53 protein-coding genes, 1 tRNA gene and 1 pseudogene (2 of these 55 only partly in view) are annotated in these 57466 nt (G+C 60.3%); 33 read left to right on the top strand and 22 right to left on the bottom strand.

What is annotated here, in order from left to right; translation table 11 throughout:
- The 3 genes from HYG82_RS25745 to HYG82_RS25735 all read right to left on the bottom strand — a co-directional run.
- Window positions 1-508: the 5' portion of a glycosyltransferase gene (locus HYG82_RS25745; protein ID WP_179259970.1), read on the bottom strand. It extends 449 nt beyond the left edge of the window; the window shows 508 of its 957 coding nt (coding positions 1-508); its start codon is at window positions 506-508; the stop codon falls past the left edge of the window.
- Window positions 505-1656 (bottom strand): DUF354 domain-containing protein, encoded by a 1152-nt coding sequence (locus HYG82_RS25740; protein ID WP_179259969.1) that lies wholly within the window; start codon window positions 1654-1656, stop codon window positions 505-507. The genes HYG82_RS25745 and HYG82_RS25740 overlap by 4 nt, the downstream gene beginning before the upstream one ends.
- 340 nt (window positions 1657-1996) lie before the next feature.
- On the bottom strand, window positions 1997-2929 hold the full coding sequence (locus tag HYG82_RS25735; protein WP_179259968.1) for a thiamine-phosphate synthase family protein: 933 nt from the start codon (window positions 2927-2929) through the stop codon (window positions 1997-1999).
- A 127-nt stretch (window positions 2930-3056) separates the two neighbouring features.
- On the opposite strand from HYG82_RS25735, the gene mvk reads away from it, so the two are divergent.
- Window positions 3057-4043, top strand: a complete 987-nt coding sequence (mvk, locus tag HYG82_RS25730) for a mevalonate kinase (RefSeq protein WP_179259967.1) — start codon at window positions 3057-3059, stop codon at window positions 4041-4043.
- Window positions 4040-4780: an isopentenyl phosphate kinase gene (locus HYG82_RS25725; protein WP_179259966.1), complete on the top strand. Its 741-nt coding sequence runs from the start codon at window positions 4040-4042 to the stop codon at window positions 4778-4780. The genes mvk and HYG82_RS25725 overlap by 4 nt, the downstream gene beginning before the upstream one ends.
- Window positions 4781-4800: 20 nt before the next feature.
- On the opposite strand, the gene HYG82_RS25720 is transcribed toward HYG82_RS25725, so the two are convergent.
- The gene (locus tag HYG82_RS25720) at window positions 4801-6339 is read right to left on the bottom strand and encodes a TrkH family potassium uptake protein (protein ID WP_179259965.1); all 1539 of its coding nucleotides are present in this window, start codon (window positions 6337-6339) and stop codon (window positions 4801-4803) included.
- Window positions 6340-6624: 285 nt separating this feature from the next.
- On the opposite strand from HYG82_RS25720, the gene HYG82_RS25715 reads away from it, so the two are divergent.
- The 4 genes from HYG82_RS25715 to HYG82_RS25700 all read left to right on the top strand — a co-directional run bounded on the left by HYG82_RS25715 (window position 6625) and on the right by HYG82_RS25700 (window position 9564).
- Entirely contained in the window at window positions 6625-6870 is a 246-nt protein-coding gene (locus tag HYG82_RS25715) for a hypothetical protein (protein WP_179259964.1), read from the top strand.
- 130 nt (window positions 6871-7000) lie between these two features.
- The gene (locus HYG82_RS25710; RefSeq protein WP_179259963.1) at window positions 7001-7687 is read left to right on the top strand and encodes a potassium channel family protein; all 687 of its coding nucleotides are present in this window, start codon (window positions 7001-7003) and stop codon (window positions 7685-7687) included.
- 126 nt (window positions 7688-7813) lie between these two features.
- Entirely contained in the window at window positions 7814-9364 is a 1551-nt protein-coding gene (locus HYG82_RS25705; RefSeq protein WP_179259962.1) for a TrkH family potassium uptake protein, read from the top strand.
- On the top strand, window positions 9361-9564 hold the full coding sequence (locus tag HYG82_RS25700; RefSeq protein ID WP_179259961.1) for a hypothetical protein: 204 nt from the start codon (window positions 9361-9363) through the stop codon (window positions 9562-9564). Before HYG82_RS25705 ends, HYG82_RS25700 begins: the two co-directional genes overlap by 4 nt.
- A gap of 213 nt (window positions 9565-9777) precedes the next feature.
- Here HYG82_RS25700 and trkA read toward each other — a convergent pair whose 3' ends face one another.
- Window positions 9778-11109, bottom strand: a complete 1332-nt coding sequence (gene trkA / locus HYG82_RS25695; RefSeq protein ID WP_179259960.1) for a Trk system potassium transporter TrkA — start codon at window positions 11107-11109, stop codon at window positions 9778-9780.
- 386 nt (window positions 11110-11495) lie between these two features.
- Between trkA and HYG82_RS25690 the strand changes: the two genes are divergently transcribed.
- The 4 genes from HYG82_RS25690 (at window position 11496) to HYG82_RS25675 (ending at window position 16511) form a co-directional block, all read left to right on the top strand.
- Complete coding sequence (locus HYG82_RS25690; protein WP_179259959.1) at window positions 11496-12848, top strand: ribonuclease J; 1353 nt, start codon at window positions 11496-11498, stop codon at window positions 12846-12848.
- Window position 12849: 1 nt separating this feature from the next.
- On the top strand, window positions 12850-13902 hold the full coding sequence (idsA3, locus tag HYG82_RS25685; RefSeq protein ID WP_179259958.1) for a geranylfarnesyl diphosphate synthase: 1053 nt from the start codon (window positions 12850-12852) through the stop codon (window positions 13900-13902).
- Between the two features lie 159 nt (window positions 13903-14061).
- On the top strand, window positions 14062-14694 hold the full coding sequence (locus tag HYG82_RS25680) for a DUF8159 domain-containing protein (RefSeq protein ID WP_179259957.1): 633 nt from the start codon (window positions 14062-14064) through the stop codon (window positions 14692-14694).
- A gap of 98 nt (window positions 14695-14792) precedes the next feature.
- Window positions 14793-16511, top strand: coding sequence for a glutamate--tRNA ligase (locus HYG82_RS25675; RefSeq protein WP_179259956.1), 1719 nt, complete (start codon window positions 14793-14795; stop codon window positions 16509-16511).
- A gap of 102 nt (window positions 16512-16613) precedes the next feature.
- Here HYG82_RS25675 and HYG82_RS25670 read toward each other — a convergent pair whose 3' ends face one another.
- Together HYG82_RS25670 and HYG82_RS25665 are read right to left on the bottom strand one after the other, a co-directional pair.
- Window positions 16614-16778 (bottom strand): DUF8014 family protein, encoded by a 165-nt coding sequence (locus HYG82_RS25670; protein ID WP_179259955.1) that lies wholly within the window; start codon window positions 16776-16778, stop codon window positions 16614-16616.
- Between the two features lie 39 nt (window positions 16779-16817).
- Entirely contained in the window at window positions 16818-17303 is a 486-nt protein-coding gene (locus HYG82_RS25665; RefSeq protein WP_179259954.1) for a DUF456 domain-containing protein, read from the bottom strand.
- A gap of 188 nt (window positions 17304-17491) precedes the next feature.
- Here HYG82_RS25665 and HYG82_RS25660 point away from each other — a divergent pair, with 188 nt between their 5' ends.
- Window positions 17492-18232 (top strand): SDR family NAD(P)-dependent oxidoreductase, encoded by a 741-nt coding sequence (locus tag HYG82_RS25660; protein WP_179259953.1) that lies wholly within the window; start codon window positions 17492-17494, stop codon window positions 18230-18232.
- A 26-nt stretch (window positions 18233-18258) separates the two neighbouring features.
- Here HYG82_RS25660 and tmcA read toward each other — a convergent pair whose 3' ends face one another.
- Window positions 18259-20568, bottom strand: coding sequence for a tRNA(Met) cytidine acetyltransferase TmcA (gene tmcA / locus HYG82_RS25655; RefSeq protein WP_179259952.1), 2310 nt, complete (start codon window positions 20566-20568; stop codon window positions 18259-18261).
- Between the two features lie 237 nt (window positions 20569-20805).
- On the opposite strand from tmcA, the pseudogene HYG82_RS44565 reads away from it, so the two are divergent.
- The 8 genes and pseudogenes from HYG82_RS44565 to HYG82_RS25610 all read left to right on the top strand — a co-directional run bounded on the left by HYG82_RS44565 (window position 20806) and on the right by HYG82_RS25610 (window position 29414).
- A pseudogene (locus tag HYG82_RS44565) lies at window positions 20806-22420 on the top strand (oleate hydratase).
- A gap of 389 nt (window positions 22421-22809) precedes the next feature.
- Window positions 22810-23172, top strand: a complete 363-nt coding sequence (rpl7ae, locus tag HYG82_RS25640) for a 50S ribosomal protein L7Ae (protein WP_179259951.1) — start codon at window positions 22810-22812, stop codon at window positions 23170-23172.
- A gap of 11 nt (window positions 23173-23183) precedes the next feature.
- Window positions 23184-23408 (top strand): 30S ribosomal protein S28e, encoded by a 225-nt coding sequence (locus tag HYG82_RS25635; protein WP_179259950.1) that lies wholly within the window; start codon window positions 23184-23186, stop codon window positions 23406-23408.
- Entirely contained in the window at window positions 23408-23827 is a 420-nt protein-coding gene (locus HYG82_RS25630; protein ID WP_179259949.1) for a 50S ribosomal protein L24e, read from the top strand. Before HYG82_RS25635 ends, HYG82_RS25630 begins: the two co-directional genes overlap by 1 nt.
- Entirely contained in the window at window positions 23824-24288 is a 465-nt protein-coding gene (ndk, locus tag HYG82_RS25625; protein ID WP_179259948.1) for a nucleoside-diphosphate kinase, read from the top strand. Before HYG82_RS25630 ends, ndk begins: the two co-directional genes overlap by 4 nt.
- A gap of 575 nt (window positions 24289-24863) precedes the next feature.
- Window positions 24864-25286: a DUF7344 domain-containing protein gene (locus HYG82_RS25620; RefSeq protein WP_179259947.1), complete on the top strand. Its 423-nt coding sequence runs from the start codon at window positions 24864-24866 to the stop codon at window positions 25284-25286.
- 209 nt (window positions 25287-25495) lie between these two features.
- Window positions 25496-26098 (top strand): superoxide dismutase, encoded by a 603-nt coding sequence (gene sod, locus HYG82_RS25615; RefSeq protein WP_179259946.1) that lies wholly within the window; start codon window positions 25496-25498, stop codon window positions 26096-26098.
- Window positions 26099-26309: 211 nt separating this feature from the next.
- Window positions 26310-29414: an FAD-binding and (Fe-S)-binding domain-containing protein gene (locus HYG82_RS25610; RefSeq protein ID WP_179259945.1), complete on the top strand. Its 3105-nt coding sequence runs from the start codon at window positions 26310-26312 to the stop codon at window positions 29412-29414.
- Between the two features lie 6 nt (window positions 29415-29420).
- Here the strand turns inward: HYG82_RS25610 and HYG82_RS25605 are convergent, their stop codons facing one another.
- Entirely contained in the window at window positions 29421-30104 is a 684-nt protein-coding gene (locus tag HYG82_RS25605) for an RNA ligase partner protein (protein WP_179259944.1), read from the bottom strand.
- Between the two features lie 146 nt (window positions 30105-30250).
- On the opposite strand from HYG82_RS25605, the gene HYG82_RS25600 reads away from it, so the two are divergent.
- On the top strand, window positions 30251-31378 hold the full coding sequence (locus tag HYG82_RS25600) for an RNA ligase (protein WP_179259943.1): 1128 nt from the start codon (window positions 30251-30253) through the stop codon (window positions 31376-31378).
- Between the two features lie 46 nt (window positions 31379-31424).
- On the opposite strand, the gene HYG82_RS25595 is transcribed toward HYG82_RS25600, so the two are convergent.
- The 4 genes from HYG82_RS25595 to HYG82_RS44270 all read right to left on the bottom strand — a co-directional run bounded on the left by HYG82_RS25595 (window position 31425) and on the right by HYG82_RS44270 (window position 37353).
- Complete coding sequence (locus HYG82_RS25595) at window positions 31425-33197, bottom strand: sensor histidine kinase (RefSeq protein WP_179259942.1); 1773 nt, start codon at window positions 33195-33197, stop codon at window positions 31425-31427.
- 369 nt (window positions 33198-33566) lie between these two features.
- On the bottom strand, window positions 33567-35435 hold the full coding sequence (locus HYG82_RS25590) for a sensor histidine kinase (protein WP_235217825.1): 1869 nt from the start codon (window positions 35433-35435) through the stop codon (window positions 33567-33569).
- Window positions 35436-35743: 308 nt separating this feature from the next.
- Window positions 35744-37177 (bottom strand): histidine kinase N-terminal 7TM domain-containing protein, encoded by a 1434-nt coding sequence (locus HYG82_RS25585; protein WP_179259941.1) that lies wholly within the window; start codon window positions 37175-37177, stop codon window positions 35744-35746.
- On the bottom strand, window positions 37174-37353 hold the full coding sequence (locus tag HYG82_RS44270; RefSeq protein WP_179264358.1) for a histidine kinase N-terminal 7TM domain-containing protein: 180 nt from the start codon (window positions 37351-37353) through the stop codon (window positions 37174-37176). Before HYG82_RS44270 ends, HYG82_RS25585 begins: the two co-directional genes overlap by 4 nt.
- Before the next feature lie 476 nt (window positions 37354-37829).
- Here HYG82_RS44270 and HYG82_RS25580 point away from each other — a divergent pair, with 476 nt between their 5' ends.
- The gene (locus tag HYG82_RS25580) at window positions 37830-38096 is read left to right on the top strand and encodes a DUF5827 family protein (RefSeq protein ID WP_179259940.1); all 267 of its coding nucleotides are present in this window, start codon (window positions 37830-37832) and stop codon (window positions 38094-38096) included.
- Entirely contained in the window at window positions 38093-38923 is an 831-nt protein-coding gene (locus tag HYG82_RS25575) for an ATPase (RefSeq protein WP_179259939.1), read from the top strand. The genes HYG82_RS25580 and HYG82_RS25575 overlap by 4 nt, the downstream gene beginning before the upstream one ends.
- A gap of 110 nt (window positions 38924-39033) precedes the next feature.
- Here the strand turns inward: HYG82_RS25575 and HYG82_RS25570 are convergent, their stop codons facing one another.
- Window positions 39034-39612 carry an MBL fold metallo-hydrolase gene (locus HYG82_RS25570; protein ID WP_179259938.1) on the bottom strand — a complete coding sequence of 193 codons (579 nt, stop codon included), beginning with the start codon at window positions 39610-39612 and terminating at the stop codon, window positions 39034-39036.
- A gap of 187 nt (window positions 39613-39799) precedes the next feature.
- Between HYG82_RS25570 and HYG82_RS25565 the strand changes: the two genes are divergently transcribed.
- The gene (locus HYG82_RS25565) at window positions 39800-41077 is read left to right on the top strand and encodes a helix-turn-helix transcriptional regulator (protein ID WP_179259937.1); all 1278 of its coding nucleotides are present in this window, start codon (window positions 39800-39802) and stop codon (window positions 41075-41077) included.
- A 102-nt stretch (window positions 41078-41179) separates the two neighbouring features.
- Window positions 41180-41254, top strand: a tRNA-Glu gene (locus tag HYG82_RS25560).
- Between the two features lie 277 nt (window positions 41255-41531).
- On the opposite strand, the gene HYG82_RS25555 is transcribed toward HYG82_RS25560, so the two are convergent.
- The 4 genes from HYG82_RS25555 to HYG82_RS25540 form a co-directional block, all read right to left on the bottom strand.
- Entirely contained in the window at window positions 41532-42455 is a 924-nt protein-coding gene (locus tag HYG82_RS25555; RefSeq protein WP_179259936.1) for a sulfite exporter TauE/SafE family protein, read from the bottom strand.
- A gap of 411 nt (window positions 42456-42866) precedes the next feature.
- Window positions 42867-43598, bottom strand: coding sequence for a hypothetical protein (locus HYG82_RS25550; RefSeq protein WP_179259935.1), 732 nt, complete (start codon window positions 43596-43598; stop codon window positions 42867-42869).
- A complete protein-coding gene (locus HYG82_RS25545) occupies window positions 43595-44317 on the bottom strand; it encodes a hypothetical protein (RefSeq protein ID WP_179259934.1) in 723 nt (240 codons plus the stop codon). The genes HYG82_RS25550 and HYG82_RS25545 overlap by 4 nt, the downstream gene beginning before the upstream one ends.
- Window position 44318: 1 nt before the next feature.
- The gene (locus HYG82_RS25540) at window positions 44319-44801 is read right to left on the bottom strand and encodes an ATP-binding cassette domain-containing protein (RefSeq protein WP_179259933.1); all 483 of its coding nucleotides are present in this window, start codon (window positions 44799-44801) and stop codon (window positions 44319-44321) included.
- A 15-nt stretch (window positions 44802-44816) separates the two neighbouring features.
- Between HYG82_RS25540 and HYG82_RS25535 the strand changes: the two genes are divergently transcribed.
- Window positions 44817-45212 (top strand): GbsR/MarR family transcriptional regulator, encoded by a 396-nt coding sequence (locus HYG82_RS25535; RefSeq protein ID WP_179259932.1) that lies wholly within the window; start codon window positions 44817-44819, stop codon window positions 45210-45212.
- A 279-nt stretch (window positions 45213-45491) separates the two neighbouring features.
- Here the strand turns inward: HYG82_RS25535 and HYG82_RS25530 are convergent, their stop codons facing one another.
- The 3 genes from HYG82_RS25530 to HYG82_RS25520 form a co-directional block, all read right to left on the bottom strand.
- Complete coding sequence (locus HYG82_RS25530; protein ID WP_179259931.1) at window positions 45492-46073, bottom strand: DsrE/DsrF/DrsH-like family protein; 582 nt, start codon at window positions 46071-46073, stop codon at window positions 45492-45494.
- A 1-nt stretch (window position 46074) separates the two neighbouring features.
- Window positions 46075-46320 (bottom strand): sulfurtransferase TusA family protein, encoded by a 246-nt coding sequence (locus tag HYG82_RS25525; protein ID WP_179259930.1) that lies wholly within the window; start codon window positions 46318-46320, stop codon window positions 46075-46077.
- Window positions 46321-46839: 519 nt separating this feature from the next.
- Window positions 46840-47535 (bottom strand): TMEM165/GDT1 family protein, encoded by a 696-nt coding sequence (locus HYG82_RS25520; protein ID WP_179259929.1) that lies wholly within the window; start codon window positions 47533-47535, stop codon window positions 46840-46842.
- Between the two features lie 161 nt (window positions 47536-47696).
- On the opposite strand from HYG82_RS25520, the gene HYG82_RS25515 reads away from it, so the two are divergent.
- From HYG82_RS25515 to HYG82_RS25500, 4 genes are all read left to right on the top strand, one after another.
- A complete protein-coding gene (locus HYG82_RS25515) occupies window positions 47697-50300 on the top strand; it encodes a cation-translocating P-type ATPase (RefSeq protein ID WP_179259928.1) in 2604 nt (867 codons plus the stop codon).
- A gap of 511 nt (window positions 50301-50811) precedes the next feature.
- Complete coding sequence (locus tag HYG82_RS25510; protein ID WP_179259927.1) at window positions 50812-51729, top strand: dihydrodipicolinate synthase family protein; 918 nt, start codon at window positions 50812-50814, stop codon at window positions 51727-51729.
- Between the two features lie 57 nt (window positions 51730-51786).
- Window positions 51787-52911, top strand: coding sequence for an acyl-CoA dehydrogenase family protein (locus tag HYG82_RS25505; protein WP_179259926.1), 1125 nt, complete (start codon window positions 51787-51789; stop codon window positions 52909-52911).
- 73 nt (window positions 52912-52984) lie between these two features.
- Window positions 52985-53524, top strand: coding sequence for an HAD family hydrolase (locus HYG82_RS25500; RefSeq protein WP_179259925.1), 540 nt, complete (start codon window positions 52985-52987; stop codon window positions 53522-53524).
- A 44-nt stretch (window positions 53525-53568) separates the two neighbouring features.
- Here HYG82_RS25500 and HYG82_RS25495 read toward each other — a convergent pair whose 3' ends face one another.
- The gene (locus tag HYG82_RS25495) at window positions 53569-53802 is read right to left on the bottom strand and encodes a DUF5822 domain-containing protein (protein ID WP_179259924.1); all 234 of its coding nucleotides are present in this window, start codon (window positions 53800-53802) and stop codon (window positions 53569-53571) included.
- A 143-nt stretch (window positions 53803-53945) separates the two neighbouring features.
- On the opposite strand from HYG82_RS25495, the gene panB reads away from it, so the two are divergent.
- The 4 genes from panB to HYG82_RS25475 all read left to right on the top strand — a co-directional run.
- Window positions 53946-54758, top strand: coding sequence for a 3-methyl-2-oxobutanoate hydroxymethyltransferase (panB, locus tag HYG82_RS25490; RefSeq protein ID WP_179259923.1), 813 nt, complete (start codon window positions 53946-53948; stop codon window positions 54756-54758).
- 242 nt (window positions 54759-55000) lie between these two features.
- On the top strand, window positions 55001-55735 hold the full coding sequence (locus HYG82_RS25485) for a cupredoxin domain-containing protein (RefSeq protein WP_179259922.1): 735 nt from the start codon (window positions 55001-55003) through the stop codon (window positions 55733-55735).
- Between the two features lie 219 nt (window positions 55736-55954).
- On the top strand, window positions 55955-57247 hold the full coding sequence (locus HYG82_RS25480; RefSeq protein ID WP_179259921.1) for a DNA polymerase Y family protein: 1293 nt from the start codon (window positions 55955-55957) through the stop codon (window positions 57245-57247).
- A gap of 139 nt (window positions 57248-57386) precedes the next feature.
- Window positions 57387-57466: the 5' end (the start) of a DnaJ domain-containing protein gene (locus HYG82_RS25475; RefSeq protein ID WP_179259920.1), read on the top strand. 1276 nt of this gene lie beyond the right edge of the window; 80 of the gene's 1356 nt are visible here — the first part of the coding sequence; its start codon is at window positions 57387-57389; its stop codon lies beyond the right edge, outside the window.

The following is a 57466-nucleotide window of genomic DNA, read 5'->3' as shown; positions in this document are numbered from 1 at the left end:
CGGTCTCCCAGCCGACGTATTCGCGGGCGTCTGTGCGTGGGATCGGCCGGAACAGGTCGGTATCGACCGGGAACGGGATCACGTCGCATGGGTGGTCGATGCGGTCGGCCATCACGTTCGAGGGGACGACGATACGATCGGCGCGTGAGACGAACGGCTTCATGACCGGCGTGTATCGATTGCCGACGTATTCGCCACCCCAGAGCGTACAGACGAACGGGAGATCGATCGTTGGAATCGCCGATGCTGCGAAGGCAAACGGCGCGGTGAGTCCGTAGTTGGCATGGACGATATCGTAGCCGGTGCTGGCCTCGCGAAGTACCTGCGGGAGATAGCGCAGGTAATCGAACGGCGTTCGCCGTTTAACTTCGTCATCGAGAGCACGATGGTCTCCTGGGACCGCCAGGGTCGTCACCTCGATATCTTCCGCCTCGAGGGCCGCGATCTGTGTTTCATAGAAACTTCGCCAGTCGGTTGTCGTGAGGCTCAAAACGCGGGTCGAACTCATGAATTGGGGACCGCTTCGTCGGCCTGTCGGTCATCAGTATTCGACTCGGCAGGCCGCCGCTCGAGCGTGACCGATTCGTCATCCGTCGTTCCCGATATATCATCGAGTTCCGTCTCGTCGAGTAGTTGTTTGAGGAGGTATTCGGTAACGTCAATTTTCGTTTCGAGCAGCATCTCCCGCCGTTGCTGCCACTTCTCGGTCGTTGCGGGATCGCGGTAGAGACGCTCGATCGTTTCGATCGCCTCGTCTTCGCGATCCAACGGGAACGATCTGATGAGACCGTACTCCTCGAGATCGAGGAATTTCCCCATGTCCGACGATCCCGCGAACGGGCTGATGCGAACGGTGGGCGTCCCGAGGATGCCGGCTTCCATCGTCGTCGTGGCGACGTCTCCGACGACCAGATCAGCGAACGCGAGCAACTGGTGAAAGGTCGCCGGGTCGACGGGAATCCGTTCGGCGTTTTCCGGCAGCGGACGGTCGCTTTCGTCGGAGACGTACACCGTCCAGTCCTGGGCGAGTTCGTCGACGATACGCTGATAGCCGTCCCTCGAGATTCCACTTTTCCCGATGTCATGGTTACTGTTGAACGCGCCACGGCGAACGACGGCGTACCGATCGTCCGGTTCGACGCCGTTTCGACGAAGGAGCTCCGGGTCCGGTTCGAATCGATCCGGATGGAGGTATGCGAGTTCGTGGTAGCCGGGATATCTCACGTGATTGCTGCCGATGTCCTCGTTGAAGCTCGAGGGTGTGTAGATACGGTCTGCGAACGGAATCGTGAGGCGGTTTCCGTGATTGATACTGGTCTCGGTGTCGATATAGACGTGGCTTTCCGCCCCCACGAGTTTGGCAACGTGAGACGCCGCGATACCGTGACTACTGATGATGTAGTCCGGGTCGATAACGCGGGCCCGCTTGAAAATTTTCGCCTCGTAACGCAACTGAGTTAGTCCGAGAGCGAACAAACTATCCGGTTCGTCACAGAGGAGTTCGTGGTCGATATCGTACGTATCCAGGAGGGAACCGACGACTTCTGCCTCTCGAGCAAATACGGAGACATTGTGTCCTGTAGTCTGAAGTTTTCGTATAACGTGTTTAAAGAAATGAACATTCCCCCCATGCTGCATCGTGATGATGATGTCCATCAACTGATTAAAGTAAGTACAATGGCTTTATTACGACTTTTTTAATCATATGTTTACAGCCACCGTGTGCAATATATGTATTATAATTTCAGTTGTGAGAGTGCCCTCACCGAAAACGCGAACCTGGCACAGACACCTATTTATAGACGATGGTGGTGGCTGCAACCGTTTCATTCGATTAGCTATCGGGTAGACGGGGCTCGAGAGTAATCGACAGGAGTAATCGTGGCCCGCGTCATCTCGATCGCTCGAAATCCGCCGTCAAAATCGGCCGAGAAGCCCTCGGTCGGACACCACTCGAGTCGAAGACCGACCGCTGATGTCCGGATATATAGGGGAATCAGTTCCCGGATGACGTCGAGAGCAAATCCGCGACCAGTTCTGTGGCGTCGACGGCTGTCGTTCCGAAGACGTACGTTGCGGGTTCGATCCCGAACGCACCGCAGTGGTACGCGATCTGGGGGACTGATCCGTGCTCCCGAAACCGATTCTCGAGATGGGTACCGCGTTCTTCGTAATCTGCGTCGAATTCGAGTGATTCGATCCCGCTCGCCGCTTTCGCGGCTGCGAGTATATCTTCGTCCGTGGCAATATTGAGAGCGCCGCGGATTTCGGGATCGACGGCAGTCGCGGCGAGAATGGCCGTCGAAACGTGTTTCGACGCGCCAAATTCGGGATTGGCCGGAATTTCGATCCGTCCGCCCATAGCGTAGATCCGACCGGGAACCGCGGCGACGTCAGTTTCGTCGCGAGGGTTCGGAAGACACATTCCGACGTTCGTCCCGACGTTCGGGACGTAATCTGCTATACCGGAGATCGATGCGAAGGTCCGAGCGGCGGTTCTAACGTTCGCGAGGACGTCTCGTTCGGCTCGCACGTCGGGGTCGAGTCCGCGAACACAGAGATCGCAGCCGAGCCCGCGAAGTTCGGGCATCACTTCCTCGTGAAGTTCACAGATTGGACCGCGGTTCTCGAGACTTCGGACGAGCGAGAGGAGTTCGGCGAGCGCGTCGTAGCCATCCATTTCGTCGGTCGCAAGCCCGTCGGCGATACGTTCGACGGTCGCGACCGTCTCGGGATCGTCGCGAAACCGGTCATCACCGCCGCCGCCGTTCCCGCTGACGTACTTGCTGACGGCAGCCTGTGTCACGCCGAGTTGGGTGGCGATCTCCTGTTGGGTTAGTCCGCGTTCGGCGAGTCGAGCCGCCAGCATGGCCCGAACCGTCGGCAGAAACCGATCGACGACGAGTTCGCTCGGCAAAACGAGAGACATACGATCGCGTTGTGCCGACTCGCTCTTAAGTCCGACTACCGCGGTCGGGCCGACTCTGGTTCAGCTACGCGCGTCGGAACGGTCTGGAGAAGATAGCTATTAACCATCGTCGTGCGAACGCCCGAGCATGGCACTTTCGAGCGCTCCTGGGAAAGTATACCTGTTCGGGGAGCACGCGGTGGTTTACGGCGAACCAGCGGTCCCCTGTGCGATCGAGCGACGGGCGCGGGTTGGCGTCCAACGACGCGACGACGGCAAACTCCGGGTTCATGCTGAGGATCTCAGTCTCGACGGCTTTACCGTCGAGTACGATGGATCGACCGGTAACGGTCCTGACGTCGACGTCTCTGAGTCGCTGTTAAGCGCCGCTATGGGCTACGTCGACGGCGCTATCGAGCAAGTCCGTGACGTGACCGGCGAAGACGAGGTCGGCTTCGACGTCACGATCGAAAGCGACATCCCGCTGGGGGCGGGACTGGGCTCCTCCGCGGCAGTCGTTGTCGCTGCGATCGACGCCGCCACCCGCGAACTCGGCGTCACCCTCGAGACCGCCGAGCTCGCCGAGCGAGCATACAGAACCGAACACATGGTCCAGGATGGTCAGGCGTCGCGAGCCGATACGTTCTGTTCGGCCACTGGCGGCGCGGTCCGCGTCGAGGGGGACGACTGCCGCTCGCTCGAAGCACCGGACTTGCCGATCGTGATCGGCTTCGATGGCGGCGCAGGCGATACAGGACAGTTGGTCGCAGGTGTACGCGACCTCCGCGACGAATACGATTTCGCCGCCGATACGGTCGGCGCGATCGGTGACGTCGTCCGGAACGGGGAAGAGGCGCTCGCCAACGGCGACGTCGAGGAACTGGGTCGGTTGATGAACTTCAACCACGGTCTGCTGTCCGCGCTCGGCGTCTCCTCTCGCTCGCTCGATACGATGGTCTGGGCGGCCCGCGACGCAGGCGCACACGGAGCGAAACTCACCGGCGCCGGTGGTGGCGGCTGTATCGTCGCCCTGGATCCGACCCCGGAGACCGAGACGGCACTCTCGTTTACACCCGGCTGCGAGGATGCCTTCCGCGCCGAACTAACCGAGAATGGGGTGACGTCGCTCGAATGATGGTCCTCAAACTCGGCGGCAGCGTCATCACCGAAAAAGAGCGGCCAGAAACGCTCGACGGAGAGTCACTCGAGCGAGCGGCCGATGCTATCGCGGCGGCGCGTGCCGATGGACTCGACGATCTCATCGTCGTCCACGGTGGCGGAAGTTTCGGACACCACAACGCCAGCGAGCACGGTGTCAGCACGACTAACGGGACTCACGACGCGAGTGCGATTCTAGAAATCCACGGTGCGATGAAGACGCTGAACCAGTTCGTTCTGAGCCGACTAGTCGATCGAGACGTGCAAGCGGTTCCCGTACATCCGTTCTCGACCGCTCATCGGGACGTCGAGGCCCGTCTCGAATTCCCGACCGAACAGGTCGAAACGATGCTGGCGGAGGGATTCGTCCCAGTCCTTCACGGCGACGTGATCGCCCACTCCGGTGCGGGCGCGACGGTCGTCAGCGGCGACGAACTCGTCGCCGAACTCGCCCGGGCCCTCGCGGCCGACCGCGTCGGCCTCTGCTCGACAGTCCCCGGTGTTCTGGACGAAAACGATGCAGTCGTCGACCGAATCTCCGACTTCGGGTCCGTCGCGTCGGCGCTCGGTGCGAGCGAGGCGACTGACGTGACCGGCGGGATGGCCGGGAAGGTACGGACGCTACTGGACATAGACGCCGAGGCATCGATCTTCGGTCTCGATGCGCTGCGTACGTTCCTCGACGGGTCCACTCCAGGGACGACGATCGACTAGATGCGAAGCGATGCGAACGGTCAGCGCGTCCAGAACCCACCAGTGAACATGACGAGGACGGGGATGATCTCGAGGCGGCCGAGCCACATGAGAAAGATCATCAGGAGCTTCGAGCTGACCGGAAACTGAAGGTAGCTACCGAACGGTCCGAGAGAGCCGAATCCGGGACCGATGTTGCCGATCGTCGCGAGACTCGCGCTGAACGCCTCGAGTGGCGTCAACGTGTAGCCGATGCGACTCGCATCCAGCATGATGACTAACGTCGCAATAGCAAATATAACCAGATACAGGAAGGAAAAGCCGAGAACACCGCGAATAGCGTCTTCGTCGACGATGTTGCCGCCGAGCCGGATCGGCCGGACGACTTCGGGATGAGACGCCGTAAACAGCTCCCGACGAAGCACCTTGAAGATGATCAGCCACCGGACGACCTTGATGCCGCCGCCGGTCGAGCCGGCACACCCGCCGACGAGCATCGCGAACAGGAGCACGACTTGGCCGGTCGAATTCCAGGTGGCGAAGTCGCTCGTCGCGTACCCGGTCGACGTCAACAGCGACGTGATCTGAAAGGCACTCTGTCGCAGCGAGTTCTCGACGACGCCTTCCGTCACGCCGCCGAGTTCTCCCAGTGCGGGTGCGGAACCGACGTACAGGATACCCGCTAGTAGAACGGCAAATCCAGCTATTGCGCCGGTGTAGGCCCTGAATTCGGTATTTCTGACGAACCTGTGGCTCTCTCCGCTAAAGACGTGCCAGAACAGGGCGAAGTTGGTCCCGGCAACGATCATGAACGGGATGGCAGTCCACTGTACGATCGAAGAGAAAGCCGCGACGCTGTCGGCTTCCGGTGAGAATCCACCCGTCGGAAGCGTCGTGAACCCGTGGGCGATAGCGTTGTACAGCGTCATGTTTGGAGCCGCTCCCGCCAGGTGGAGACCGTAGAGAATTGCGATGTAAACGACGGTAAATGCGAAGTAGACGAGCCAGAGGATGCGTGCCGTTTCGGCGATTCGCGGTGTGAGTTTTTGCAGCTGCGGACCCGGTGCTTCCGACTCGACGAGTTGAGCGCCGCTCACCGCGAGCTCTGGCAGGATCGCGACCATCAGCACGATGATCCCCATCCCGCCGAGCCACTGGGTGAGCTGGCGCCACATCATCACGGCGTGTGAGTGGCGTTCGAGCGATATTTCCCCGAGGACCGTCGCTCCGGTCGTCGTGAAGCCGGACATCGACTCGAACAGCGCGTTGACGGGGTGGGCGAGCGTCGATCCTGTTCCCCAACCCGCGATGACGTACGGTACGGCACCCACGGCTGCAACTGCGAGCCACGAAATCGCCACGAATAGCATCGCCTCCCGAACTTCCAGGTCCGGTTCCGGATTGAGGAGTTCCAGGCCGTGACCGACGGCGATGGTGAGTGCGATCGTCGCGATGAACGGGACTAGCGGATCGTTGTAGATGAGCGCGACGACGACCGGAATAACCAACGGAACGGACAGATACTTCAGAACGGTACCGACGAGCGCGAAACTGGCGCGCCAATCGGTTCGGAGCCTCATAGAAACACCCTGCTCGCATGGTGGTTTCCCGACACGGTATGTAATGGAGTTTCGTTAGGACCGTATTAATCCATCGTCACGCAAAAAGGGGGACACGTTGGGATTCTCGCCCCGAACAGACAGAATCGACCGGATCGGTAGGCAGCCCAGGTTGGCGAAGTACGGCCGCTAATTCGTTTGGGAAAGGCGACGGTACGCGCTGGGTGATTCGTCGATCCGTCGCATCGGCTCTCCAAACGTGTCACGTGACGCAGGTCTAAATACGTGCCACACGTAGTATGGACTATGACCATCCGATTACCGAGCGTCCGTCACCCGCAGACGTTCTACGACGTCTTTAGCGTCGTTGCCGTGGCGGTCACGATAATGGCGCTCGTACTCACGCTTCGGTATGGGTCGGTCATCAGGCTCGAGATGGCCGTCTTCATGACGGTCGTCTTCATCTGGGCCGGGTGGGCCATCGAACGGATTCTGGCCGAATCCGCGAAGCGTTCGCAACGGCGACGACGGAAGCCGCCGTGGAATCAGTAACGTTGACGACGGGATTCCGGTTTCGAACCGCTAGCGTGTACCGGTCGGTGGCCTCCGTTCCACATAGTCCGTCGTGATAGGGCGTTGCGTTTCGGTATATTTTCAACGGAACGGTGACAAGAACGGCCTAATGTACATCGTTATCGTCGGCGCGGGCGATATCGGAATACCGCTCATCGATATCGCCACCCGATCGGGAAACGAAGTCGTGGTCATCGAAAAGGATCCCGAGCGGGCCGACCGGGCTGCCGGAGAATACGACTGTCTGATTCTCAACGCCGATGCGACGGCACACGGCACGCTCAAGGATGCCGGAATCGAGAAGGCAGACGCACTGATCAGCACCACCGACCGGGATGCGATCAACATCATGGTCTGCTTGCTCGCACAGGAACACGAGGTTCCGACGATCGTGTCGGTGGTTCACGATCCAGAGCACATGAACGTGTTCCGCCAGATCGGCGTCAACACGATGGAAAACCCACAGGAACTCATCGCTGGATACCTCTACCGTGCGGTCGCTCGTCCGGCGATCGTCGACTACATGCGGATCGGGGAGAAAGCGGAGGTGTTCGAAATTCGCGTCACAGAGAACGCGCCGATCTCCGGCCGAACGATCGTCGAGGCGGCCCACGAGGAGATACTCCCTGATGACGTTCTGATCGTCGCGATCGAACGCGAGGGAGAGGACCCGCCCATTACTCCGAAAGGCGATACGACGATTCGGACTGGGGACTTACTCACCGTCTATTCGGGATTCGGTGCGGATCCGGAGCTCACCGACGTGTTCGGGCATTACGAAGACCGGCTGAAATGACGGGCGAACGGGCGGACGACAGCACCGCACCCGTCGGGCGCGATGGGATCTTTCGAGCGCCTGTCCTCGGCCCCGTGGTCAACGGTTCGACGTGTATATGAATCCCGAATAGAAACTGATCACTATATGAACGAGACGATTGAAACGATCGGTCGGGACCTCGGGCGAATGCTCGAGGCGCTGGCCGGTTTGCTGTTCGTCTCGATTATTGTCCCCCTCGTCTGGGGCGAATACTACGCGATTCCCGCGCTGATCGTCTCCGGATCGATTCCGTTCGCTATCGGGTATTTCTTCAGAACGAGGTTTCGGGAGGCGACCAGACCGGGTAAGTTACACGGGATGATCATCGCGGCAACGGGGTGGTTCTGTGTCGCAGTCTTCGGATCAGTTCCCTTCCTGCTTATCGCGTGGACGGTAGAGATCGGCTTGCCGCTGCTCGAGACACCGTCACAGACGGGGACGCTTGCGGCGTTTACCAATCCGCTCAACGCGCTGTTCGAGAGCATGAGCGGCTTTACGGGAACCGGGCTAACGATGACCGACAACGAGGAGGTCTTGCCGCGGACGCTGCAGTGGTGGCGTTCGTTCAGCGAGTGGGTCGGCGGCGTCGGCGTGATCGTCCTCACGACGGCGATTCTCGCACGGCCCGGCAGCGGTTCGTTGACCCTTTACGAGAGCGAAGCGCGGTCGGAGCGAATTCATCCGAGTATCGTCTCGACCGTGCAGACGATCTGGTGGATCTTCATCCTCTTTACGTTCGTCTCGATCCTGCTCCTCTGGACCGCTGGCATGCCGATCTGGGGGGCAATCAACCACGGGATGACCGGCCTGTCGACCGGCGGATTTTCGATCACCGATAACTCGATCGCCACTTACGATAGCGCGGCGATCGATTTCGCACTCCTGCCGGTCATGCTCCTCGGGAGTATCGCGTTCCCTGTTCACTATCTCATCTTGCAGGGCGATCTTCGGAATCTCTATGCGGATCTCCAGACGCGGTGGGTATTCATCTACATGAGCGTCGGAACGTTCGCTCTCACCGCACTTGTGTACGCGAGCGACACGTACGACTCGTTGTTCGCGGCGTTCCGGTACGGGTCGTTTCAGTTCGTCTCCGCGGCGACCTGCGCCGGTTTCCAGACTGCGGTTGACACCACTAACGTCGCTCTGGGACGGTGGCCGGCACAGGCACAACTCACCGTCACGTTCGGGATGATCGTCGGCGGTGCAGCCGGTTCGACCGTCGGCGGTATCAAACTGATCCGCGTACTCACCCTGTTGAAAGGGATCCGATTCCGAATCACGGACGTCTTCTACCCGGAAACGGCCGTCCGCCGACTGAAAATCAACGGTCGCCGACTCGACGAACGGGAAATGCGACAGGAGTTCGAAGAAGCGGCGATTATTGGGTTACTCTGGTTCATCTTCCTCGGTATCGGGATGTTCGTCCTCTTACTCATACTCCCGCAGGGCGAGTACACGCTCGAGAATATCATTTTCGAAGTCGCGAGTGCACAGGGTAACGTCGGCCTCTCAGCGGGAATTACCGGTCCAGAGTCGCTTCCGACGCTCGGGAAGGTCGTATTCCTCTTTAACATGTGGATCGGCCGGCTCGAGATAATTCCCGTTCTGGTGACGCTACGGGCGGTCTTCCGACGTGGAGGAATCTACGAATGACGGTCAGCGATCTCCCCGTCGTCGGGCAACTTCTCGAATCGGGGGCCGAGGACCGTGTCTTCGACGGGCTCTTGCTCATCGGTCCCGTTCTCATCGTCGGCATTGCAATCCTCGGTCGGTCGGTTATCACGACCGGGATCGCGACGACGTACGTCCTCTTTTTCGTCGCATATATCCTCTATCTGGGAGTGCGGAGCTGAGTCTCAGGTCGGTCGCGTTCGGACGGGAAACTCGAGGCGAGAGAGAATCCACAGTACGAGACGCCACGACGGCGTTTGCGTCCAAACGAAATCACCGTCTCGGGTAGAAGCGATGATCGCTCGAGAGTGAAAGAGCGACGACAGTACGATCGGTCCAGTGTCGAAACCGGGCCGGTTGAATACCAACGGCAATACGCTACGTCGACGACGCAACTATATCAGGTTGACGACCTCATCGAGAACCGCTGCGTCTACGAAGATAATTACGTGGTCGCCGGGTTGGACGGCCGTCGAGCCGCGGGGGGTAATGTGCTCGCCGCCGCGGGAGATCGCTCCGATGACGACGCCAGCCGGAAGATCGTTGGTCGCGTCTGCGATGTTTCGGCCGACGAGGACGCTATCGACGCCGACCTCGATTTCGATGACTTCTGCGCGGTCGTGTTCGAGCATTGCGACCTGCTCGGTGTGATCTGTTCGCGTAAAGCGGACGATTTCCTCGGCGGTTTCTTCTCGAGGGTTGATCGCCACGTCGATCCCGACGGTCTCGAAGAGCTCAGCGTACTCGACGGTTTCGATGACGGCGACGGTTCTGTCGACGCCGAGGCGGTCGGCGAGCAGAGAGACGAGAAGGTTCTTCTCGTCGCTGTCGAGAGCCGCGACGACGACATCCGCCTCCCCGACGTGTTCCCGGGCGAGGAATTGGGTGTTGGTCGCATCGCTTTCCATGACCATCGTGTTGGGTAACGATTCGGCGACCTCGCGAGCGCGGTCGTGATCCTGTTCGATTAGGCGGGGGCGAAAGCCGTGTTCCTCGAACTCGCGAGCAGCCTGAAAGCCGATTTCGCTGGCACCAACGATGACGACCTCTTCTGCGTCGTCCGGCGTCGCTGTCACTTCGTCGGCGAAGTCGTTGATCGAATCAGGGCTCCCGATCACGACGATTCGATCACCGCCTCGAATTACCGTATCGCCCCGAGTTACTATCATTTCGTCGTCTCGAAAGAGCGCGGCGAAGGTGAGAGAATCGTAATAGTCGGCTTCGCTGACGGTCCGGTCGGCGATCGGACTGTCGACCGGGATGTCGAACTCGGCCATCCGAACGAGGCCTCCCGCGAACGTATCGACGTCGTGTGCACCTGGTAGACCCGATATTCGGAAGATAGTCTGGGCGGTCAGCAGATCCGTACAGACCATAAAGTCGACGCCGAACGCGCCCTGTGATCCCTGCCAGGTTTCCAGTAACGTCCGGCGCCGAACTCGTGCGATAGTAAACACATCGGTGGCTGCCTTTGCGGCGCCGCAGACGACGGCGTTTGTCTCGTCGTTGTCCGTACAGGCAATGACGAGGCCCGCCTGTTCGAGGCCGGCCTCACGCAGCCTTTCGAGGTCGGTCCCGTCGCCGTGAATCGTGAGCACGTCAAGCGAGTAGGTGAGTTCCTCAATTACTTCTGCGTCACGGTCGATGATGACCACGTCGTGAGCATCTTCCAGATTAGCGGCGATCGAGCGGCCTACCTCACCGGCCCCGACGATAATTACGTACACGACGATTCCTCCGAAATCATGGTTCTTGCACCCATTTTCGGAGCGACTGGCAAATGGATTACGATGTGTTAAAAAGTGGCATTTGACGCGGAACCTCGCGTCACTCGATAGATCTGCCGACGCAACTGGCCTCACGATAGGACGGATGACGCTACGACCCAACCCGCTGCGTTTTTAACACCCGGCCGTGTACAGGTACGTAGCGAAACCCGCGGGCAAGTGCGTTCGGGACTCACGATGTCGTGAGTCGACAACGATGGACCGGCCGTTGTTCCGTGCGCATAGCGGGATGGCCGACGCGCTGAAAGATGCCGGGGCCGCACGACCGGGAGTCCGCGGACCGTTTGAATGAGAGTCCACGATGCGGCTTTCAGTGCTACAGAATCATGGAAATCGAAATCGCAACCATTGGCGGCTACGAAGAAGTCGGACGGCAGATGACAGCCGTCCGCGCTGGCGACGATGTCGTCGTCTTCGATATGGGTCTGAACCTCTCGCAGGTGCTGATCCACGACAACGTCGAAACCGAACGGATGCACAGCCTCGACCTGATCGACATGGGCGCTATCCCCGACGACCGGGTCATGAGCGACCTCGAAGGCGACGTGAAGGCTATCGTGCCGACTCACGGCCACCTGGACCACATCGGTGCCATCTCGAAGTTGGCACACCGGTACAACGCGCCGATCGTCGCAACGCCGTTTACGATCGAACTCGTCAAACAACAGATCGAAGGCGAACAGAAGTTCGGCGTCGAAAACGACCTGATCAAGATGGACGCCGGCGAGACGATGTCGATCGGCGACTCCGGAAAGGTCGATCTCGAGTTTGTCAACGTCACTCACTCGATCATCGACGCGATCAACCCCGTCCTCCACACGCCCGAAGGCGCCGTGGTCTACGGTCTCGACAAACGCATGGACCACACGCCGGTCATCGGCGATCCGATCGATATGGATCGGTTCCGCGAGATCGGCCGCGAGGGCAACGGCGTTCTCTGTTACATCGAGGACTGTACTAACGCGAGCAAGAAGGGCCGGACGCCCTCCGAAAACGTCGCTCGCGAACATCTCCGCGACGTCCTTTACAGCCTCGAGGACTACGACGGCGGCATCGTCGCGACCACATTCTCGAGTCACATCGCACGGGTGAAATCCCTGGTCGAATTCGCCGACGACATCGGTCGCCAACCTGTCTTGCTCGGTCGGTCGATGGAGAAGTACTCCGGCACCGCAGAGCGACTCGACTTCATCGACTTCCCCACTGATCTGGGGATGTTCGGACACCGAAAATCGGTCGATAGAACGTTCAAACGCATCATGAACGAGGGCAAGGGCGACTACCTTCCCGTCGTCACCGGTCATCAGGGTGAACCTCGCGCTATGCTCACTCGAATGGCACGCGGCGAAACGCCGTACGAACTGGACGACGGCGACAAGGTCGTCTTCTCGGCTCGCGTCATTCCGGAACCGACCAACGAGGGCCAACGGTATCAGGCTGAGAAACTGCTCGGCATGCAAGGTGCGCGGGTGTACGACGACATTCACGTTTCAGGTCACCTCAACCAGGAGGGCCACTACGAGATGCTCGACGCACTCCAGCCCCAACACATCATTCCGGCTCACCAGGACATGAGCGGCTATTCCAGCTACGTCAACCTTTGTGAGAGCGAGGGCTACCAACTTGGACGGGATCTCCACGTTACGCGAAACGGGAACCTCATCCAGTTAGTAGACTGATATGACGAGCCCAGAGGCACGCGAAGAAGCGGTGCTCGAGGCGGTACGGCACCGTCGTGAGCAGGTCAACGAAGCGATCCCTGAAGAGTTACCGATCCAGCGACCCGAACGGCTCTATGAGGCCTCCCGATATCTGCTCGATGCGGGCGGCAAACGGTTACGGCCAGCCGTCCTGTTGACGACGGCGGAGGCTCTGGGTGATGTCGACCCACTCTCAACAGAGTATCGGTCGTTCCCGTCGCTTCACGAAGAGGACCCTGTCGACGTGATGGCAGCAGCCGTCAGCGTCGAAGTTATTCAGTCGTTCACGCTGATTCATGACGACATCATGGATGACGACGACCTTCGGCGGGGAGTACCCGCCGTACACGAGGCATACGACCTCGAGACGGCTATTTTGGCTGGCGACACTCTTTACTCAAAAGCCTTCGAGATCATGCTCGAGACGGAGGCCCAATCGGATCGTATCGTCGAGGCATTCGACGTCCTCGCGACGACCTGTACGAAGATATGCGAAGGCCAATCCCTCGACGTCACCTTCGAGGAACGCGCCGACGTCTCGCCCGAGGAATACCTCGAGATGATCGAACAGAAGACGGCCGTCCTGTACGCCGCTTCTGCGTGTCTCCCCGCAATCTTGCTGGGGGCTGACGACGACACGATCGACGCCTTATATGGCTACGGCCTCGACATCGGTCGCGCGTTTCAAATACAGGACGACGTTCTCGACCTGACGGTACCCAGCGAGCAACTCGGTAAACAACGAGGGAGCGACCTCGTCGAGAACAAACAGACGTTGATCACCGTCCACGCCCGTCGACAAGGAGTCGACGTCAACACTCTGGTCGATACCGACGACGTCGACGCGGTCACCGAGTCCGAGATAGACGACGCGGTCGCCGAACTCGAGGCCGCCGGTTCGATCGCCTACTCCAACGAAACCGCCCGCGACTTAGTCGAGCAAGGGAAAGACAGACTCGAGGTCCTTCCGGACAACGAGGCTCGCGACCTTCTCTGTCAGATTGCAGATTACCTGATTGAGCGGGGATACTGACGCATCCGTTTGGCCTGGCGGATGTACTAGCAGGGAGAACCTCACTCTTTGCGGGGGTACTCGGCTCGCAAACGAGTTTTGGTGACCCATGCACTTCAGCGCAACTCACAGCTCGATATCGACCGGGACTTTTTGCGGATACCGTACTGAGCGACGGTTATGACAGCCGACTTTCCCGATACCTCTCCCGTGGGCCGATCCCGACGACGATTTCTCGTGACGGCCGTTGCCGCCAGTTCGACTGCGGCGGCTGGCTGCGTCGGATCGCTACGCCAGACGTCGACCGCGAACGAAATCGAACCCGTTGAGCCGAGTCAACCACGCAAGGGGACCCCCGGCGAGTTTTACACGCTCGTCGAACGAAACGACATTCCGGTCGAATCCCTTCGCAAAGACGGCTCGGATCTGGTATTACGGTACTCTTCGAGCGCCGAGACCGAATCGGAATCCACGACGGAGATCGAGATCATCACGACAGTCTATAACGAAAATCTGGTGAAAAACGACGCCGGGATCGGTATGCTCTATACGGAGATCGCCGATCCGTTCGACGGACAGGCACGTGGCTGGGGAGTCAAAACGGAATGGTGCGAGCGGTACAACGCCGCCGTCACCGATAGTAAGCGTGGCAGTGCCGACGACGGGACCGAGACGAATGCGACCACCAGCAATGGTACAGAAAACGACACCAGTACAAACGAGTCAAACACGTCTCCGGCAGCTGCGGCTGCGATGATCCTCATGAGCAACGTCCTCAACACACGCGTCTACGAGGAAGATTTCGAGGACTGACGAGGGGAGCCGAAATCCCTCCGTGCAAACGGGACAACGCAAACCGGAGACACAGCGAATCGCGAGGGTTTTGGGTCGGGCACGAATATCCCACGACAATGAACGATGAGTTACGCGAGCGCGTCGAGCGAGAGACCGAAAAGCACGCGCTATTGAACGCCGTCAAACACGAGAGCGACGCCGCCGTCGGCGCCGTGATGGGGCCGTTGATGGGCGACAATCCGGACTTTCGCGAACACGCCGATGCCGTTCCCGATGTCGTCGGCGGAGTCGTCAGTCGGGTAAACGATCTCGAGTACGAGGAAAAACGCGCTCGGCTCGAGGAACTGGCACCTGAAGAACTCGCCGAGATAGAGGCGGAAGACGAGGAGGACGAACACGATTTGCCGGCTCTCCCGAACGCGGACGACTACGGGGAGATCCGGATGCGGTGTGCGCCGAATCCGAACGGACCCTGGCACGTCGGCCACGCCCGAATGCCCGCCGTCATCGGCACCTATCGCGACCGCTACGACGGGTGGTTCTGCGTTCGGTTCGACGACACCGATCCCGAAACCAAGCGCCCGGACCTCGACGCCTACGACGCGATTCTCGACGATCTCGACTATCTCGGCTTCGAACCCGATGCGACGTACAGGGCGAGCGATCGGCTCGAGACCTATTACGACCACGCTCGAGACTTGATCGAGAAGGGAGGAGCCTACACGTGTTCGTGTTCCGGCGAGGCGTTCTCGGAACTGAAAAACAACGGCGAGCCCTGTCCGCACCGCGACAAGGGCGCTGACACCGTCCTCGACGAATTCGAGGCGATGGTCGACGGCGAGTTCAGTAGCGGAGAGATGGTCCTTCGAGTCAAAACCGACATCCAGCACAAGAATCCGGCGCTTCGGGACTGGGTCGCTTTCCGGATGATCGATACGCCCCACCCTCGCGAGGACGCAAGCGAATACCGCTGCTGGCCGATGCTCGACTTCCAGTCGGGCGTCGACGATCACCTCCTCGAGATCACGCACATCATCCGCGGCATCGATCTGCAGGACTCCGCGAAACGACAGCAGTTCGTTTACGACTACTTCGACTGGGATTACCCGGAGGTCATCCACTGGGGGCACGTCCAACTCGACGACTACGACGTGAAGATGAGTACCTCGACGATCGCTACGTTGATCGATCGAGGCGAACTCGACGGCTGGGACGACCCGCGTGCGCCGACGCTGAAGAGCCTGCGCCGGCGTGGAATCCGCGGCGGAGCGATCGTCGAGGCAATGGTCGGCCTCGGCACCTCGACCAGCGACGTCGATCTCGCGATGAGCGCGATCTATGCGAACAACCGCGAGCGAATCGACGACGAGACCGATCGACGGTTTCTCGTCCGCGATGGCAATCAGGTCCCCCTCGCAGGTAGTCCGCCCGATGAAGCGAATCCGCCGTTCCATCCCAACTACGAGGACCGTGGCGTTCGGGAGATTCCGGTCGGCGACTCCGTCCTGCTCGAGCCGGACGACCTCCCCCAGCGCGAGGATCGCATCTGGCTCAAGGGGCTTGGCTGTTTCCAGTTCACACGAGACGTGTTGCAGTACACGGGCGAGGATATCGACGTCGTCCGGGAGGGCGACGTCGACGTCGTTCACTGGGTGCCGGCCGCAGAGAGCGTCCCCGTCCGCATGCGGACGATGGACGGCGACGTCACCGGCCGGGCGGAACCGGGCGTCGCCGACATCGAGCCCGATGGGATTGTTCAGTTCGAACGGGTTGGATTCGCGAGAATCGACCGTCACGCCGACGAGGAAACGGTCGCATATTACACGCATCCCTGATCGATTCCGTTTGTTGCAGCGATGGCCGATGGGCCACGAAAATGGCGCCGGTTTCTGTCGACCCGCGTGTATACGAGCGGCTCCGCTCCGTCGACCCCCTTCCTAGCCGAGCAGATCCTCGGCCCGATCCGGATTCGGATCGGCCACGACGCCGTCTTGCCGGCCGAGGACGCGGGCATGAGCAGCACAGACGAGACGATTCTCGTCCCAGGGGATGTGCAGTTCGACCGCCGCGGGACGTTCGCAGTGTGACTCGGAACACTCCATCAATCCGAGTCAACGGTACCCACGGCTTCAGTGTTTCCCTCAGAGCAGGAAGACGGCGACGACAAACCCCAGGAGGATCGACATCGTCAGCAGAACCTGAACCGCCGTCGACGCGAGGATTCCGATCGTCGTGTAGACCGCCGATCGCGTGCTCCCCTCGAGTTCGCCGTTTCGGACGAACTCGAGCGCAAAGACCGTCCCGAAGAGTCCGACGAGGAGGCCGAGCGGTCCAGTGACGACCATGAGGATAATACCAACGATGGCGGCAACGACAGTCGTCAACCAGGATGCGCCTCCGGCGCGGGCGGCAATCGAACCGCCGAAGAACTCGACGAGCGCAGTGATCACGGCGAGGAAAACGAGAACGGCGAACGTGAGGGCGCTCAGTTCGGCAAATCCGGCGCCCCACCAGTAGAGCACGAGTCCGGCGATCGAGAGGAGGCCGCTGGGAACCATCGGGACGGCCGCACCAACGATCGCACCGAGGAGCAACGCGAATGCAAAGACAGTAACGATGTCGACCATACGACGTTCGACGAGCGACGACGGGAAAACCGTACTGCCTTCAGTGCCGTTTGTGCCGTTCTCCGTGCCGAGTGACACGGATCGTTGCCGACGTCGCCGTCTTGGTTCGGCGTCGGATCACGGTCACTCCGCGGATCGGGTCGAACGGACAGCGAATACTATACGTATCAGGAACCGAACGTGTCGGTATGTCACAGGAGCGTGGCGCGATCATCGTCGGCGCATCCTCGGGCATCGGGGCGGCACTATCTCGGCGACTCGCCGATGACGGGTACGAAATCGGCCTCGTTGCTCGACGAACGGAACGCATGCGTCAAATTGGATCGGAGCTTCCAACCAAATCGTACGTTGCGACGATAGACGTCACCGACACCGAAGACGCCCGCGAAGGGTTTTTCGAACTTGCCGACGCTATGTCGTCAGTCGACGTCGTAGTCATCAGTTCCGGCGTGGCACACGTCAATCGCGATCTCGAGTGGGAACTCGAACGGGAGACGATAGACGTCAACGTTCGCGGGTTCACAGCGATTGCGACAGCCGCGATACAGTATTTCGAACAGCATCCGGATCACGCCAGTAAAACGGATGGCCATCTCGTCGGCATTTCCTCAGTCGCGGCACACTTCGGAATGGGCAACGTGCAGGCGTACAACGCCTCGAAGGCCTACATCTCGACGTATCTCGAGGGATTGCGAAGTCGCCAGATAGATCGCGACGCGGACGTGACGATCACGACTATCGAACCGGGATACGTCGATAGCGACCTTTCCCTGGGCAGACTCTGGGAGTGTTCGCCGGAAACGGCAGCCGACCAGATCGCTCGAGCGATCCACAAAAAGCGGACGCACGCGTACGTCGTCCGACGGTGGCGGCTGGTTGCGTGGTTCCTGGACCTCGTTCCGGACGGATTGCTCCGACGGCTGTTTTGAGCGACAGCGTGACACACACTAATGGCTCAGTCGTCCGTAAATCGGTCCCGAACGGTAAGCGCCGTCTCCGTTCCGTAACGGTCGACAAGTGGGCAAAATGCGTCGCCGAGAGCTCGCTTGCACTGTCCGGCCGATGGATACCCGAGGCGGTCGGCTACGGTCGACCAGTTGCGGCCCTGAAGCGCGCGGAGCACGAGTAACCGCTCCTCGCGATCGGTCAGGTCGTCGGTGTCGGAATCGTCGACGAAATATCGAACGACGAGTCGTCTAAACGGTCCGGGGTCGACGTCGAACAGTCCCGGTCCGTACGCGGCACCGGCGACGACTCGCCACTCGTGGTCGGTCAGTTCGAGCGACAGTTCGGCGCCGGAACCGACGGTTCGGAGCGCCGCGCGGGCGACGTCGGGATCGAGGTCGTCCAGCGCATCGGTACAGAGTGCGGCGAACCGACCGGCGAACCAGTCCGCGTGGCGCTCGTAGAGTGCCCGTCCTGCGTCACTCGTCGGCGCGAGCATGAGCACGGAGTACTCGCCGCTGGCGTCGTTGCGGGTCATCGAGACGTGTATCGTCCGGTAGCCGTTTTTCTGCCAGAATTCGAGGAGGCCGGGGGTCGCGCCGAAGCCTGTTCCGAACCAGTCGATCGTGCCGTCTCCGTCGTCGTCGGCGAACTCCTCTCGAACACGCTCGAGAAGGTGTGTTCCCAACCCTCGCGACCGCGTACTGTGGTGGGTCGCGATGCGGACGATTCGAATGCCCGCCGGCTCGCCCGCCGTTTCGTCGCGTAATTGGCTCGTCAGTACGTCGGGCAGCATATTACCGCGAACGCGGCCGCCCTCGTACATCATCGACCGAACGTCGGCGGGGAGAGCACCTTCGCGTGCGAGCAGCGCGACGCTGACGACGTGACCGTCGTACGTCAGGGCGCGTGCCTCGAGGTTCGGAGCGTCGAGCAACCGCGCGAGATCGTTCGGTTCGGTCCGATAGTGAGCGAGCACGAGCAAACCAAATGATTCCCGGAGCAGGTGTGTGTCGGCGAGCAGGTCGTCGGAGTCGAGCCGCCGATACTCGACTGTCTCGGGATCGGCGTCGGCAACGAGGGGCTCGACCGGCGGCCGCGCGTCGAGCAACAGTGCACGGAAGGCCCATACCTCGACTGGATCGCCTGCAGCGTACCGAATCGGCTCTGCGAGGGAGCAGTCTGTGACGACGTGGTCACTCTCGGCGAGTCGGTTCCGAAACCGGACCGAGAAACCCCGTCCCGCACCCTCGTAGCCGTGGATCGTCGTCGAGAACGCGACGCGATCGGCGGCGAGCAGTTCCTCGAGCGTCACGACCGGGAGCGCGGCTGCCTCGTCGACGATCACGATGTCCGCCGCGTCGAACTCGTCGACGGCGTCAACCGGGTCGCCAAACCGGACCCACCCTCCGGTGTCCGTCTTCACCAGGGTCGATTCGACGGTGGACGCGACGCCCAGCGATTCGCAGAGTTCGCCCGCACGGTCGAACGCCTCCCGCGCGTTCCGGTATTGCGGTGCGGTGACGAGCACGGTCGCGCCGTCGGCGGCGAGTGCACCTGCCGCGAGTCCCGCAGCGCTCGACTTGCCCCGGCCCCGATCGGCCTCGAGGACGACCGCCCGCGGTTCGTCGCGTTCGGACTCGTCGCCCGCCAGTGACTCGAACGCTGCGACGGCCTCGACTTGATCGGCCGTGAGGCAGGCGTCGTAAGCGGCCGATCGGAAGCGGCGGTCCTCCGGAATGTCCGGGGATGCGCTGTCCGCGGCGAGCCGCGGTGCAGGATTCGTCAGCCCGTCGTCCTCGATCACGCCGACATCGCAGTCGACGATCGCGATCCCGCGGTGATCGCGGAGGGTGTGGACGAATCGTCGCCGGAACCGACCGCGTACGTCCGACAGCGAAAATGGGGGTACGGCCAGCGACTCGTCGAACCCGTCGTGTCGATCTGCCCACGCGTCGAGCGGTGGCGTCACGAGGACGAGCAGGCCGCCGCCGTCGACGGTGCCGACGAGTTTCCCGACGGCGTTTGGTTGAAGCTCCGCGTGTGCGTCGATCGCCACGGCGTCCCGCGTCGTCCCGAGGAGGTTGCCGGCACGTGACTGCGGGACCCGTTCGCAGCGAAGTCGATCCTCGGGGCCGACGAGCGTCGTCCGCGAGATCGGAATCGGGAGATCGTCGAGGACGGTTTCGAGGGCCGCGTAGCCCCGGTCGCGATCACCCGCGAGCACCAGAAGCCTGCGCTCGTTCGTCCGCGTTGCTTCCCTGTGGAGACTGCGCGCGAGTTCGACGACCGACGCATCCGGGTCCGAATCCGGGGCCATGTGTCCGCCTGGGGACTCTAACGTTATAGCAGTGTTCGAACGGTCGTCCGGTCGTAACATGGGCCTCTTTTTCGGCTCGATCCAGTGCCGGTGGTCTCGCGATCGCGCAGTTTCGGCGGTTCATTTCCGAAGTGAATTTCATGAGCCAAGTGAATACGGCTACGGATATTTTTAGAAATCGAGACTCAGTTTGAAGTTTTCTACCGGTCCGGGTCCGACAGTCCCACGTGAGCACCAATGACCACTGAATCAACACGCAACGACGGCAGCCAACAACAGGACGTCGCTGATCGCGACGCCTACTTCGTGGGCGGCGGGATCGCGTCCCTCGCCGGGGCCGCATTCCTGGTTCGTGACGGCGAGATGCCCGGTGAGAACGTTACCATCCTCGAAAGGGTAGACGTGATGGGCGGTGCACTCGACGGGGCCGGGTCACCGGAAGACGGATACATCATCCGCGGCGGTCGGATGCTGAACTATCCGACGTACGAGTGTACGTGGGATCTCTTGGAGACGATACCGTCGCTTGAAGACCGCGATAGATCGGTCAAGGACGTGATAGACGAGTTCAACGAACGGAACCCGACGCACGCGAAGGCGCGGCTGATAGGCGACGACCAGGAGGTGCTCGACGTTTCGTCGTACGACTTCGACATGGAGCACCGACTCTCGCTGTTACAGTTGGTGCTGACGCCCGAACGGCGACTGGGTGATACCCGGATCGAGGAGTGGTTCTCTGAGTCGTTCTTCGACACACCGTTCTGGTACATGTGGTCGACGACGTTCGCCTTCCAGCCCTGGCACAGCGCCGCCGAAATGCGCCGGTACATGCACCGCTTTATGCACGAGTTCCCCCCGGCTGCATACCCTGGAAGGCGTCGACCGGACCAAGTACAATCAGTACGACTCTTTGGTGCGGCCCATCCGGCGGTGGCTCGAAGAACACGGCGTCGAGTTCCGGGGCGGCTGTGAAGTGTCGGATCTGGACATCGTGCCCGCTCGGGCCGGGATGACGGTCGAGACCATCCACTACGAGTCCGACGGCACGGCCGATACTATCGACGTCGATCCGACTGACCTCGTCTTCGTGACGAACGGGTCGATGACCGATGGATCGGACCTCGGATCGATGACCGAGGCACCCGATCTGAACACGACGGGCGCCTCCTTCGAACTGTGGAAGACCGTCGTCGAGGACCACCCGGAGTTCGGGACGCCTTCGGCGTTCGCCGACCACGTTCAGGAGACGAAGTGGCCGTCCTACACGGTCACGCTCGACGAGCCGGATCTGCTCGAACACATCGTCGAGGTCACCGGTGAAGAACCCGGGAACGGATTGATCACGTTCACCGAATCGAACTGGCTGATGTCGATCGTCGTCGCCGCACAGCCACACTTCGCGCACCAGCCCGACGATGTGAAGATCTTCTGGGGGTACGGACTGTTCCCCGAGGAGGAGGGCGACCACGTCGAGAAGAAGATGGAAGACTGCACCGGTGAAGAGATCCTCGAAGAGCTGTGTTACCACCTCGGCTACCTCGACGAACTCCCGTCGGTCCTCGAGGACGCGAACTGCATTCCCTGCAACATGCCGTACATCACGAGCCAGTTCATGCCGCGAACCCGCGGCGATCGACCTGATGTCGTCCCGCCGGGGTCGAACAACCTCGCGTTCATCGGGCAGTTTGCCGAGGTGCCCGACGACGTGGTGTTCACCGTCGAGTACTCGGTCCGATCCGCGATGATGGCGGTCTACGAACAACTCGAACTCGAGGACGAGGTGCCGCCGATCAGCGCCCACCAGTACGAGCCGGACGTGCTGATGGACGCCGCGAAGGCTGCCTTCCGGTAGGCGAGCCTCCCGATCTCGGCGGGGTTCCGGCTTGCGATCGCAGCCCGCGTTCGGAACCAGTATCACGATCCGCAGCGAAAACGGGAAGGCGTTTAACTCGCCGGACCGACCCCGGATAGGCCCGCCACTCGAGACGGCCGGACAGTCCGTCCATCCGTTCGTGCGCTCCCTCGCAAATCGCGACCGCCACTCCTGTGCGTCACTCTCCCACGGCTTCGTGCGTTTGAACACGCTTTTAAGGGGGGGAACGCTACTCGAGTGTACACCCTACGCGGGGTTGATGATGCTCCTAGCCTCACAGGACTTCCGCCGAGACGAATTCGGCACGGGTGCCCAGCGCCCGGACGGCAGGGGAGTGCGAGCCCGCGCGTAGGAGAGGTGAACAACCAATGTCAGTCTACGTAACAACCGACATCCCAGCCGACCTCGCAGACGATGCCCTCGAGGCGCTCGAGGTCGCTCGAGACACAGGACGCGTAAAGAAAGGAACCAACGAAACGACGAAAGCGATCGAACGCGGCAACGCCGACCTCGTCTACGTCGCCGAAGACGTCTCTCCCGAGGAGATCGTGATGCACCTCCCGGAACTCGCGGATGAAAAGGGTATCCCCGTCATCTTCATCGAGACACAAGACGACGTCGGTCACGCTGCCGGCCTCGAGGTCGGTTCGGCCGCCGCGGCGATCGTCGACGCCGGTGAAGCGGGAGACGACGTCGAGGATATCGCCGACAAGGTCGAGGATCTCGACTGAGGTGATCAGAGATGAGTGCTGAAGATGAAGAAAGCGGCTCTACGCCCGCCGAGGTCATCGAGATCGTCGGCAAGACCGGCATGCACGGCGAAGCCATGCAGGTCAAATGCCGAATCAAGGAGGGCGAGAATCAAGGACGCATCATCACCCGTAACTGCCTCGGACCGGTTCGCGAAGGGGACGTACTCCAGCTTCGCGAGACGGCTCGCGAGGCCGATTCCATCGGTGGACAATAATGGTCGAAAAACGAACCTGCGACTACACGGGCGAAGAGATCGAGCCCGGCACGGGCATCATGTACGTCCAGAACGACGGTACAGTACTCCACTTTGTCGATTCGAAAGCGGAGAAAAACTACAAGCTCGGGCGCGAACCACGGGATCTCGAGTGGACTGAAGAAGGCCGCCGCGGCAAAGGCCCATCCCAGGTCGACACGGCAGCCGATGAGGAAGAGACGGCTGCGGACGACGAAGACGTCGAAACAGACGCCGAAGCCGTCGACGAGGGCGAAGGTACCGAGTCGGCCGGTGACGAAGACATCGCCGAAGGCGAATCCGTCGAAGGAGAAGCCGAGCGCGCCGCCGAGGATGAATCCGATGATGTCGCCGGCGGCAACGAAGAGAGCAGCGAAGCCGAGACCGAGGCCGAACAATGAGCGATCACGAGCGGACCTTCGTGATGGTCAAGCCTGACGCGTTTGCCCGGGGTCTGATCGGCGAGGTCATCTCCCGTCTCGAGGACCGCGGACTCAAACTCGTCGGGATCAAAGTCGAAACGATGCCCCGCGAGCGGGCCGAAGAACACTACAGCGAACACGAGGACAAACCGTTCTACGACGACCTCGTCGACTTCATTACCTCGGGTCCGGTCGTTCCGATGGTCTGGGAGGGACAGGATGCCACCCGCCAGGTACGCCAGATGATCGGCGAAACCGATCCGCTCGAGGCCGAACCCGGAACGATCCGAGGCGACTACGCACTCGACCTCGGCCGAAACGTCGTTCACGCTGCAGACCACGAGGACGAAGGTGCCAACGAACGGGAAATCGGGATTCACTTCGACGCAGAGGAGTTGACCGATTACGAGCAAAACGACGCCGAGTGGCTCTACGAATAATTACGTCTGCCTGTCGAGTGTATTCTGGCGGTCAGACGATCTGTGCGGTTCGCAACTGCTGACCTTTTTCGTCGGTCGTTTCCATCTGCGCGGTGAACGAGCGATCCGAGAGTTTTCGCTATAGTAGTCGCTGAAACGATGTACCCACCGCTCGCACTGCTGTGGCCAGCGCGTACTCGCTGGCCGCGAATTCGCGAGCGGGGTGGGCGATGACTTTCGCCGACTACTAGAGGACCATCCCATCAGCAACGGCCAGCCCGTTCAAATACTCGTTTTGTACCCATCTCTTCATAAAATCCGGTTGCCACGCCCTCTGGAAGGACAAAACGGAACGCTCCATACCGCACTGTGGGATCCAGTTTCGTCTCACAGTCAAACGAACGGTTCATCTCCTCGCGAACGATCGTGGTGTTGATTGGCAACTCACGACGTCGTCGTTTCAGCCGTTTTTCTCCAGCAGTATATTAACGTATATAAAACAGGTATTTTTCTAGGTAGACGTAAGGTCTAATGTGACGGCTGCAGTAGGATCGGCTGGTGGTTTCGAATGGTAACACATGGTAGGTGGTTAGTGGATGCGTGAAACAGAGGGCGAAACGGCGGCGTTGACAGCCGATACGACACCGTCGCTCAGTCTCGTTTTCGAATTGCTTTCCAACTGTCGCCGTCGGTATGCGCTATACTACCTCAACGATCAACCGGACGGCGTCGCATCCGTCGAAGCGCTTACCGAGAACGTTTTGACTCTCGAGCGGACCGCCGAAACCAACGACGCAGACGATGCCGTGACCACGAGTTCGACGTTCGATCTTGGCTCCGACCGCGAACCGGTGGACAAGCAAACGGGTATCCGAACGGAACTCACGCACGTTCACCTCCCGAAACTCGAGGATGCAGGCATTCTCGAACACGACAGGCGGAGTGAGACGGTACGATACTGGAGTCAACCGTCGCTCGAAGAGTGGCTCGAACACGCCTATCACAAAGAAGTAGCATAATTGACAATTTCGGGGTCGATGGTGGTTGACGTACCGATGGGGGTATCAAACAGCGGTGCTGAAAGGTTTAAGACGGAGTCTGTAGTGGAAACCACCGACGTGTCGGTACATCGCACGACAGGACGGCCAAGTATTTATGAGGTGTGATACCGTTTCACTCCTCAAAACTTAACAAGCGAGATACCGATACAGACAATGAGGTGCATACTATGGCTGACCACGAACTTCCACCACTTCCGTACGACTACGATGCGCTCGAACCGTCGTTGTCCGAGCAGGTACTGACCTGGCATCACGATACCCATCATCAGGGCTACGTTAACGGCCTCAACGCTGCCGAAGAAACCCTCGCAGAGAACCGCGAGGAGGGCGACTTCGGATCGACGCCCGGCGCCCTCAACAACGTTACCCATAATGGCTGTGGCCACTACCTCCACACGCTGTTCTGGGAAAACATGTCGCCCGACGGCGGCGGCGAACCCGAAGGCGACCTCGCCGACCGTATCGAGGAAGACTTCGGTTCGTACGAGGGCTGGAAGGGCGAATTCGAGGCTGCTGCCGGTGCTGCTGGTGGCTGGGCGCTGCTGATTTACGATCCAGTCGCAAAGCAGCTGCGAAACGTTGCGGTCGACAAGCACGACCAAGGTGCACTCTGGGGCTCCCATCCCATTCTGGCGCTAGACGTCTGGGAACACTCCTACTACTACGACTACGGACCGGATCGCGGGAGCTTTATCGATGCCTTCTTCGACGTCGTCAACTGGGAGAAGTCCGAAGAAGAATACCAGAAGTGCCTCGACCACTTCGAGTAATCCTGCCTCCGATACGAGCGACGAGTCGGTTAATCACGTCATTTTTGGCCTCAACCGCGACTGGATAAGTGAGTGAAAACAGTCGCTATACCGCGGGCGATACGTTCGTTTCCTCCCCCCTCGAACCAGCGATTCGTTCGATCGGCAGCCAACACTGTGGCGCCATAGACTACGATGGTTTAACTTCGTGTGAAACGATTTCAGACAGGATATGGTTGCTGAGGACGGGCCACAGGTGAACGGGGAGGATCGACGTCTGAATCCGGACAACCCCTCGATCGAGGCCGAATCGAACCCAGGTGACGCAGGCGAAGCGCTCGCGGCCGATCTCCGAACCGCCTGCGATGGTGACGTTCGATTCGACGAATATACACGGGTCCTGTATGCAACGGACGGAAGCATTTACGGCGCACAACCGGCAGGCGTCGTGTTCCCTCGAGACACGAGCGACGTTCGGGCGACGCTGGCCGTCGCTTCCGATCACGGCGCACCCGTCCTAGCCCGGGGAGCTGGTTCCTCGCTCGCCGGACAGGCGGTCGGGCCGGGTTGTGTGGTCCTCGACCTGTCGCGACACATGGACGCGATCCGCGATGTCGATCCGGACGAGCAAACCGCCGTCGTGCAGCCGGGGGTCGTCCAGGACGATCTCGACGCCGCCCTCGAACCATACGGCCTGCGCTTCGCTCCCGATCCGGCATCGTCGAACCGAGCGACGATCGGCGGCGGGATCGGAAACAACTCGACGGGGGCACACTCGGTTCGCTACGGCATCACCGACGCCTACGTCGAGGAGTGTGCGGTCGTCCTCGCGGACGGGTCGCTGCTCCGGACCCGAGAAATAGCACTCGATAGCCCGGAGTGGGACCGGATCGTCTCGAAAGACGACCGCGAAGCCGCGATCTATCGGACGGTTCGAGCGATCGTCGATGATAACGCCGCCGAGATCGAGTCGCGCTATCCCGACCTCAAGCGCAGCGTCAGCGGATACAATCTGCAGAAGGTTCTCGGGACGGATGCGACCGGCACGCGGACGATCGACCTCTCGAAGCTCCTGGTCGGTTCGGAAGGGACCCTCGGTGTCGTCGTCGAAGCGACGCTCTCGCTCGTGTCGCGGCCCGACGAAACCGCCCTTACGGTCTGCTGTTACGACGATCTGCTCGAGGCACTTTCCGCCGTTCCGGACGCGCTCGCACACGACCCCAGCGCAGTCGAACTCATGGACAGCGAGGTGTTCCGGCTGGCCGCCGAATCGACGGAATACGTCGAGTACGCGGAGCCAATTCCCGACGGAACGCAGGCAGCGCTGATGCTCGAGTTCGACTCAGAAGTTGCCGACGACCTGCCGGATGCGATCGGTGCAGCGACGACGGCGCTCGTCGCGAACGGGGCGGCATTCGACTCCCTCCAGGCGTTTTCTCCCGCGGAGCAAGACCGGCTCTGGAAGCTCCGGAAGGCTGCCATCCCGCTGTTGATGAGCATGGAGGGCGATCCGAAGCCGTACCCGTTCGTCGAGGACGCTTCAGTCCCGCCCGCGGAACTCGCCGACTACGTTGCCGATTTTCAGGAAGTGCTCGAAACGCACGACACCACCGCGGCGTACTTCGCGCACGCGGGCGTCGGCACGCTCCACATCCGGCCGGTCCTGAACCTGAAAGACGGGGACGACGTGGAGAAAATGCGCGCGATCGCCGACGACGTCACCTCGCTCGTCGTCGAACATGACGGCTCGTTCTCTGGCGAACACGGTGACGGACTCGCGCGGACGGAGTTCAATCCCAAGCTGTACGGCCCTGACCTCTGGCAGGCCTTCAAAGACGTGAAGTCGGTGTTCGATCCCGACTGGCTGATGAATCCCGGAAAAGTGGTCTACCGCGACGACGAGCCAACCGACATCCGCGACCATCTCCGATACGGACCCGACTACGCCGCGCTCGAGCCGCGGACGACGCTCGACTTCGAAGACGACGGTGGCTTCTCGCATCTCGTCGAACTCTGTAACGGCTGTGGGACCTGTCGACAGACCGGCAGCGACGTGATGTGTCCGACGTACCGAGCGACGGAAGCGGAAATCGCGACCACGCGAGGTCGGGCCAACCTGCTCCGAGCTGCGATCAGCGGCGAGATCGATCACGAGGAACTCTACGATGAACGATTTCACGAGGAGGTACTCGACCTCTGTATCGGCTGCAAGGGGTGCCAGAGCGACTGTCCGACCGGGGTCGATCTCGCGAAACTCAAGGCCGAAGTCAAACACCAGTACCACGATCGCGAAGGGACGAGCCTGCGCGAGCGCCTGTTCGCTAACGTCGACCGGCTCGCAGCGGTCGGAAGCGCACTTGCGCCGGTCGCAAACCGCGTTTCCGATCTCCCGGGTTCTCGGACCGTCCTCGAGAAGACGGTCGGAGTCGCCGGCGATCGATCGCTGCCGTCGTTCCAGCGGGAGACGCTCACCGACTGGTTCCGGAAACGCGGTGCGTCCGTCGATTCCGAAACTGCCACCGCCGGAGTCGTCCTCTATCCCGACGCCCACACCAACCACTCGAATCCGGCACCCGGTAAAGCCGCCGTCGAGGTCCTCGAGGCCGCGGATATCCACGTTGTGATCCCCGAACTGGGGCCGACCGGGCGCGCAGCCTACTCACAGGGAATGCTCGAGGTCGCTGCCGAGCAGGGGCGAACGTTACTGGACGACCTCGATCCCTTCCTCGAGCGAGGGTGGTCGGTACTGTTCGTCGAACCGTCCGACGCCGCGATGGTCGTCGACGAGTACCGGTCACTGTTCGAAACGACGCGAGTCGAAACGCTTGCAGCGAACGCGTTCGGGGTCTGCGAGTACCTCGATGAAAACCGGCTCGTCGAGGATCTGTCGTTCGACCCTGCTGAAACGGCGGGAACCCCCTGTACGTTCCACGGCCACTGTCACCAGAAAGCTCGCGGCGCGGACCACCACGCGGTCGGTGTGCTACGCAGGGCGGGCTACACCGTCGAGCCGGTCGACTCGGGCTGTTGTGGCATGGCGGGCAGCTTCGGCTACGAGGCAGAACACTACGAGCTCTCGCGGGCGATCGGCTCGCTGTTACGGGAGAAACTCGAGGACAGCGCCGCTTCAGCCCCGTCGGCTGGACGACTGGCGGCAGATGACTTCGATGGCGGCGGCGAGAACAGTGGGAACGGTGCGAACGGCCGGGCTGGCGGGGACGGAGAGCGACTCGTCGTTGCGCCGGGGACCTCCTGTCGAACGCAGATCGGCGATTTCGAGGGGTACGAGCGACCCGCCCACCCCGTCGAGTTGCTCGCGGGGGGACTCGATCCGTAGCGCGGCTCACTCGTCATCGACACCGGTCGCTCGCTGGTATTCTTCGAGCAGCGTCGGGAACTGACCGCCGCGGACGTACCGGAGTCCGAACTCGTCGGCCCAGGAGATGATGCCCCGATCCTCGGTGACCACGCCGGCGTCTAACTCTCGAGCGAGGATCAGCAGGTCGAAATCCTCCCGCGAATCGAGGACGCCCTGTCTGAGGGCGCGTCGATACTCATCTCGTAAGTCCGAGAGAATCCGATCGGCGTCGGTCATGTATTCCTCTCGTCCGTCCGTATTCGCATCGGTGACGAGGTCGTCCGGCTCGAGCTGTTCGACTTCGCGGATCGCCTTTTCGGAGACGCGAAGGCCCCGATCCACTCGGTCGCTCATCTCATCGATAAAGTTGTAGACGACGTTTGCGGGTATCGTGATGCCGTACCGGTCGGGACTCTTTCGAACGACCCACGTATCGAGTCGCGAGAATACGTCTTCCTCGATATTCCGGTCGCGCAACATCGTGGCAAGTTCGTCGTGGATCGATGGCGGCACGTAACAGGAGATATTGAGTTCGAGCCGGGCGGTCGCGACGAGGTCGAGCAGGCGGCCGACAGCCTCCTCGAGCGATTCGCCGTCTCGACGGATCTCCTCCGTGATGAACAACGACGTGTCGAGGACGAACCGTTGACGCGGTAGTTCACCGGGCATACTCGATAAGACGGCGAGGACCCACATAGACCTCGTCCCGGATTTGAACCACGTCGCGGTTTCGAGGGACAGCCGATAACTGCAGAACCGACCACCAATCGGTGGCCGGCCCGGTGTTTTTTACCAGGTCTGTGGTCGGACGAGGTATGGTCCCCGAGGAGTATCTCGAGCGACTCGAGGCCACCACGGCGGAGCCCGACGACCTCTTCGAGCACTTCGAGCAACGCTCGGTGGCTGGTCAGACACACTACGTGCTTACCGCGGCCCGCCACGGCGTCGAGCGGGGGACAGTTATCGTCGAGGACGCCGACGTCGTCGTTCGCGGATATCCGAGTATTCCCCGAATTCTCGTTCTCGATCCCGGCATCCCTTCGTTCTTCGAGGGGGGAGAGACCGTCGCCATCGAGGAGAAACTCGACGGGTTTAACGTCCGAATCGCGGACGTGGGCGACCCGCTTGCGTTTACCAGAAGCGGCTACGTTTGTCCGTACACGACGGCGCAAGCTCGCGATTCCCTTCCGCTCGAGGAGTTCTTTGCGGCACATCCTCGGAAGACGATCTGTGCCGAACTGATCGGCCCGGAAACGCCCTATACAACCCACGACTACGAGGGGATTGACACCCACGAATTTCGGGTGTTCGACGTTCGCGACTGCGAATCCGGTGTGCCGCTTCCAGTGGCTGATCGTCGTGAACTCTGCGAGGAATACGGCTTCGGCCAACCGCGACTCTTCGGGCGAGCGGTCGCGTCGGATACGATCGCGACGGTTCGGGACACCATCGACGACCTCGACGCGGTGGGCCGTGAAGGCGTCGTCTTGAAATCGGCAGACGGAGTGCAGATGGTCAAGTACACGACGAAAACCCAACACCACGGCGAACTCGCCTACGCCTTCTCGATGCCGTTCGACTACGGCCGGGATTTCGTCTTTTCCCGGGTCGTTCGAGACGCGTTTCAGGCCGTTGAGTTGGACGAGAGCGAGGAGCAACTCGAGGAGCGAGCACGGGACCTCGGCGAATCCATCCTCCGCCCGATGATCTCGACCATTCAGGACGTGGCAGCCGGTGAAACAGTCGGTGAACGCCACAGAGTCAGGGGTGACCCGGAGACGATCGACGCACTCTTCGACCACTTACACGAGCATTCGCTGACGATCGAACGAGAGTTCGATCAGTGTGAGAACGGGGAGCGCGTCGTCGAGTTCGTAAAGGTAGCCGATTCGAGCCGTGACCGAATTCGGTACTATCTGGACGGTGGGACACGAGATGAGTGACGGGAACTGCTCGCTCGTGATCGGTATCGCCCGGTCAGCATCGAAATCACTCGGTCGTACCCTCGATGTCAGCGACGAAATCCGTGAGATGTTGGTTCGTTCCCGTTTCGACGCCGCGGAAATCGAATCTAGCACCGCCGGCGTCGCTTTCCGCGGCCTCAACAATCCAGCCGTGGGCGGTTGCGATCTCGTCGACGATACGCAGGCCAAATCCCGTCCCATCCATCTCGGTCGTGTATCCGTCCTCGAAGATACGGTCACCGCCATCCGGCAGTCCGTGGCCGTCGTCTGCGACGTAGAACCCCGTCGGATCGTTGGTCGCGCCGGTGTCGATGGTCCCCACCTCGACGTCGAGCGAGGTGTGGTTTGACCCGAGGACCTCGGTTGAATCGTTCGACTCTTTCGGCGTGCCGTGTTCGACCGAATTCCGGAACAGGTTCTCGAACAACCGCGTTACTCGATTGGCGTCTCCGAGGATCGTCGCATTCGACGCGACCGTCAGGGTGGCGTCGCCTGTATCGACGTTCTCCCACGCCCCTTCGGCAAGGTCTGTCAGCGAAACCGGTTCCGGATCCGTGACGTCCGTTCCGTCGCGAGCGAGTGTGAGGACGTCCTCGATGATCGTTTTCATTCGGTCGTGAGACTGCTCGATTTCGTCGAGGTGGGATTCGGGATCGTCTGCCTCGGAGGCCAACTCGAGGTAGCCGTCTGCGACGTTCAGCGGGTTTCGCAGGTCGTGAGAGACGACGTCGGCGAACCGTTCGAGGCGCTCGTTCTGGCGTTTTAGCTGGGCTTCGCGTCGCTTTCGATCGGTGATGTCGCGGACGATGAGGAGCCAGCCGACGTGGCGGTCGCGACCATCGTCGATCGGCGTCGCTCGTGCATAAAAGTGACCCGCGTCGAGTGCGAATTCGTGTTCTCCATCCGTAGGGGTTGCAGTCAGTGATTCGTATCCGTCGTGCAACGTCGGCCACGTGGCGAACAACGAATCGACCCGTTCCCCGATCGGAGACGAGTCGATATCCTCGAGAAGCGCCTTACCGACCGGATTGACGTCGATCAACCGGTCGTCCCTGTCGAGAACGAAGACGCCGTCCGAGACGTTATCGAGGACTCGATCGCGGGCGATCGGGACGATATCGGTCAGCCGATAGCGGATGATCGCGACCGAGTACAGCGTCCCACCGACCATGAATCCGAGCGGCGTTATGTCGGCATTGATCGGGCCAACAACGTGAACGATGTTCATGATCCATGTGAATACCGTTCCGGCGAGCAAGGCGAGCGATTGGCCTCGGTACAGCGACTGAGAACTGTACAGCATTTCGAAAATCATCAGCGTCGTTCCGATCAGCAGAAGATAGGAATAGGCCGTGTGAAGGAGAAATGCGGGTCCAAACTCGAAGCCGACACCGGTCGGCATCGCCGGATTCGGCTCCAAGGTCGCATAAAAGATGCCGTCCGGATTAGGAAACACCAGGGCGAGGACGACGATTGGTTCGAGAAATAGGAGCCCGATCGTTCCGGGTCGAACGTATCGCTCGCGGCCGGTGTACTCGAGGGCGAAAATAAATACGGAAAGGACGACGATGCCGACGCCGACGTAGAGCAGTTTCTGGAAGAAGACCGACAGCGCAAAATCGTCGACGGCAGTGGCGACTAGGAGTGATCCAGCCCAGATAGCCGAGCCGAACATGTATGCGGCCAGGGGAATCGCCCCTTTCTTATCTCGATAGTGATAGATAACTCCGGCGACGGCAAACGACGTAATCGTGGCGATAGCGTAAATTACGAGAAATATCACGTCCCCTGATCTCACTGGACAATACTGGTATTCAGTATACCAAAAGGTTGTTGGCAGACAGATATATTTGCGTATAGCTGTCGTGCTTCAGCGTAAACTGGTCGACGAAACCGACTTTTCGGGGGGCGTACGATCGCTGGTACGTATAGGAGTCATTGAAACGACGCATTCACCGCTCACGCTGCTGTGGCCAGCGAGTACTCGCTGGCCGCGAATTCGCAAACGGGGGGTGCAGTGACGGTCAACGACTACGATAGTTTCTGAGCGAGGGCTTCAGACGCAACGGAGACCCACCCCGAATCATCGCGTAGTTTCCATCACTCGAGAGACACGTTCGAGACGTTCGTTGGTAGTCGATCCTAGCGACCAATTTGCGGTTACCGGTCAGGGGGGCGACCCTGATTCTATATCGGGATCGATCGCAGAACTTTCGGAGACCGCTTCGGTGACCGGTTCGACGCCGGTAAATTCGAATCTGGCACCGCCGGTCTCGCTGTCGGTGGCGTCGACCTCCCAGTCGTGGGCGGTGGCGATTCCGTGAACGATACTCAGGCCGAACCCTGTTCCGTCTTCGTTGGTCGTGTACCCGTCTTCGAAGACCTGGTCACGGTCGTCGGGAAGGCCCCGACCGTCGTCGGCGACGTAAAACCCTGTCTGACCACTCTTCTCTTCCGAGTCGATATTCCCGACCGATACGTTGAGCGCCGAGGGATCCGAGTCGGCAGTTACGTCGCCGCTGTACGCGAACGCGGTATCGTCCGCGCCCGACTCGATCTCTGAACCCGAATCGTGGTCGGTCTGTTGACCCTGTTCGCCTGCCTCGCTCGGATCACCATTGTTCGACATGCCGTGTTCGATCGCGTTTCGAAACAGGTTCTCCAGCAGTCGCCGCGTCCGACCGGGATCGGCGAGAAACCGCTCGTCGGATGCGACCGTCAGCGTGGCGTCGCCGCTATCGACCGTCTCCCAGGCCTGCTCGGCTAGCTCTGCCAGCGTAACCGGTTCCGGATCGGAGACCTCGTCGCCTTCCCGAGCCAGGGCGAGGACGTCCTCGATGATCGCTTCCATTCGATCGTGAGACTGCTCGATTTTGTGGAGGTGCGATTCGGGGTCGTCGGCCTCGTAGGCCAACTCGAGGTAGCCGTCTGCGACGTTCAGTGGGTTTCGCAAGTCGTGGGAGACGACGTCGGCGAATCGCTCGAGGCGTTCGTTCTGGCGTTTTAGCTGGGCTTCGCGTCGCTTTCGATCGGTGATGTCGCGGACGATGAGGAGCCAGCCGACGTGGCGGTCGCGACCATCGTCGATCGGCGTCGTTCGCGCGTGAAAGTGATTGTCATCGAGTTTAAATTCGCGTTCACCGTCTGTCGGGGCTGCCGTCAGCGTTTGGTACTCATCGTGTAACCTGGGATAGTCGGAGAACAGCGAACCGATGTTCTCTCCGATCGGAGACGATTCGATATCCTCGAGGAGCGTTCGTCCGACCGGGTTGACGTCGATCAATCGGTCGTCCCTGTCGAGAACGAAGACGCCGTCCGAAACGTGATCGAGCACGCGGTCGCGGGCGATCGGCACGATATCGGTCAGCCGATAGCGGATGATCGCGACCGAGTACAACGTCCCGCCGACGATGAATCCGATCGGCGTCAAGTCGACCTCTGCCGAACTGAAAACAGTTAACACGTTCATCGCCCACGTGAATGCCGTTCCGACGAGCAGGCCACCCGACTGTCCTCGATACAGCGACTTCGAATTGTAGAGCATCTCGACGATCATCAGCGAAAACGCCGTGAGAAGGACGTACGAGTAGACGGTGTGAAGCACGAAACCGAGTCCTATGTCGATAATAACGCCGGATGGAACCGTCGGATCCGGTTCGACCGTTGCGAAGAAAAAGTCCCGAGGATTCACATACGCGAGTACGATGACGAGAATCGGTTCGATCGAGAGCAGACCGACGATTTCGGGACGAACGAATCGTTCGCGCCCGCTATACTCGAGGGCAAACAGAAGCATTGAGGCGACGACTGGACCCACGCCGAAGTAGATCGATTTTCGAAAGAAAACCGAAAGGGCAAAACTGTCAACGATGGTCGCAAGAAAGAGCGAACCGGCCCAGACAGCAGAAGCGAACATAAACACGGCCAGCCAAACAGCACCCTTTTTCTCTCGATGACGGAATATAATGCTACAAACGAGGAGTGCCGTAACGGCCGCAATGGCGTAGATCGCCTGTGCCATCCCGTGCCCGACCATTACTGGAACGTACTGATACGTAACGTTACTAAAGTATACTGGCAATATAGTACTCATTGAAACGATGGACCCACCGTTCGCACTGCTGCGGCAAGCGAGTACTCGCTGGCCGCGACTTCGCGAGCGGGGTCGGCAATGACGATCAACGACTGCGAGAGAGGGATAAGAATACCCTCGCGGGTAGTCTCCGGCAAGGAGGCGGCGTGACGAATGTGATTCACAGAGCAGGAGACAGAAACAACCCAGTCTCGGAAGCCGGTCGATCGAACGACCGTCTCCACATCTGACGGCCTCAGTTCACCCACCGGTCAGGAGGATGCGGGCTTTCCCTCTGAATCGGGACTGACCACCGAATCCGATGGGCCAGTATCTGTGACTGTCTCGACACCGAGGAACTCGAATCCGGCACCGTCGGCCTCGCCTACGGTGGCGTCGACCTCCCAGTCGTGGGCGGTGGCGATTCCGCGGACGATACGCAGGCCAAATCCCGTCCCTTTTGCGTCAGTGGTGTAGCCATCTTCGAAGACGCGGTCTCTGTCAGCAGGAAGTCCTCGGCCATCATCCGCTACGTAAAATCCAGCGCTCTCATCGGTCGTATCCAGTTCGAGATTGCCAACTTCGACGTGGAGCGGAGAGCCACCCGAGCCGCTAGCGCCGTCCGTTCCGTCTGGGTCGGAATCGTCTGTCCTGCCATGTTCGATCGCGTTCCGAAACAGATTCTCGAGCAGTCGCCGCATCCGACCGGGATCGGCGAGAAACGGCTTGTCGGATGCAACCGTCAGCGTGGCGTCGCCGCTATCGACGGTCGCCCAGGCCCGCTCAGCTAGCTCTCCCAGTGCGACCGGCTCTGTGTCAGAGACGGCGTCGCCTTCTCGAGCTATCGTAAGGACGTCCTCGATGATCGCTTCCATTCGATCGTGAGACTGCTCGATTTTGTGGAGGTGCGATTCGGGGTCGTCGGCCTCGGAGGCCAACTCGAGGTAGCCGTCAGCGACGTTCAGTGGGTTTCGCAAGTCGTGGGAGACGACGTCGGCGAATCGCTCGAGGCGCTCGTTCTGGCGTTTTAGCTGGGCTTCGCGTCGCTTTCGATCGGTGACGTCGCGGATGATGAGGAGCCAGCCGACGTGGCGGTCGCGACCATCGTCGATCGGCGTCACCTGTGCGTAAAAGTAGTCGCCATCGAGTTCGATCTCGCGCTCGTCGTCGGTCCGGATTTCGGTCAGTGCTGCGTATTCGTCCTTGAGCTTCGGAACGGGAGCGAACAGCGAATCGACGCGTTCTCCGATCGGAGCGGAATCGAGATCTTGGAGAAGGGTTCGACCGACCGGATTGACGTCGATCAATCGGTCGTCCCTGTCGAGAACGAAGACGCCGTCCGAAACGTGATCGAGCACGCGATCGCGGGCGATCGGCACGATATCGGTCAGCCGATAGCGGATGATCGCGACCGAGTACAGCGTCCCGCTGAGGATGACCCCGATCGGCGTCAAATGAATGTCGACCAAACCGAAGATCGTGATTACGTTCAGAGCTAAGGTACATATCGTTCCGGTGAACAGAGCGAGCGCCTGTCCCCGGTACAGCGACTGCGAATTATATAACAGTTCGACGATCATCAGCGTAAACGCCGTAAGAAGGACGTACGAGTAGACGGTGTGATGCGCGAATCCAGGTCCCAGTTCGATCCGACGCCGGTCGGCGTCGTCGGATCCCGTGCGAGCGATGTGTAAAAAATATCTCACGGATTCGAAAACACGAGCGCAACGACGACGATTGGTTCGATCGAGAGCAGCGCGATTATTCTGGGATGAACGAACCGTTCGCGGCCGGTATACTCGAGTCCGAAACGGAACGCTGCGGCGACAGAGAGGACGACGCCGACGTAGAGTGACTGTTGGAAGAAAAGGAAAGTGCAAATCCGTCAACGATCGTGGCGAGAAAGAGCGAACCAGCCCAGATAGCCGAGCCAAACATGTAAATGGCTATTCGTTCAGCGCCTTTCCTGCCTCTATAACTATGTATTTTTAATCCGACGAAAAGTGCAGTGGCGGTTGAGAGACCGTAGATTAGTTGTATTAACCCATTACCTCCCGCCATTAGGAACTGATGATATGTTTGGAAATAAAACTTTATCAGCCCACCGGGACCGGAGGGTGCAGGTTTCTGGGGTCTGTGTGCTTTGTCTCTTTTAATTCGTCGGTTTGGTTTCGTACCGCAGTCGTCAGCTCTCGAAACTCCTAAGAAATACCGTTTCCGTACACGGTAGTATCATCGTACGGAATACCGCCGTATCCATCCGTCGACGATCGTCCGTTTTCGAGGACTATCTCGCGTCGTTCGGTACGGGCGGGGTCGAACGAACGATTTAGGCATCGGCCGCCAGTACGTCAGCGTATGCCCGTCCCGAAATCCGAATTCGAGAACCTTCCGCCGTGTGACTTCTACACACCCGAGGAACTCCTCGAGACCGATCACATGTACACTGTCTACGAAATCGCACGCTTATTACAGGGCCTCGAGCCCGAAGCCGATATCGACCGAGAGACCGAAGATATTCTGCTCGACTGGGCAATTCCGTGGATTATGACCAACGCGGATGATCTCGTCGTCGCCGAGCCTCGGTCTGAAGACGAGCCGGGCTACTACGGACTGAAAGAATGATCCTCCTTGTGGTCGGCGCCGATCGGGTCGACGCCGGCAAGACGACGTTTTCGACCGGTTTGCTCTATCGGACTGGCGCAGTCGGCTACAAACCACGCGCCGGGAACGATTTCTGGTTCGACCACGACGACTGTCTGCGGGCGATCACCGACGGCCGGCTCTACGGCAAGGACGCTGCTCGTCTTTCGTCAGCTGATGGCCGCGGCAGGCCACCCGAGGAATTGAATCCCGTCCATCGCCTCTGGCAACCCACACCGGGCGGCGGAAACGGCTTGCTCGGTCGAACCGATCGCGAGTTCGTCGTCGACCGCATCGGACGAAGCGACGACGAACCGCTTTTCGTTCGCAATGCCACTGCCGACGTCCCCGACGCGGTGGCCGATGCGCTCCCGCTCGAGGACGCGATTTCCGTCGACACGGTAGAAGAGTTCAATGCCCTCGCCGAACGGGAGTACGTTCCAACGTTCGAGCGACTGGCCAACGAGATCGAAAGGGCCGACGTCGCCGTCGTCGAGTCGTACAGCGACATCGCGCTCCCTCTTGCGTCGGTAGATCCAGCATCGATCGCTGCCGTCGCAGCTGTCGAACCCGGCCGCGTACGGATTTATTCGGGCGATCGCTACTGCCGCGCATGCGAAATTGCCCGCTCGAGCCCGAAAGACGGCGTCCTCGAAAAGCGCGTTGCTCACGTCCTCGATTATCTCGATCCGCTCGACGTTCTTCACCTGCCGGCACTCAGCAGCGACGGTCGAGCCGACCCTGAACGGATCGCACTCGCGTACGGGGAAGCTTACGACGCATTACTTGAATCCGCTGGACAGGTGTAACCGGTCTCCGTCGGTGGACCGACGGAAGCCGTTCGAACATCTCCAGAGGGGATTCAACCGTCCGATATCGATTCGTACGGGGTCCTTACGGCGGTCGTCGGCGAATTGGATTACCTCTGGCGGGCCATCTGCGCCGAGAGTTCGACGTGTTCGTACGGATTCGTCGATACGCTCGGTCCGTGGCCGGTATGCATCTCCTCGAGGTCGGGACTGATTCGCTCGAGGACACGATCGATGCTTTCGATCAGGGTCCCTCTGTCACCTTCCTCGAGGTCGGTCCGACCGAAGCTTCCGTTCTGGAAGACGAGATCGCCAGCGAATAACACGCCAGCCGTCTCGGAGTAAAAACAGAGGTGGTCGTTTTTGTGGCCCGGCGTGTAAAGAGCGACGTACTCGTGGTCGCCTAATTGAATGCGTTCCTCGTCGGCGATGGCGTGATCGACGCCGTCGATCGACGCGTCGTACCCCCATGCGTCTATCCCGAAGTCGTTCGTGACCGGCCCGAGATTGCCGACGTGATCGCGGTGTGTGTGCGTGAGAACGACCGCCTCGAGTTCGTCGACTCGAGAGCGAATGGCGTCGACGACGTCGAAATTCGCTCCCGTATCGACGAGGACGGGTCGATCGCCGGTCACGAGAAAGACGTTGCTCGTAAAGGCCTGAACTCCCTGCGCGAGGTTGCTGATCATGGACCCTCGTATGCGGTCGATCGATTTGTGGGTATCGACATGGTGGCAGACGCCAGAGAACGAACGAATTTAGGCTTCATACGCTGTAGGACGCTATCTCTGGGGATTAGGCGGTCGATCGGTGCGTTTTCGTCACCCCCTTCATATTCACAAGGATTTTTAGCTACGGCACGTAGTGGGTAGACGAATGAATCGGCCGGTCTCCGTCGGACTCGTCGTTCTCGCCATCCTCGCATCGGTCGTCGGCGCCAGCGGATCTGTCGTCCTGGCGACTACGGGATCGGCTGTTCAGTCGACGGCGGATACGACCGCCGACGGGGGGAACCCGACCGCGGTGGCCACCACCCCTGAGCCTAACAAATTCGTTTCACAGGACACACAGAACTTCGACACCACGACCTTCGAAATCGTCGTCCACGAGAACGGGAGTGCGACGTGGACCTTCCGTCACGAACAGCGGTTCTCGAACGACGAGAACGCGACCGCGGCTCGGAAAAACTTCGAATCGTTCGCCGACGAGTTCGAAGCCAACGAAACCGGACTGTACGACCGATTTCAAAACCAGTCACGGCTGCTGACCGAAACAGGAGCTCAGGAGACGGGTCGCGAAATGAAGGCGACGAACTTTCGCCGATCCGCACGCGTCGAAGAACAGTTTACAGCGACGGGGGTCGTCGAAATGTCTTTTCTGTGGACGAATTTCGCCAAAACCGAGAGTGGGCAGGTCCACGCCGGTGATGCCTTTCAGGATATTTACCTTGCCTCCGATCAATCGATCGTCATCGAGGCGGGAGGCGACCTCAGTTTTCACAGCGTCGAACCCGATGGTAAGTACGCTGGCAACTCGCTCGAGAACGCAGATTCGGTCCGGTGGAGCGGCGAGCGCGAGTTCGTCGACGGGCGTCCGCGCGCGATTTTCGACCATCCCGACGGCAGCGACATCGGCACCGGGGGCAGCGATCTCTCTTCGCCGAACAGAGGCGACGGTTTCATACGATACGTCGTGGGTGGACTCGTGGTTATCGGTGCTGCTATCGCAGTAGCCGTCTGGTACCGACGATACGGTCCCGGTTCCGTGCGGTCCGCCGAAAAAACGGCCGATCGATCGCCAGGAGCAACATCGGCGTCTGCGGCCGGTGGCGCATCGAGTGGGGCAGCCAAGGATACCGAACAGAACCGTCACGCGCCGGGCGAATCCGACGATCGACGAGAATCTACGCCGTTTTCTGAGGAGGAACTATTGACGGACGAAGACCGTGTCGTGAAGCTCATTCAGGAAAACGGTGGTCGGATGAAACAGGTCAACATCGTCGACGAAACAGGGTGGTCGAAGTCGAAAGTGAGTATGCTCCTCTCTGATATGGAGGACGACGGAACGATCAGCAAACTCCGGGTCGGCCGCGAAAACATCATCAGCCTCGAGGGCTTCGAACCCGAAGCGACGAAGTCACCGTTCGACGAATAGCGGACGTCAACGTCCGTGCCTATGCGAGGAACCGCCATGCCTGAATCGAAACGGAATCCTTAAACATCGTTCTGCGCTACGATAAAATGCGTTGACCGGCGCGCTCCGATAGTGTAGTCCGGCCAATCATATTGCCCTCTCACGGCAATGACCTGGGTTCGAATCCCAGTCGGAGCATTCACTTTCTGTCGGTTTCACATCGAATACCGATTTCGGCACGTCACTGTGAACTGTACATTTACTCGCCCGAAAACCGATTACGCGTGCCCGTTCGACTCGAGAATACTGCCAGCCCGGACAGCTCAGAAACCAGGGTCGGACTGGTGAGAACAGGAAATTCGCTTCTACGTTCGTGGCCTCGGCCCGGTGAGTGGTTTTGTCGGTTGAGCAGTGCACTCCGGATTTGATACCGAACGGCCGCGTAGATTAGACCAATTGATATGAACTGTGGCGCCTAGAAGAACAGTGCGGGAACGGTGTTCCGGAAGATATTGATCGAGATGATAAACAGCAGTCCGACGACGAACCAGTTGAACGTCTCCTGGTCGACCTCGAGTCGGCGGAGGTACGTGCCGAAAAGTAGCCCGACGATCGTGACTACGGCGATCACCGATCCGAGCCACAGTCGATAGGTCGTCAGCAGGTCGGTGAAAAGCCCCATCTGCACGATTCGAATGGTGAACACCGTTCCGAGAACCATCGAGAGGCCGCCGATGTATCGCTCTGCGTCGCGCTCGAACGTGTGGAAATAAACGGGGAGGAGCGGGCCGAGGTTCGCGACGGCCAGCAAAAACCCCTCGAGGAAGCCGGCAGTGCCGAGTGCAACTGGGTGGTGGGCCTCTTCGACGGTCACGAAATTCTGGATGAACTGGAAGACGACGTAGCCGAAAATAATCAAACCGATGACGAAGGGGACGATGGGGCCGGCGCTGAATTCGGCCAGAAAGACGACGCCGATTACCGTTCCAACGACGGCCAGCAACATGAGCTGCCATTCTTCGCGAACGAAGGAAAGCCCCGTATCGGTTTCTCCGATCTGGAACATGTTGATCATCCACGGCGGAATCGCCAGAACGACGACTGCAAAGGTCGGATCGATCACCGTTGCGAAGATCGGGGTCGTAATAAGGGCGTAGCCGAATCCAATCATACCCTTGACAGCACCGGCAGCGATCGCGACGAGAAGGAACGCTGCGAGCAGTCCAAGCGACACGTCTGACTGGATACCAGCACCCACGTTTTCAGTTCCCGGGAAGAAAACGATCGATCCCGCGACCACGCTGAGCGTGGCGAAGACCATCATCACCTCCCGATATCTGAACTCGAGGAGATTCGTGACGAATCGGTTGACGTTTACTGTAGATTCTGACGCGCTCATAGAGTGACGAATTCCGGATGGGTCGAACGGCCCACCCTGGTTACGAAGGGGGTAGTGAACGGCCCCGTATCGATCTGTTCGATTCGGCGAGATATTCTGACTGATAGGTCGACGACGGACCGGTAGAACGTCCGATAGAAATCCCTTTCGCACCGGTATCGGGCTGTTCTCGAGCAATCGTGTCGTCAGAGATTGGCACAATTATTACCTCAGTCTGAACGACATGTCTCGCGTGCAGGTCCTGTGGCGAAACGGGATCGGTGTTCCGACGGGGCCGAATTTTCGTTGTCGAACCGAGACAGTGCGATCATCCGGTTTCGCGCCCGGGGACTGACAGCGTTTTCGTGGACTATTCGCCGGGATGGGGCGATACGATCTCGACTCAGGTCGTGGTGTAAATAGCTCGAAGCGCTAGACGCGGACCGACCGAGAGAACGAGGCGACGGCAAGTGCCCCGAAGACGGTGAGGACACCGAGGCTCCACACGAGCGGTTCGAGGTCGACCTGCTGACTGAAACCGGCGTCCATCGCGAGACGAAGCGGATAGTAACCGGGTGCGAGCGTGGCCGCATTCGGCGTCTCCGTCGCCAGTGGATTCTGGAAGAGGAACAGGTCGATCATCGACCCAAAGAGCACGAGGTAGACGCCAGGGAGCTTGACCAGTAGTGTGCCGACTGTGACGCCAAACGTGCCGTAGATGAGGGCCGTAAGGAGGACTGCAGCGGCGAACCAACCGAGCCGTTCGGGCGCGAATGCGACGCGCATTACGCCAACGGCGGCCAGCGTGGCAATCGTGCTTATCCCGGTTAACAGTGCAAGACGGGCGAGTATCACCTCGAACGGGCGATGACCTGCGATGACGAGTCTCGCGTCGGCGTCGGCAGTCGAACGTATCAGAAAGAGGCCAGAGATGCCCGCAAGCAACGACGCGACCATCGGCGTGGTGAACGCGGGAAACACCTCCGCGAGACTTACACGCACCGTCTCACCACCGACGAGTTCGAAGGCCACCGTCGAGTCGGGGGCGACGTACGTGAAGACGCCGACGAGGTAGGCAGGCAAGAACACGAGCAATCCGAGCAGAACCGGGGTGCGCCTGATCTGTCGGGCGCCCATCGCGAACGAAACTGCCATCCGACTCATGCCAGCATCCCCTCCTCACCGGTGACGGAGACAAACGCAACGAACGCAGCGACGAGAAGTACAGCCACGTACGAAAGCGCCGGCACGAGGTGGCCTCCGTCTAGCGTTCCCTCGAGAACGGCGGCCTCGAAGAGTGCGTGTGGATGGTAGAGGGGAGCGATTTCGGCGATCGATCCCACGTCGAACAGGTCGCTCGACAGGACGTTGTCGAGGTCGGCGAGGAACACGAGGACGAGCGATCCCTCGAGGTCGCTTGGGAGCAACGTCCCCACGAGCACTCCGAGGAGGCCGTACAATAGTCCGGCGAGCACCAGTATACCGAACGCGAGCGCGGGCGCTGCGACGTCGGTTCGCCACGAGAAGATCCCGAAGGCGATCGCGGCACCGATACCGGAGACCGCGAGCATCGTTGCGAGGCGAGTAGCGAGGAGACGGTGACGGGGGTACCCACACAGTGCGAGTCGCTCGTCACCGCTCCTCGCGCTGATCACTTGGAAGAGACCGATCAGTCCGGCGAGGAAGGCGACGGCGAACAGCGTTCCGGTCATCCGACCGACCGTGATGGGATCGGCGTTCAGTCCGGTGAGCGCCGGGAACGATTCCATCGCAGTCCCATAGGTTTCGATGGCGACCGGGGGTAGAAAGACAAGCATCGCCAACGTGGTCGGCTGTCGCGCGAACTCCACGAGACGAGCCCTGGTTCCGGTTATCGCTCGCATCTCAGGCCACCTCGTCGGGGTACAGTCGTCCGTCGCGGAGTTCGTAGATTCTATCGAAGCGTTCGCGCTCGTTGATGAGATGGCTGATGACTGCGATCGCGGTCCCGCGCTCGACGAGGTCTTCGGTGAGGTCCCAGAACGCGAGGTACGTGTCCCAGTCGAAACCTGTGTAGGGTTCGTCGAGCAGCAAAACGTCAGGGTCGTGCATCAACGCGATGCCGAGGTTGACCTTTTGACGGTTGCCTCCGGAGAGATGATCGATTCGGCAGTCGAGGAATCGCTCAAAATCGAGCGTAGAGGCGAGTCTGTTGCGAGCAGTCGCGATATCCTCGTCGGTCATCCCGTATGCCTCCCCGAAGAGACTGAAAGTTTCCGTGATCGTGAGTCGGTCGTACAACAGTCCCTCCTGGGGACACCATCCGATTCGACCGCTCGCCTCGACAGTTCCCTCGTCCGCGTCGAGCGCACCGACGAGAATCTTCATTTCGAAAACGAACCGGTGTCTCTCGACGAACTGGTCGAGCAAAGCGGATATGCCAAGTCCACGGTAAGCACCGCGATGAAAACGATGGAGCGGCTTCACCTCGTTCACAGACGATCTATTCCCGGTGAAGGAAAGAAAGCGTATTACGAAGCCGAAACCGACTTCTGGCACGTTCTGCAGGAGTTCCTGCGGAGGGAAGTCCAACGCGAGATAGACGTCATGACACGGGCGCTCGAGTCAGCCGAAGCACAGTTGGAATCGATCGATTCGGAGCGTGCTGATGACGATCTCGAGCAGATCCGTTCCCTAAAGACGATGTACGAGCGGAGTCAGACGCTGGTGAACGTACTCACAGGCAGTTCGACCGAGCGTCTTACCGGTCTACTCAATCGGTTGCGGCGTTCTGAGTGAACCATTCGAACTCGCACCTGTCGGGGCGATGCCGGACGTGAAGCAAATTACGGACGTCCGGATCGAATGAACGATTACGCTCGACTCGAATGCGGGGTCCCGGTCGCTGTCGGAGTCGACTTCGATTGGAGTGACGATCCAACGACGAAGTAAACAGCTTCGGGGGCAGTGTGTCCGAGGAAGTGGTTGAACGGTATATCGGGGAGACGGACCACTAGGCCGAGTGTCGGGCTTCATCTCTGCGCCCGGTGACGCGGGGAACCAGCCCTCGCAGGTTGTTTAGACCAGTAATTGGACATCGGACTCGGCCATATGCTGGATTGCCGTCGCCGCCCCGACGCCAGTCGTTACGTCGTAGAAATCGTCCTCGTCGTAGTCCATCAGTTCGATCGTCATCTGACAGGCCTGAAGGTCGACGCCGCTTTCAAGCGAAAGGTCGATCAGTTCTTCGATGGTGGCCGTGCCGTTATCGTCGATCCGCTTTTGCATCATCTTCGTGGCCATCGTGTCCATCCCGGGAAGTGCAGCGAGAGCGTTCGGCATTGGCATGTTCGGGTTACCGACGGCGCTCAGCTTGAGGTTACTCGATTTCTCCTCGTGAAGGATATCGAGTCCCCAGAAGGTATGGAAGACGACAACGTCCCAGCCGAAGGCGGCCGCCGTACTCGCGAGGATGAGCGGCGGGTAGGCCATGTCGAAACTGCCCTGGGTGGCGACGATCGTCATCTTTTGCTGGTCGTCACCGGCATCCATGTCGGCGATCGACTCTTCGAGCTCCTCGACGCGATCGCGGAGGGCCTGAACCTCCGTAGCCTCGACTTCGCTTTCGTCGACCGACGTCGTGGGGTTGTCCGTACTCATGTTACGAGGTTTTTTGCACGTAGTGTTTGTACACGTCGCCGTCCTCGACCTGCTCTAAAAGTTCGACGCCGTCGGTGCCGGTCGCCCAGCCATCGATGTCGCTCATACTGCCCGAATCCGTCGCGATAACTTCGAGCACCTCCGTGGCTTCCAGATCGTCGATAGCCTGCTTCGTCTTCACGATGGGCATCGGGCACGACTGTCCTTTTACGTCGAGCGTCTCTGACACAGTGTATTCGGAACTCATGGTATTTTGTGCTCTGTATTGGAGCTACCACACAATATTGTTCACATCCATAAAAGCATATCGGTTGCGGCATAGAGTCTGAGAATCCTTGGATCGGCTTGCAATGAGATGCAAGTTACAGATTGTTTTCTCACTTGCGCATTCGGCTATCTTATCGCCTGCCTACACGGAACTGGTCTTGCAAAAATCACGTAATACTATTTGCTACGTACGACAAAAGCTACTGATCATACTGTGAAATTACATGTCATACCAGTGAATTCCATCACCGAGATCAAGAACATTACGGACTTCCAACTCCTGATGTCCGCGTACGTTCCGTCTCGGAATGGGTATCGCCGTCGGCGCAAGTACGTTCTGGAGGTTCATCTCTGGCGACTGCACCTCGGCGGCGCTGTGTCGGCGTCGGCCGGGGAGCTCACGGCCATCTGTTCCGGCACAGGCTGTGCTCTCTCTCGTTTGCGACCGATTCCGCCGAACGGGCGCCGACCACGCTCCCCTTCTTGTCGCTCTCGACAGTTAGATCGGGAGAAGTGAGACCTCGAAGAGGTACTGCGAGCCGATGTCGGCAGCGAACAACAGAAACATCGCTGCCGATGCGCGCAGCACCCACGTGAGATTCAGGTAGCGCGTGGTCCGCGAGAAAAAGACCGCCGTCGCGAGGCTTACCGGAACGATGGCGAGCATTTCGCCGAACCAGATCGCCGGATCAGCTCCGTACCGGGCGGCGAGACTGATGGTGATCAACTGCGTTTTGTCGCCAAATTCGGCGATCCCCATCGTCACGAACGAAGACACGTAGCCGTTTGCGCCCGAGGAACTGTTCAGTTCCGTCCCGAGCAGACCTCCCTCGTCGATGTCGCGATCGACCCCGCGATTGCCGCCGTCACTGTGTGGATCTCCTGGGTCGGTTCGCCGACCGTCATCGCCACTCTTCGCTTTATTCCCGGTATACAAGATCCATACGGCAAAGAAGACGAACAGAAAAGCTGTAAGCGCATCGAGATATACGACTGGAACGGAGCCTTTGAGCGCCTCACCGAGGAGTATCTCGAGGCCGGTCCAGATACCGAAAGCCGTGGCTGCCCCGGCGACGACGACGTACGGGCTGTACATCGTCGCGAGACCCGCGATTACGAGCTGGCCTTTTTCTCCGGGCAGGGCGAGCAGTTGTAATAGAAAAGCTGTTGCGAATACCTCGAGCCACCCCGCCATGGGAAGGCAATAACGGACTGGCCGTTTGAACGCTTCGAGTCGAGAGTCCTGGGATGAGAGATCTACTTTGGGATTATTTGAGGACGCGATGGCGCGTTTATCACCATCTTTGCCGAAGCGCCGTGGTATGTCTATGGGCTTTCAGAACAAAGCATCGGGCAATGAGCGAGTCGCCATACGACGTCTCGTCGGACCGGGTTCTCGAGGACCTCGAGTCACGACACGAGGGGTTGACGAGCGAGGAAGCGCGTCGGCGACGGGAGGAATACGGCGAGAACGAGATCATCCGGAGCGGTGGCCGGTCGTGGGTCGAAATCCTCCTCGCGCAATTCGATAGCGTTCTGATCTGGGTGTTGCTGGCGGCGGCCGGCCTTTCGATCTGGGCGAGCCACGGCGTCGACGCGGTTCTGATCGGCATCATCGTCGTGGCAAACGGACTCTTCGGGTTCGTACAGGATTACCGAGCCGAGCAGAGCCTCGAGTCGCTTCGCCAACTGGCAGCGCCGACTGCAACCGTTCGCAGGATGGGCGAATCGCTCACAATCGATGCGACACGACTCGTCCCCGGTGACGTCGTCGTGCTGCGCGGCGGAGACGTCGTCCCAGCCGACGGCCGATTGCTCGAGGAAACCGACCTCGAGATAGACGAGGCGGCGCTGACGGGTGAAAGCGTACCGGTAACGAAATCCACCGATTCAGTCGAGTTAGAGACTCCCCTCGCAGAGCGCGAGTGCATGGTCTACAAGGGAACGAACGTCACCCGTGGGAAGGGCGTCGCAGTCGTCACCGACACCGGGATGGAGACGGCAGTCGGCGAAATCGCCCGGGTGCTCGCTGGGACCGAAGAGACGGAAACGCCGCTTCAGGGAGAACTCGATCGATTGGGTCGCACTCTCGGGATCGGCGTTGTCGTCCTCTCCCTGCTAGTCGGTCCGCTGTTGGTCCTACGCGGGACGGGTGCGATTCAGGCCGCGCTGACCGCAGTGTCGCTCGCCGTCGCTGCGATCCCCGAAGGGTTACCGGCGGTCGTCACGCTGACCCTCGCTCTCGGCGTCCGCCGGATGTCGTACGAAAACGCGCTCGTTCGCCGACTTCCGGCAGTAGAGGCCCTCGGTGCCGTCGACGTCGTCTGTACCGACAAAACCGGCACGCTCACGAAGGGACAGATGACCGTTAGCAGGCTCTGGGTTAACGACACCGTCACCCACGTTGGCGTCGCCGAGAACGAACCGGACCGTTCGACCGTTCCTGACCCGGATTCGGTTTCGATTCGCGAGGAACTGCTCCTGCGAATCGGCGTGCTCTGTAACGACTCGACCCTCGAGGACGGTGACCCGACCGAGCAAGCGTTGATCGAGGCGGCGGATCGGTGGGGACTCGACCGCGAGTCGCTTCGAGACGCGAACCCTCGAACCGGCGAGATTCCGTTCTCCTCGGAACGGAAATGGATGGGGACAGTCCACGACGACCGAGGGTACGTCAAGGGTGCCCCGGAGGTCGTCCTCGCAAACTGCGATCGAATTCTGACCACGGATGGCTCAGCGCCCCTGACCGACGATCGACGCGACCGAATAGAGACGGTCGTTCGTACCTTCGGCGACGATGCGCTTCGCGTTCTCGCGATGGCATATCGGGACGAGCCGGCCGGTCCAGACGATCTAACGGGTGGGCTGACGTTCGTGGGGCTAACCGGGATGATAGACCCCCCGCGGACGGAAGTCGCCGACGCGATCGCGGCAACGACGGGCGCCGGCATCGACGTCAAGATGGTAACCGGTGACAACGTCCAAACCGCCAGCGCGATCGCCGAGACGCTCGGGATCGGAAGCGAGGTGCTCGAGGGACGGGAGATCGAGCGGATGGATGACGTGACGCTGCGCGAGAGGGTCGAATCCGTCGACGTCTTCGCCCGAGCATCGCCCGAGCACAAGGTTCGAATACTGCGCGCTCTCCAGGACCGCGATCACAACGTCGCGATGACGGGAGATGGGGTCAACGATGCACCGGCGCTGAAAAACGCCGACGTCGGCGTAGCGATGGGGGTCCGCGGGACGGACGTCGCCAGACAGGCTTCGGACATCATCTTGCTGGACGACGATTACGCGACGATCGAGCGGGCCGTCGAGCGCGGACGGATGATTTTCGATAACATCTGGAAATTCGTCGCCTATCTGCTGAGCGCGAACGTCGCCGAGGTCGCGCTCGTTTTCCTCGCTTCGCTGTCCGGTTATCTCATCCTGCCGGCCGTACAGTTACTGTGGATCAACCTGCTGACCGACGGATTGCCGGCGCTCGCACTTGGTGCTGACCCGAAAAGCGGCGACGTAATGGACCGACAACCACGCGATCCAGATCGAGGGATCATCAGCCAAGAGATGCTCGGACTGATTGGAGGAACCGGAATGGTTACCACAGCCGTCATGCTCGCGCTCATGTTCGTTACACTCGAGGGTGCTGCTACTGTCACCCCCTACGCGATGACGATGGTGTTTACGGGTTTCGTCTTCCTCGAATTCGAGAAGCTCTACGTCATCCGCTGGCTACGCGAGACGCCGACGCTATCTAATCGGTGGCTCGCAACCGCAGTCGCGGCGTCGATCGGTCTGCAGCTTACGGTGCTTTACACGCCGCTCAACCGGTACTTCGGGACGGTTCCACTCGGCGTCGCAGACTGGGGTCTCATAGCGGCCATCCTCGCCGTCTGTCTACCTGCATATGTCGGAATCGCAGTCGTCGTCAGACGAGTAGCCGGTGAGACGGGGTGATCAGCGAAAAACGGTTCCCGGATCGAGATTTCGAACGGAACTGAGCCACTCGTCTGCCAGTCGTCGTACCCGGATCGTTTCACTTCGGGATGGGGGTGTGCAGTTCACTCGAGGGCGTCCGTCGTCTCTACTGGTCGATACCGTCGTGGATGACGCGACCCGAACCAGTCGTCGAGCAGTGCCACGGGGTTATCGGGTACGTGGTGAGTTTCCTCGTTGTTAGACGCTATTGGTACTCCACTGGCACATATTCGACCACGGCGGGGCACTCATCGAGAGCCTCGAAGAGGCCTCGGGGCAGCTCAGTAGCGTGATCTGACCGAGGTCCAGTCGACGTCGTCGAGGCGATCGGCGGTTCGAAACGCGGGGGATCGATCCCTTTCGATGATTGCTTCCTCTCACCGTGCTGTTGCGCTCGTTGGTCCGCCGCTAGCATCTGTACAATCCGTCCGTGCAGCCGACCCGGACTGCCGGCCCGCAGTTTTTGACGCTACCCGTCGGAGAGGAGAGCATGGCGTATCACGATCCCGGAACCGCCGACCCACTGTCGCTTCGCGGCGTCGTTCCACCGACCGTCACCGCGTTTCAAGATGACGAGTCCGTCGATTACGAGACCACCGCTGCCCACGCCCGGTTCGTCGTCGATCGTGGCGCTCACGCCGTTTTCCCCCTCGGGACGAACGGCGAGTTCCCGCTACTCTCGAGCGAAGAACGAGATCGAGTCGTCGAAGCCGTCGTCGACGAAGTCGGCGGTGAGGTGCCGGTCATCGCAGGTGTCGGTTCCCCTAGTACCTATCGGACGGTCGCCCACGCCGAACATGCCGAATCTGTCGGTGCGGACGGAATCGTCGTCGTTACGCCGTACTACTACCCGCTGGACCACGAGGGTGCGCTCGAGCATTATCGGCGAATTGCGGATGCCACTTCCCTGCCGATGTACGTCTACCACATTCCGAGCAAAACGGGCAACGAACTCTCGCTCGAGACGCTGGCAGACCTCGCCGAAATCGACTCCCTCGTGGGGTGTAAAGACTCGAGCAAGAACGTCCCCTGGCTCGCACAGGCCGTCGATGCACATCCCGAGATGACCTTCCTCGCAGGGTCGGACTCACTCGTCTTCGCGGGTCTCGAAGTTGGCTGTTCGGGCGCGGTCAGCGCCGTCGCCAATGCGTTCCCCGAACTGGTTGTCGACTGTTATCAGGCCTACAACGACGGTGACGAGGATCGTGCGTGCGACATACAGAGCGACATTTTCCGCGTTCGAGATGCGTTCAAGACCGGCGGCGCGTACATGTCCGGCGTCAAGACGGCGCTCAGAATGCGCGGGTTCGACGCCGGCCCGTTGCGGAGTCCGCTCCGGCTAAAAGACGATGACTCCGCGGCGAAGATGCGGGCCCAACTCGAGGAACTCGATCTAGATGGGCTCTGACCGCTCGCCGTCTTCCGATGCCACGGAGACTTTTATCGCGGCCCTCGAATGGCCGTCATGGAACTCACCGAGGAACAGACGGCGGTCCGGGACGTCGTCCGGGAGTACGCTCGCGACGAGATCAGGCCGGCCACCTTGGAGGCGGACAGTGAACAGGAATTTCCCGAAGCGGTCTGGGACGGTCTTGCCGACCTCGATCTCACGGGTCTGACGGTTCCCCAGAAATACGGGGGCTACGACGCGGACCCGGTGACCGCGGCCGTGGTCAACGAGGAGGTCGCGTACGGAATGTTAGCCGTTGCGACGGCGCTGTCGGTTCACTCGCTGGCGACCTCCTGTCTCGCGGAGTTCGGGAGCGAGGAACAGCAAGAGCGGTGGCTGCCCGACATGGCGGAGGGACGCCCTGTGGGCGCGTTCGCGCTTTCGGAGCCCCACGCTGGGTCGAACCCCGCAGAAATGACGACGGAGGCTCGCAGGGAGGGCGACGAATATGTTATCGACGGCGAGAAACAGTGGATCACGAACGGCGAGCGCGCGGGGGTCTACATTTTGTTCGCAAAGACCGACCGCGACGATCCGTCGACGGTTACCCAGTTCCTCGTTCCCGGCGACGTCGACGGATTGACCGTCGGCGAGAAAGAAGACAAACTGGGCCTGCGAGCGAGCGATACCACGAGCCTGACCTTCGATGGCGCACGGATTCCTGCCGAAAACCGATTGACTGAGGAGGGGTCTGGGCTGTCTGCCGCGTTCCACATCCTTACCGGCGGTCGCATCGCGATTGCTGCCCAATCAGTCGGGCTCGCCCAGTGTGCCTTCGATGAGGCGCGTTCCTACAGTCAGGAACGCGACCAGTTCGGCGGACCGATCGGGGACATCCAGACAATCCGCCACAAACTCGCCGAGATGGCGACTCGGATCAGGGCCGCCCGCTTGCTGACGCGAGACGCCGCACGGAAACGCGCTGCGGGTGGTGCGGCGCTCGAGGCGAGTATGGCGAAGTATTTCGCGAGCGAAACGGCGATGTTCGCTGCTAACGAGGCGGTTCAGATCCACGGCGGCTACGGATACGTCACCGAGGGCGAGGTCGAACGCCTCTACCGCGACGCCAAGATCACCGAAATCTACGAGGGGACGACCGAAATTCAAAAACAGGTGATCGCACGCGAGTTGCTCGAGTGAGTATCGCCAGTCCTCGAGTTGTGAAATACAGGTGGGCGAACAGTATATTCGTTCGCAACACCTATCGAGAACCGTGACCGGTTACGACGCCATCGTCTACGATCTGGACGGAACCCTCGTCAATCTCGACGTCGACTGGAAAGCCGTCGCCAATGATGTCCGTGAGGTATACCGACGTGCGAACATCGAACCGCCGTGCGACGGCCTCTGGGACATGCTCGAGATGGCGACGGACGCAGGACTCGTCACCGAAGTGGAGTCAGCCATCGCGGCTCACGAACACGACGGGGCGCGGACATCGGACAGGCTCCCCCACGCCGACGAACTCCTCGAGCAATCCGTTCCGTCGGGCGTCTGTTCGTTGAACTGCGAGCAGGCCTGTCGAATTGCACTCGACGAGCACGCGCTCGAGTCGGCTGTCAATGCGGTCGTCGGGCGGGATACGATCGGAACGTGGAAGCCTGATCCGGAACCGCTGCTTGCGACTATTCGTGAACTCGACGCCCACCCCCAGCGAGCGCTCTTCGTCGGTGACTCCATGCGAGACAGACGGACCGCGAAACGAGCGAACGTCGACTTTGAGTACGTTGGCGAGGGTCCGTCGGGAGTCTAAGAGTTGGCGGTCCGGACTCACCCTCCCGTTCGATAGTACGTCAGTTACCGCTGGTTCCGTCTCGCGTACACGAACACCGTTATCGACGTGAGTAACCAGACGAGGGCGCCGACTCGAATCGCGAATTCGACGCGATCGCCCCACGTCGGTAGCGTTACAGTCGTCGACAGGCCGGCGACGAGGGGCGCGCCGATCAGGATCGTCAGGACGAACGTCGTCTGCATCACCCAGCCGTAATCGACGCCGTCGGGCGAGGTCGTTTCGACTCGTTCTGGCACGCGTGAGTATGTTTCCCCACTCCTCTTAAGCGACGCGGGTGCAGGATCGCGTTCGAGATGTCATCTCTGCGGTGAGCGAGAACTCGGCTTCATCCGTGAACTGATAGCAACGACGTTTAATCATGGGAGTCCAACATATGTGTATGCCTACCGTCCGAGATATCGCAATGAAAGCAGGCGAGGAACCGATCACGATGTTAACGGCCTACGATGCGCCGACGGCTGCAATCATCGACGATGTCGGCGTCGACATCGTCCTCGTCGGTGACAGCCTCGGAAACACGAACCTCGGCTACGAAACGACGCTTCCAGTGACTGTCGACGATATGGCCCGTCACACCGGCGCGGTCGCGCGGGCGACCGATGACGCCCTCGTCGTCGCAGACATGCCGTTTCTGTCGATCGGCGTCGACGAGCAAGCGAGCCTCGAGAACGCCGGCCGAATGCTCCAGGAAGAGGACGCACACGCGGTGAAACTCGAGTGTGGCCCACACACTGTCGACCTGACCGAAAAGATGAGCCAGATCGGAATTCCAGTGATGGCCCACCTCGGGCTGACACCACAGCACGTCAACAAGTACGGAGGCTATCCCCGACAGGGAACCGATCGAGACACGGCAAAGCGAATTTTCGAACTGGCGAAAGCCCACGAAGACGCGGGTGCGTTTTCGCTGGTCCTCGAACACGTTCCTTCGAACCTCGCGGCGGAGGTCACGGCGGCGCTCGACATCCCGACCATCGGAATCGGTGCCGGTCCCGACTGCAACGGACAGGTTCTCGTGGTCGACGATGCTGTGGGCCTTAGCGACTGGTCACCGTCGTTCTCGAAGCAATTCGGAAACGTCCGCGAGGAAATGGAGTCGGCCGTAGACGCCTACGTGACAGCCGTGGAATCCGGCGAGTTCCCTGCAAAGGAACACAGTCACGAGGAAAGCGATCTCGAGGACATTTACTGAACCGATTACGATCGAACCGAGATCGCTTGGTCGAGGGCCGGAAACAACGGATACGGGTGACGTGGCATCCGATACTATCGTCGATCGTCTGATCCATCGTCTGATATGCTGCCCTGATTGACCTCTTTCGAAAACGAGCGGACCAGCGACATGCCACTATACGTGACAATAGTGTTACAACAACGAATTAGACGTACGATAGCCCGTCATAACTATTTTCCAGAACGAGATTGACAGGGTGCATGGACCGACGACAGGTTCTGAAGGCGGCAGGCGCAACGTCGACGATTCCGCTCGCGTCTGAACCAGGTGTGGCGAGCGGTGACGACCGGCCCACCAGTAGCCGAGACCGACGCGCGTGTCCACAACCGCATTGTATTCACCCGGTGTTCGGCTATACAGGTCTCGAAGAAGACGAACAACTGCCGCAATCGATGCGGCCCGACTACGAAGTCGATCTTCGAATCCGACCACGAGAGAACCGACCGGTGCCGGAGTTTTTCTTCGATCCGACGGGACTCATCGTCGAAACCGGTGACGTCGTTCGATTCGATTTTGCGACTCCAGAACACACCGTCACCGCCTATCATCCGAATCTCGGTCGCCAGCGACGCATCCCCGAGGGCGTGCCACCGTTTTCCTCCCCTGTACTGGGGATGAACGCGTTCTGGCTCTACCGGTTCGACGAACCGGGCGTCTACGACGTTCTCTGCGCACCGCACGAGATATACGGAATGGTGGCGCGAATCGTCGTCGGAGAGCCGACGGCCGATTTCGGTCCGAAGGGGAACGTAAAGACCGACGGCGGCGAAGTGGAACTCCGGCCGCCGGCTCTTACCGCTGCGCTTGTGTACGATGATCCGATGATGGACCCAATGACCATCGCGGCTCAAGGGACCGTAAACTGGGCCGACCTCGCGTCCGAGAGCAAGCGACTCCTGGTCGAATTCCCGGAACCGGCGGGAGAATCGGACTGATCGAGCAGAAATCCCAGGATGGCGACCGTCCGTACTGCTTACGGACCTGGACGGCGGTATTACCGGCGCAACGTTCACATACGTACGGCTATCGTAGCACGGGCGCAACGTTCACATACGTACGGCTATCGTAGCACAGGCACAACGTTCACATACGTGCGGCTATCGTAGCGCGGGCGCAACGTTCACGTTCGTCCGGACGAATCGACCGGTAGACGAATGTCCGATGGGCCGCGGCTACCGGGCGTCGAGGACGAAGACGAGGGAGACCGAATCGTCTGTCACGTCGACGCCGACTGCTTCTACGCCTCCTGCGAGCGACTTCGCGAGCCCGAACTTCGCGGCGAACCCGTCGTCGTCGGCATGGGTTACGAGGAAGGCGAAACCGTCGGCGCGGTCGCCACCGCCAGTTACGAGGCCCGCGAGTTCGGGGTCGAGAGCGCTCAAGCTATCTCGACGGCGCTCGAGCGACTGCCCAGACGCGCGGTATACGAGAACGGGGCCGTCGATGATCCGGACCTCGAGCGCGAACAGACGGGCTACTATCGACCAGTCGACATGGACTATTACGAGTCGGTCGCGGCCGACGTGCGGGAAATCCTTCACGATTGTGCCGACACCGTCCGCGAAGTGAGCATCGACGAAGCCTACCTCGACGTGACAGACCGGACTGCCTGGGCGGTCGCAGACGGCTTCGCCCGCCATATCAAAGACCGCATCCGCCGAGAAGTCGGCGTAGACGTCAGCGTTGGCGTCGCTCCGTCGATGGCCGCTGCCAAGATCGCCAGCGACTTCGACAAACCGGACGGACTCACGGTCGTCAAACCGGGCGAGATCCGGGACTTTCTTGCTCCGCTCGAGGTCGACCTGTTGCACGGTGTCGGCCCCGTGACCGCTCGCGAACTTCGGGAGATGGGCCTCGAGACGGCGGGTGACGTCGCCGCGGCTAATCCCGAGCCGTTAGTCGACCGGTTCGGCGAACGGGGCCGAGAGTTGTACGACCGAGCACGCGGTGAAGACGACCGGCGGGTCGAGCCCACGGGAGATCCGAAGAGTTTCTCCCGGGAGTCCGCGTTCGCCGAACCGGTCGACGCACCGGCCTCGAAATACGAACAGATCGAAACGCTCGCCTCGGCAGTCGCCGATCGTGCACGACGCGAGGGCGCACTGTACCGGACGATCGGTGTCAAGGCCGTCACGCCGCCATACGACGTTAACACGCGCGAACGGTCGCTCCCCGGCCCGGTCGACGATCCCGATCTGGTCGATCGCATCGCTCACGACCTGTTCGCGGAGTTCGAGGACGTACCCGTCCGCAAACTCGGCGTTCGAGTGGCCAACCTCGAGTTCGCTGCCGAAGATCAGGCCAGCCTCGAAAGCTGGGAAGAAAACTCGGGCAGTACTGACGTCAAAACGGACGACGCGACGGACGAAGACGATTCAGATCTGGACTCTGCTTCGCTTTGCGGGACTCGCACGGCCGGTCAGTCGACGCTCGCCGATTTTACGTAACCGGGATTCGAGCCGAACAATGGCCGAAATACCCACGTATCTCGAGCAACGACTGATACTGAACCGACAGAAAAGAACACTGAAATTATAACCCCGCCCCAACAATCCCAGTAGCAGACCACACCGTCTTTACGCTCACATGACAGAGGATTTTTATGACCTTCTCGAGATCTCGTCTGATGCCTCCCAGGACGAGATCAAGAACGCCTATCGCGAACA

Source organism: Natrinema halophilum, from assembly GCF_013402815.2.
Taxonomy (GTDB): domain Archaea; phylum Halobacteriota; class Halobacteria; order Halobacteriales; family Natrialbaceae; genus Natrinema; species Natrinema halophilum.
The sequence above is the reverse complement of the archived record's forward strand: the minus strand, read 5'-3'. Positions and strand labels throughout refer to the sequence as shown.

Bases quoted from the DNA above. Each gene is read 5' to 3' on its own strand.
- HYG82_RS25530 (WP_179259931.1), bottom strand. From the start codon at position 46,073: ATGAGTACGGACAACCCCACGACGTCGGTCGACGAAAGCGAAGTCGAG.
- sod (WP_179259946.1), top strand. From the start codon at position 25,496: ATGGCTGACCACGAACTTCCACCACTTCCGTACGACTACGATGCGCTC.
- HYG82_RS25580 (WP_179259940.1), top strand. From the start codon at position 37,830: ATGCCCGTCCCGAAATCCGAATTCGAGAACCTTCCGCCGTGTGACTTC.
- HYG82_RS25610 (WP_179259945.1), top strand. From the start codon at position 26,310: ATGGTTGCTGAGGACGGGCCACAGGTGAACGGGGAGGATCGACGTCTG.
- HYG82_RS25715 (WP_179259964.1), top strand. From the start codon at position 6,625: ATGACCATCCGATTACCGAGCGTCCGTCACCCGCAGACGTTCTACGAC.
- HYG82_RS25575 (WP_179259939.1), top strand. From the start codon at position 38,093: ATGATCCTCCTTGTGGTCGGCGCCGATCGGGTCGACGCCGGCAAGACG.
- HYG82_RS25590 (WP_235217825.1), bottom strand. From the start codon at position 35,435: ATGGTCGGGCACGGGATGGCACAGGCGATCTACGCCATTGCGGCCGTT.
- HYG82_RS25515 (WP_179259928.1), top strand. From the start codon at position 47,697: ATGAGCGAGTCGCCATACGACGTCTCGTCGGACCGGGTTCTCGAGGAC.
- HYG82_RS25665 (WP_179259954.1), bottom strand. From the start codon at position 17,303: ATGGTCGACATCGTTACTGTCTTTGCATTCGCGTTGCTCCTCGGTGCG.
- HYG82_RS25505 (WP_179259926.1), top strand. From the start codon at position 51,787: ATGGAACTCACCGAGGAACAGACGGCGGTCCGGGACGTCGTCCGGGAG.
- HYG82_RS25545 (WP_179259934.1), bottom strand. From the start codon at position 44,317: ATGCGAGCGATAACCGGAACCAGGGCTCGTCTCGTGGAGTTCGCGCGA.
- HYG82_RS25740 (WP_179259969.1), bottom strand. From the start codon at position 1,656: ATGGACATCATCATCACGATGCAGCATGGGGGGAATGTTCATTTCTTT.
- HYG82_RS25620 (WP_179259947.1), top strand. From the start codon at position 24,864: ATGCGTGAAACAGAGGGCGAAACGGCGGCGTTGACAGCCGATACGACA.
- HYG82_RS25710 (WP_179259963.1), top strand. From the start codon at position 7,001: ATGTACATCGTTATCGTCGGCGCGGGCGATATCGGAATACCGCTCATC.
- HYG82_RS25550 (WP_179259935.1), bottom strand. From the start codon at position 43,598: ATGAGTCGGATGGCAGTTTCGTTCGCGATGGGCGCCCGACAGATCAGG.
- HYG82_RS25675 (WP_179259956.1), top strand. From the start codon at position 14,793: ATGAACGATGAGTTACGCGAGCGCGTCGAGCGAGAGACCGAAAAGCAC.
- HYG82_RS25700 (WP_179259961.1), top strand. From the start codon at position 9,361: ATGACGGTCAGCGATCTCCCCGTCGTCGGGCAACTTCTCGAATCGGGG.
- ndk (WP_179259948.1), top strand. From the start codon at position 23,824: ATGAGCGATCACGAGCGGACCTTCGTGATGGTCAAGCCTGACGCGTTT.
- HYG82_RS25600 (WP_179259943.1), top strand. From the start codon at position 30,251: ATGGTCCCCGAGGAGTATCTCGAGCGACTCGAGGCCACCACGGCGGAG.
- HYG82_RS25635 (WP_179259950.1), top strand. From the start codon at position 23,184: ATGAGTGCTGAAGATGAAGAAAGCGGCTCTACGCCCGCCGAGGTCATC.
- HYG82_RS25480 (WP_179259921.1), top strand. From the start codon at position 55,955: ATGTCCGATGGGCCGCGGCTACCGGGCGTCGAGGACGAAGACGAGGGA.
- HYG82_RS25605 (WP_179259944.1), bottom strand. From the start codon at position 30,104: ATGCCCGGTGAACTACCGCGTCAACGGTTCGTCCTCGACACGTCGTTG.
- rpl7ae (WP_179259951.1), top strand. From the start codon at position 22,810: ATGTCAGTCTACGTAACAACCGACATCCCAGCCGACCTCGCAGACGAT.
- HYG82_RS25630 (WP_179259949.1), top strand. From the start codon at position 23,408: ATGGTCGAAAAACGAACCTGCGACTACACGGGCGAAGAGATCGAGCCC.
- HYG82_RS25690 (WP_179259959.1), top strand. From the start codon at position 11,496: ATGGAAATCGAAATCGCAACCATTGGCGGCTACGAAGAAGTCGGACGG.
- panB (WP_179259923.1), top strand. From the start codon at position 53,946: ATGCCTACCGTCCGAGATATCGCAATGAAAGCAGGCGAGGAACCGATC.
- HYG82_RS25725 (WP_179259966.1), top strand. From the start codon at position 4,040: ATGATGGTCCTCAAACTCGGCGGCAGCGTCATCACCGAAAAAGAGCGG.
- HYG82_RS25680 (WP_179259957.1), top strand. From the start codon at position 14,062: ATGACAGCCGACTTTCCCGATACCTCTCCCGTGGGCCGATCCCGACGA.
- HYG82_RS25540 (WP_179259933.1), bottom strand. From the start codon at position 44,801: ATGAAGATTCTCGTCGGTGCGCTCGACGCGGACGAGGGAACTGTCGAG.
- HYG82_RS25735 (WP_179259968.1), bottom strand. From the start codon at position 2,929: ATGTCTCTCGTTTTGCCGAGCGAACTCGTCGTCGATCGGTTTCTGCCG.
- idsA3 (WP_179259958.1), top strand. From the start codon at position 12,850: ATGACGAGCCCAGAGGCACGCGAAGAAGCGGTGCTCGAGGCGGTACGG.
- HYG82_RS25565 (WP_179259937.1), top strand. From the start codon at position 39,800: ATGAATCGGCCGGTCTCCGTCGGACTCGTCGTTCTCGCCATCCTCGCA.
- HYG82_RS25510 (WP_179259927.1), top strand. From the start codon at position 50,812: ATGGCGTATCACGATCCCGGAACCGCCGACCCACTGTCGCTTCGCGGC.
- HYG82_RS25485 (WP_179259922.1), top strand. From the start codon at position 55,001: ATGGACCGACGACAGGTTCTGAAGGCGGCAGGCGCAACGTCGACGATT.
- HYG82_RS25555 (WP_179259936.1), bottom strand. From the start codon at position 42,455: ATGAGCGCGTCAGAATCTACAGTAAACGTCAACCGATTCGTCACGAAT.
- HYG82_RS25705 (WP_179259962.1), top strand. From the start codon at position 7,814: ATGAACGAGACGATTGAAACGATCGGTCGGGACCTCGGGCGAATGCTC.
- HYG82_RS25525 (WP_179259930.1), bottom strand. From the start codon at position 46,320: ATGAGTTCCGAATACACTGTGTCAGAGACGCTCGACGTAAAAGGACAG.
- HYG82_RS25670 (WP_179259955.1), bottom strand. From the start codon at position 16,778: ATGGAGTGTTCCGAGTCACACTGCGAACGTCCCGCGGCGGTCGAACTG.
- HYG82_RS25660 (WP_179259953.1), top strand. From the start codon at position 17,492: ATGTCACAGGAGCGTGGCGCGATCATCGTCGGCGCATCCTCGGGCATC.
- HYG82_RS25720 (WP_179259965.1), bottom strand. From the start codon at position 6,339: ATGAGGCTCCGAACCGATTGGCGCGCCAGTTTCGCGCTCGTCGGTACC.
- HYG82_RS25520 (WP_179259929.1), bottom strand. From the start codon at position 47,535: ATGGCGGGGTGGCTCGAGGTATTCGCAACAGCTTTTCTATTACAACTG.
- tmcA (WP_179259952.1), bottom strand. From the start codon at position 20,568: ATGGCCCCGGATTCGGACCCGGATGCGTCGGTCGTCGAACTCGCGCGC.
- mvk (WP_179259967.1), top strand. From the start codon at position 3,057: ATGGCACTTTCGAGCGCTCCTGGGAAAGTATACCTGTTCGGGGAGCAC.
- HYG82_RS25570 (WP_179259938.1), bottom strand. From the start codon at position 39,612: ATGATCAGCAACCTCGCGCAGGGAGTTCAGGCCTTTACGAGCAACGTC.